Annotated in this window: 45 protein-coding genes and 1 tRNA gene (1 of these 46 cut by a window edge); 13 read left to right on the forward strand and 33 right to left on the reverse strand. The window is 43.0% G+C overall.

Annotated elements, in window-relative coordinates; all coding sequences use genetic code 11:
• The 4 genes from MSWH1_RS02605 to MSWH1_RS02620 form a co-directional block, all read right to left on the reverse strand.
• On the reverse strand, positions 1-661 hold the 5' portion of the coding sequence (locus MSWH1_RS02605; protein ID WP_048125821.1) for an NAD(P)/FAD-dependent oxidoreductase. 497 nt of this gene lie to the left of the window's left edge; 661 of the gene's 1,158 nt are visible here — the first part of the coding sequence; it begins with the start codon at positions 659-661; its stop codon lies off the left edge, out of view.
• A gap of 21 nt (positions 662-682) precedes the next feature.
• Positions 683-1,624 carry a UbiA family prenyltransferase gene (locus MSWH1_RS02610; protein WP_048125823.1) on the reverse strand — a complete coding sequence of 314 codons (942 nt, stop codon included), beginning with the start codon at positions 1,622-1,624 and terminating at the stop codon, positions 683-685.
• A 253-nt stretch (positions 1,625-1,877) separates the two neighbouring features.
• Positions 1,878-3,350 (reverse strand): tRNA guanosine(15) transglycosylase TgtA, encoded by a 1,473-nt coding sequence (gene tgtA / locus MSWH1_RS02615; protein ID WP_048125825.1) that lies wholly within the window; start codon positions 3,348-3,350, stop codon positions 1,878-1,880.
• A 342-nt stretch (positions 3,351-3,692) separates the two neighbouring features.
• On the reverse strand, positions 3,693-4,280 hold the full coding sequence (locus MSWH1_RS02620) for a pyruvate kinase alpha/beta domain-containing protein (RefSeq protein WP_048125827.1): 588 nt from the start codon (positions 4,278-4,280) through the stop codon (positions 3,693-3,695).
• Positions 4,281-4,733: 453 nt separating this feature from the next.
• On the opposite strand from MSWH1_RS02620, the gene MSWH1_RS02625 reads away from it, so the two are divergent.
• Positions 4,734-5,483: a proteasome assembly chaperone family protein gene (locus MSWH1_RS02625; protein ID WP_048125829.1), complete on the forward strand. Its 750-nt coding sequence runs from the start codon at positions 4,734-4,736 to the stop codon at positions 5,481-5,483.
• A 4-nt stretch (positions 5,484-5,487) separates the two neighbouring features.
• Entirely contained in the window at positions 5,488-5,877 is a 390-nt protein-coding gene (locus tag MSWH1_RS02630) for a DUF473 domain-containing protein (RefSeq protein WP_048125831.1), read from the forward strand.
• Positions 5,878-6,164: 287 nt separating this feature from the next.
• Here the strand turns inward: MSWH1_RS02630 and thsB are convergent, their stop codons facing one another.
• Positions 6,165-7,793, reverse strand: a complete 1,629-nt coding sequence (thsB, locus tag MSWH1_RS02635; protein WP_048125833.1) for a thermosome subunit beta — start codon at positions 7,791-7,793, stop codon at positions 6,165-6,167.
• Between the two features lie 603 nt (positions 7,794-8,396).
• Positions 8,397-8,966, reverse strand: coding sequence for a hypothetical protein (locus tag MSWH1_RS02640; RefSeq protein WP_048125835.1), 570 nt, complete (start codon positions 8,964-8,966; stop codon positions 8,397-8,399).
• 269 nt (positions 8,967-9,235) lie between these two features.
• Between MSWH1_RS02640 and MSWH1_RS02645 the strand changes: the two genes are divergently transcribed.
• A complete protein-coding gene (locus tag MSWH1_RS02645) occupies positions 9,236-10,564 on the forward strand; it encodes a hypothetical protein (protein WP_048125837.1) in 1,329 nt (442 codons plus the stop codon).
• 785 nt (positions 10,565-11,349) lie between these two features.
• Here the strand turns inward: MSWH1_RS02645 and MSWH1_RS02650 are convergent.
• The 12 genes from MSWH1_RS02650 to MSWH1_RS02700 form a co-directional block, all read right to left on the reverse strand.
• Positions 11,350-14,400, reverse strand: a complete 3,051-nt coding sequence (locus MSWH1_RS02650) for an FAD-binding and (Fe-S)-binding domain-containing protein (RefSeq protein ID WP_048125839.1) — start codon at positions 14,398-14,400, stop codon at positions 11,350-11,352.
• A 139-nt stretch (positions 14,401-14,539) separates the two neighbouring features.
• Positions 14,540-15,157: a 4Fe-4S binding protein gene (locus MSWH1_RS02655; RefSeq protein WP_197074011.1), complete on the reverse strand. Its 618-nt coding sequence runs from the start codon at positions 15,155-15,157 to the stop codon at positions 14,540-14,542.
• Between the two features lie 5 nt (positions 15,158-15,162).
• Complete coding sequence (locus MSWH1_RS02660; RefSeq protein WP_048125841.1) at positions 15,163-15,522, reverse strand: TrmB family transcriptional regulator; 360 nt, start codon at positions 15,520-15,522, stop codon at positions 15,163-15,165.
• A 213-nt stretch (positions 15,523-15,735) separates the two neighbouring features.
• On the reverse strand, positions 15,736-15,885 hold the full coding sequence (locus MSWH1_RS18750) for a hypothetical protein (protein WP_156148057.1): 150 nt from the start codon (positions 15,883-15,885) through the stop codon (positions 15,736-15,738).
• A gap of 400 nt (positions 15,886-16,285) precedes the next feature.
• Positions 16,286-17,509 carry a SufD family Fe-S cluster assembly protein gene (locus MSWH1_RS02670; RefSeq protein ID WP_048125845.1) on the reverse strand — a complete coding sequence of 408 codons (1,224 nt, stop codon included), beginning with the start codon at positions 17,507-17,509 and terminating at the stop codon, positions 16,286-16,288.
• The gene (locus MSWH1_RS02675; RefSeq protein WP_048125847.1) at positions 17,491-18,234 is read right to left on the reverse strand and encodes an ABC transporter ATP-binding protein; all 744 of its coding nucleotides are present in this window, start codon (positions 18,232-18,234) and stop codon (positions 17,491-17,493) included. The genes MSWH1_RS02670 and MSWH1_RS02675 overlap by 19 nt, the downstream gene beginning before the upstream one ends.
• Before the next feature lie 90 nt (positions 18,235-18,324).
• Entirely contained in the window at positions 18,325-18,486 is a 162-nt protein-coding gene (locus tag MSWH1_RS18755; protein ID WP_156148058.1) for a hypothetical protein, read from the reverse strand.
• On the reverse strand, positions 18,473-19,135 hold the full coding sequence (locus MSWH1_RS02680; protein ID WP_048125849.1) for an MBL fold metallo-hydrolase: 663 nt from the start codon (positions 19,133-19,135) through the stop codon (positions 18,473-18,475). The genes MSWH1_RS18755 and MSWH1_RS02680 overlap by 14 nt, the downstream gene beginning before the upstream one ends.
• Positions 19,136-19,200: 65 nt before the next feature.
• Positions 19,201-20,175 carry a DUF128 domain-containing protein gene (locus MSWH1_RS02685; RefSeq protein ID WP_048125850.1) on the reverse strand — a complete coding sequence of 325 codons (975 nt, stop codon included), beginning with the start codon at positions 20,173-20,175 and terminating at the stop codon, positions 19,201-19,203.
• Between the two features lie 446 nt (positions 20,176-20,621).
• The gene (locus MSWH1_RS02690; protein ID WP_048125852.1) at positions 20,622-21,155 is read right to left on the reverse strand and encodes a DUF5817 domain-containing protein; all 534 of its coding nucleotides are present in this window, start codon (positions 21,153-21,155) and stop codon (positions 20,622-20,624) included.
• A 6-nt stretch (positions 21,156-21,161) separates the two neighbouring features.
• Complete coding sequence (locus tag MSWH1_RS02695) at positions 21,162-21,836, reverse strand: undecaprenyl diphosphate synthase family protein (RefSeq protein WP_048125855.1); 675 nt, start codon at positions 21,834-21,836, stop codon at positions 21,162-21,164.
• A 114-nt stretch (positions 21,837-21,950) separates the two neighbouring features.
• Positions 21,951-23,135, reverse strand: coding sequence for a redox-regulated ATPase YchF (locus MSWH1_RS02700; protein ID WP_048125857.1), 1,185 nt, complete (start codon positions 23,133-23,135; stop codon positions 21,951-21,953).
• A 170-nt stretch (positions 23,136-23,305) separates the two neighbouring features.
• Between MSWH1_RS02700 and MSWH1_RS02705 the strand changes: the two genes are divergently transcribed.
• Both MSWH1_RS02705 and MSWH1_RS02710 read left to right on the forward strand, forming a co-directional pair.
• Positions 23,306-23,377: transfer RNA gene (locus tag MSWH1_RS02705), tRNA-Arg, on the forward strand.
• Positions 23,378-23,709: 332 nt separating this feature from the next.
• Complete coding sequence (locus tag MSWH1_RS02710) at positions 23,710-24,153, forward strand: cell surface lipoprotein (RefSeq protein WP_231591871.1); 444 nt, start codon at positions 23,710-23,712, stop codon at positions 24,151-24,153.
• 526 nt (positions 24,154-24,679) lie between these two features.
• Here the strand turns inward: MSWH1_RS02710 and MSWH1_RS02715 are convergent.
• The 12 genes from MSWH1_RS02715 to MSWH1_RS02775 all read right to left on the reverse strand — a co-directional run bounded on the left by MSWH1_RS02715 (position 24,680) and on the right by MSWH1_RS02775 (position 43,080).
• Positions 24,680-25,468, reverse strand: coding sequence for a winged helix-turn-helix domain-containing protein (locus tag MSWH1_RS02715; RefSeq protein WP_048130184.1), 789 nt, complete (start codon positions 25,466-25,468; stop codon positions 24,680-24,682).
• Between the two features lie 379 nt (positions 25,469-25,847).
• Complete coding sequence (locus tag MSWH1_RS02720) at positions 25,848-26,633, reverse strand: winged helix-turn-helix domain-containing protein (RefSeq protein ID WP_048125861.1); 786 nt, start codon at positions 26,631-26,633, stop codon at positions 25,848-25,850.
• 148 nt (positions 26,634-26,781) lie between these two features.
• On the reverse strand, positions 26,782-28,710 hold the full coding sequence (locus MSWH1_RS02725; RefSeq protein ID WP_048125862.1) for a hydantoinase/oxoprolinase N-terminal domain-containing protein: 1,929 nt from the start codon (positions 28,708-28,710) through the stop codon (positions 26,782-26,784).
• Between the two features lie 163 nt (positions 28,711-28,873).
• Entirely contained in the window at positions 28,874-30,889 is a 2,016-nt protein-coding gene (locus MSWH1_RS02730) for a hydantoinase/oxoprolinase N-terminal domain-containing protein (RefSeq protein WP_048125864.1), read from the reverse strand.
• Between the two features lie 414 nt (positions 30,890-31,303).
• Positions 31,304-32,272 carry a cation diffusion facilitator family transporter gene (locus tag MSWH1_RS02735; RefSeq protein ID WP_048125866.1) on the reverse strand — a complete coding sequence of 323 codons (969 nt, stop codon included), beginning with the start codon at positions 32,270-32,272 and terminating at the stop codon, positions 31,304-31,306.
• Between the two features lie 399 nt (positions 32,273-32,671).
• Positions 32,672-33,256, reverse strand: coding sequence for an acetate uptake transporter (locus MSWH1_RS02740; RefSeq protein WP_048125869.1), 585 nt, complete (start codon positions 33,254-33,256; stop codon positions 32,672-32,674).
• 51 nt (positions 33,257-33,307) lie between these two features.
• A complete protein-coding gene (gene mtaB, locus MSWH1_RS02745) occupies positions 33,308-34,693 on the reverse strand; it encodes a methanol--corrinoid protein co-methyltransferase MtaB (RefSeq protein WP_048125871.1) in 1,386 nt (461 codons plus the stop codon).
• A gap of 13 nt (positions 34,694-34,706) precedes the next feature.
• Positions 34,707-35,483, reverse strand: coding sequence for a methanol--corrinoid protein MtaC (gene mtaC / locus MSWH1_RS02750; protein WP_048125873.1), 777 nt, complete (start codon positions 35,481-35,483; stop codon positions 34,707-34,709).
• Between the two features lie 1,069 nt (positions 35,484-36,552).
• Positions 36,553-37,620 (reverse strand): GTP-binding protein, encoded by a 1,068-nt coding sequence (locus tag MSWH1_RS02760; protein WP_048125876.1) that lies wholly within the window; start codon positions 37,618-37,620, stop codon positions 36,553-36,555.
• 596 nt (positions 37,621-38,216) lie between these two features.
• Positions 38,217-39,824 (reverse strand): TCP-1/cpn60 chaperonin family protein, encoded by a 1,608-nt coding sequence (locus MSWH1_RS02765; protein WP_048125878.1) that lies wholly within the window; start codon positions 39,822-39,824, stop codon positions 38,217-38,219.
• Between the two features lie 426 nt (positions 39,825-40,250).
• A complete protein-coding gene (locus MSWH1_RS02770; protein WP_048125880.1) occupies positions 40,251-40,625 on the reverse strand; it encodes a hypothetical protein in 375 nt (124 codons plus the stop codon).
• 559 nt (positions 40,626-41,184) lie between these two features.
• Positions 41,185-43,080, reverse strand: a complete 1,896-nt coding sequence (locus MSWH1_RS02775; protein WP_048125881.1) for a uroporphyrinogen decarboxylase family protein — start codon at positions 43,078-43,080, stop codon at positions 41,185-41,187.
• Between the two features lie 1,161 nt (positions 43,081-44,241).
• On the opposite strand from MSWH1_RS02775, the gene MSWH1_RS02780 reads away from it, so the two are divergent.
• Positions 44,242-45,015: a winged helix-turn-helix domain-containing protein gene (locus MSWH1_RS02780; RefSeq protein WP_048125883.1), complete on the forward strand. Its 774-nt coding sequence runs from the start codon at positions 44,242-44,244 to the stop codon at positions 45,013-45,015.
• Between the two features lie 149 nt (positions 45,016-45,164).
• On the opposite strand, the gene MSWH1_RS02785 is transcribed toward MSWH1_RS02780, so the two are convergent.
• From MSWH1_RS02785 to mtaA, 3 genes are all read right to left on the reverse strand, one after another.
• Positions 45,165-46,301 carry a GTP-binding protein gene (locus MSWH1_RS02785; protein WP_048125886.1) on the reverse strand — a complete coding sequence of 379 codons (1,137 nt, stop codon included), beginning with the start codon at positions 46,299-46,301 and terminating at the stop codon, positions 45,165-45,167.
• Between the two features lie 630 nt (positions 46,302-46,931).
• Positions 46,932-48,551, reverse strand: coding sequence for a methylamine methyltransferase corrinoid protein reductive activase (locus MSWH1_RS02790; protein WP_048125889.1), 1,620 nt, complete (start codon positions 48,549-48,551; stop codon positions 46,932-46,934).
• Positions 48,552-48,858: 307 nt separating this feature from the next.
• A complete protein-coding gene (mtaA, locus tag MSWH1_RS02795; protein WP_197074055.1) occupies positions 48,859-49,878 on the reverse strand; it encodes a methylcobamide:CoM methyltransferase MtaA in 1,020 nt (339 codons plus the stop codon).
• A 564-nt stretch (positions 49,879-50,442) separates the two neighbouring features.
• Between mtaA and MSWH1_RS02800 the strand changes: the two genes are divergently transcribed.
• The 7 genes from MSWH1_RS02800 (at position 50,443) to ftsA (ending at position 57,360) form a co-directional block, all read left to right on the forward strand.
• The gene (locus MSWH1_RS02800; protein ID WP_048125894.1) at positions 50,443-53,292 is read left to right on the forward strand and encodes a cation-transporting P-type ATPase; all 2,850 of its coding nucleotides are present in this window, start codon (positions 50,443-50,445) and stop codon (positions 53,290-53,292) included.
• 159 nt (positions 53,293-53,451) lie between these two features.
• Complete coding sequence (locus MSWH1_RS17795) at positions 53,452-53,613, forward strand: ATP-binding protein (protein ID WP_231585700.1); 162 nt, start codon at positions 53,452-53,454, stop codon at positions 53,611-53,613.
• Positions 53,614-53,633: 20 nt separating this feature from the next.
• Positions 53,634-53,963, forward strand: coding sequence for a pyrimidine dimer DNA glycosylase/endonuclease V (locus MSWH1_RS02805; RefSeq protein ID WP_048125896.1), 330 nt, complete (start codon positions 53,634-53,636; stop codon positions 53,961-53,963).
• A 351-nt stretch (positions 53,964-54,314) separates the two neighbouring features.
• Positions 54,315-54,911, forward strand: coding sequence for a hypothetical protein (locus MSWH1_RS02810; RefSeq protein ID WP_048125898.1), 597 nt, complete (start codon positions 54,315-54,317; stop codon positions 54,909-54,911).
• Between the two features lie 72 nt (positions 54,912-54,983).
• Complete coding sequence (locus tag MSWH1_RS02815) at positions 54,984-55,295, forward strand: carboxymuconolactone decarboxylase family protein (RefSeq protein WP_048130185.1); 312 nt, start codon at positions 54,984-54,986, stop codon at positions 55,293-55,295.
• A gap of 19 nt (positions 55,296-55,314) precedes the next feature.
• Positions 55,315-55,713, forward strand: a complete 399-nt coding sequence (locus MSWH1_RS02820; protein WP_048130186.1) for an LIM domain-containing protein — start codon at positions 55,315-55,317, stop codon at positions 55,711-55,713.
• 288 nt (positions 55,714-56,001) lie between these two features.
• Entirely contained in the window at positions 56,002-57,360 is a 1,359-nt protein-coding gene (gene ftsA / locus MSWH1_RS02825; protein ID WP_082088014.1) for a coenzyme F390 synthetase, read from the forward strand.
• Positions 57,361-57,671 lie beyond the last annotated feature (311 nt).

Raw genomic sequence — 57,671 nt, forward strand, 5'->3', positions numbered from 1 at the left:
TTGCATCCTTCCCACACCTGCGCACATAAGCTCCAATCGCGGCATTATCACCTCCTCTGGGTGCATAGGTGGTTTTCCAGCCGGGAGCGTGGTTTCCTACATAGTACTCAAACATTTCAGGTTTCCCGAGCCTTGGAGCCTTGACGTCCAGCTCAATCCCCCAGGCAATATCCCCCGGATGTTTCATTGTCTTCAGACCAAGAAGGGATGCCATTTTTGAATTGATGCCGTCGGAAATTACTATAAGTTTCGACCTGAAGACCCCTGCCGAAGTAATTATGGCAAATTCTCCACCTTCTTTTCGGATACTGTTTACCTCTATCCCTGTCTTGAGGTCAACTCCTGTTTTGATTACTTTTTCAGCATAAAACCGGTCAAAGCTTGTTTTGTCGATAGAATAGCCAGGGGTTTCTACTATAACTTCGCGCCCTTCAGGGGAGATGATCTTCATCCCCCTAAGGTAATGTACGACATAAGATGGATCTACCTTTTCTCCACACTTGTCAAGCATCCCCTTAAAAAAAGAGTTTGCAGGGTGTGGCGGATTCCCTATCTCTTTCTTTTTTTCCAGCAAAAGGACATTTGCACCCTTTTCACAGGCATTTCTGGCAGCCATGAGCCCTGCAGGAGACGCCCCGATTACAATAATTTCCGCATCCATTTTTTTTGTCCTATTCTTTTTTCACCAGAGAATGGAGGTATAAGATCCAAGGTATATACAGAGCACCACGTCCAAGATCATTGATCCGAACATTATTGCCCTGTAGTTTGAGCCGTTAAGGAAAAGCGCCCCACCTCTCTCAGGAGTTGGGTGTTTGATAAAATCAAAGCACTGGGCGAGTAGCCAGAGCCCTGAGGCAAGAGCTCCCGCAAAAAACACCGGTCCGAGTCTGGCTGACCAGCCTATTATTACTGAAGCAATAACTCCGATAATCCACCAGAAGGTCACAAACCTGGCGGTAAAAGGAATTCCAAAAGTTACTGGCATTGTGGGAGCACCTTTTAACCGGTCTCCTTCTACATCTCTGGCAACGCCTCCCAGAGTAAAAGCCCAGTCTGTAACGCACATCATGAGCCCGAAGCAGATTGCAGGCAGGGGCAGTATCACTCCGTCGCTGCCTTTCAAAATCCCTGCAGGGTCAAAGGCAAGCCAGATGCCTATAGGTACAAGCCCGTAGGAGATACCCACAGGTAGGAAGCTCAGGAAGGTGCTGCGCTTTGCAAAGATTGAGTAAATGGTGATAGTTGCAGCTGCGATAAATAGGACCGCAAGGGATTCCGGGTTCAGGTACGTGGCTGCCGCAGCTGCGATAAGCAAAAGAAAGAGGGCATACATTATCGCCGAATTTTTCGAGATTATCGAGGCAGGAAGAGGGCGGTCAGGGATATTGATTGTGTCGATATCAACATCGCAGCAGTCATTGAATACATATGAACTGGTTATGGCCGCAAAGCCTCCTATCACGGCAATCAAGAAGGGGACAAATAAGGGCAGCCCTCCGGTTGCCAGGTAGGAAGCAAGAATTGCGCTTGCGGCGGGGAGGGTAAGGTCCATGTAGTAGAGTTCGGGTCTCAGCAATCGGAGGTAGGGGCTGAGTTCCCCGATTCTTGCTGTAAGGGACAATCTTTTCACCTGTGCTTTTCTGGTTTGTATTGGGAGTTTGTTGTATTTCGGGAATTTTCAGGTTTTTAGTATTATCAGGAGTTTTACAGTTAGTCCTATAAACATTGGCATCTCAAAAAAGTTTCCTTTTTTCTTTTTCAGGAGAATCCTGCCATGAGAGGGCAATTGAAGGGTTTATGAGATGCATGAGAACCCCTGGAACCATTTAAGAATCCGTAAAAAATCATATCCCCTTTAAGGGGCTATGAGATGTTTATTCTTTTTTCCAGGTGTCTCTGTAGACAAGTTCAGCTTTTTCTTTTATTTTTTCGAGAAGAGGATGCTCGAACTCCCGTTCACAGACAAAGGTAAACTCCGCTTTTGGGTTAAGTTCCATCAGTTTAAGTGTATTTGAAAGGGCGGTGCTGAGAGCTTCGTAATCCGGAAACTTTGAAATCTCGGCATTGAATGGGTATACCTCTTCCATCTCTGCAGGGAATGCCCCGAAAGGTGCTTTGAAGATCAGAAGCTGATCATAGCTTCTTTCCCCTTTCACCGGAGTTGTGCGGATAAGGGTTTTTCCTTCCACGTTGAACCTCTCCAGTCTCTTTCCGAAACGCAGGACTTCCGGCCGGGAGGTGGATTCCGGTCCGCAGTAAAAGTATGTTCCTTTAGTTGCAGGGTCAAGCTGTTCCAGCCATGCAGAGTGAGTATAGAGTTTTTTCAGCCCGTCAAGAAGTTTTGGATGGGTACGGCAGCGTTGTTCAACAAGCTCGAGCAGTTTTCCATCCTTTATGCACTGTTTGATAAGCCGGATTTCTGCAAAGGTTGCGTAAAGATTATGCCTTGCGAGAAGTTCTTCCTTATTTTTGGCTTTTTTCAACTCGTCAGCAGTATATTTAGAACAGATAGGACAGGAACAGGGCAGGTAGTTCAGTTTTTCTATGTGATAAGTCCCGTTTACAGTAATGTAACGCCCGTCCTTGGCATAGAGGGCATAAGCAGCCGAGTCAAAAAGGTCACAGCCTAGAGCGACTGCAAGAGAAAACATCATAGGGTGCCCTGCCCCGAAAAGATGTACAGGGGAGGTTGGAGAAAGCCCTTTTTTGGCTGCAGCAATTACATCCACAAGCTCTGCGTATCGATAGGATTCCATTAGCGGAACAACTGCCCCCAGGGGATATACTTCAAAGTTCAGATCTCTTAAGTGGGATGCAGCCCTTTCCCTGAGTTCAGGATAGGTTGATCCCTGGACCGGGCCTGCAAGGAGCTGTTCGCTCTTAACGAATTTGCGGGCAGCTTCCAGGCGTTCGGCAGTGACTGCAAGTTCTTCTTCTGCTCTTCTGTAGTGGACGTCCGGTGGAGTCGGGATATCAAGCGGGACTATGATGTCGCTCCCGATTTTCTGCTGGAACCCGAGGATCTCTTCGTTTGTAACTTCTACTGATCCGTATACTGAAAGCTGGAAAGAACCCGAGTCTGTCATAATTGGCCCGTCAAAGCCAAGGAGTCCATGCAGCCCATTCTCAAGGGCGACACTCCGCAGTTCTTCTTTCCGGTAAATTATATAGGAATTAGTGATCAGAATCTCTGCCCCGAAGCTTTTCATCTCTTTTGGGGAGATAAGCTGGATGTTCGGGTTTATTACAGGCATGACAGTAGGAGTCTCAACAATCCCGTGAGGAGTTCTGAGTTTACCTATCCTGCCGCCTGCGTCCTTGTCGAGAATTTCAAATGTCGCTGACATGCCGGGGGTATAGATGCCTCTCAGATATATTTATCTTTGGGGCGCCCCGAATTGAGCCTCGTCTGAATTGAGCCTCGCCTGAATTGCGCTTTGGGATCTCAGGAAATTGGAGAGTTTCTGAGAGTTACTATGTAATCGCAACAGTACGCGGTCCTTTTCGCTGCGCTCAAGAAGACTAATTGCTGAGTTATAATAGTGAGCTTCAATTAAGAAGACAGAGTTACAAACATTGTTGATCTTTTCCGTATTTTTCATGGTTATAAAGTTTCGAGCGAATCACATGATATCTCTGTTGCAATTATAGTCCCCACTCTCCTCATTTATCCCTTCGTTTTTTCTGGATCAGTTTTCTTTTGTCCGCGGCATTGCAATAATTTCCCTTACCTGAAGGGAGAAGAAATCATTGCTGTGAGCTGGCCTTAGCACAAGAGCTACGTCTGCACCCCACCTTGTGCCTCCTACAGCTATGATTTCGGTGTCGTCAGAGACAGGGATGTGGCCTGAGTCTGCTGCCATGATGGCAACTTCTATGGCTACCTTGAAGCCTTTTCCGAATAGGGAACGCAGAGTATCGGCAATTACTTCAAGCCTTGAATAGCCCCCGAACTTCTTTGTGATCGAGCGCTCTATTCCGGAAAACATATGTGATTGGGTGGTAATTACTGCTCCAAGTTCTTCTAGCTTCTTTTTGTACTCTTCTTCTACTTCCCACTCGCCTTTTTCCTTCTGCCCGTACTGGTGGCTTACTCCAATTACTTTGATGTTGCTGCCTTTTACTGCCTCTGCCATTTTTAGAGCGGTTTTTCCACTGGTACTGGCAACTACAATATGGGATATTCCAAGTTCTGCTGCCCTTTTAGCTGCAGCCTCAACAACTGCTTCCGTGTTTTCTTCTCCTACGCTGTCCAGATAAAGAATTGGTTCTTCCATGAATTAATTCCTCCTGTGTTTGATTTTAATTTTCTTTTACTAACTGCTTTACGGACTTTTTTTCAAGTTCCTGTTCTGCCATTCTTGGATTTCTTTTCTGTAGTCTTCCCTTTCCTGTTGTCTTCCCTTTTATATGAAACTCTTTTCCCTCTCCTTTTTTTCTCCGGAATCACCTCAGCTCGCATTTAGCAAACGTTGAGTGGAGAAGGCATTGTGATTAGAATATACGTTTCTGATCTGAATTATTTTTTCGCTGTCATGAGAAAAGATATATATTGAAAGGATTCTCTTTTAATAAAAAGGAGGGTTATGGCATTCGGAATCCCGGATTCGTCGATATTTTTCCATTGATGTCTGTGCAGAAAGTCACGCAGACCCGGACTAGCGAGAAACTTGTTTATTTAGGATTAGCAAATATAATCATAGGGGTTTCATTTCCTTGAGGTGGTTTTTTTGTCAACTACTACAGACTATGACAACAACGACGTGAAGATTATTACCAAACCTGTGCAATCAAAAAACCCTATTTTGATTGAAGGTTTTCCCGGAATCGGGCTTGTGGGGAATATAGCAAGTCAGCATATGATAGAAGAGATGAATATGGAATATATAGGTTCCATTGAGTCCAGGTATTTCCCTTCAATTGCAGTGCTTTATGAAGGGCTTATAAACATGCCTGTAAGGATCTACGAAAACGTGGAGCACAACCTCATTATAGTCATCTCTGATATTCCGATAAGCCACTCGGTCTCCTACGATGTAAGCAATGCCCTCGTGGACTGGGCAGAGTCTATCAATGTCAAGGAGGTTACTTCCATTGCAGGAATTGCCATTATGGACGGAGAGCATAAGGTTTTCGGGGCAGCTACCACGCCGGAAATGCTGGATAAAATAAAAGGCAAGGTAGAAATTTTCCAGATGGGGACGATTTCCGGGATTTCAGGCAGCGTAATGGCTGAGTGCCTGCTGCGCGGGATTCCTGCAATTAGTTTACTCGGGGCTACAAAAACCCAGAATCCTGACCCGAGAGCCGCTTCTGCCGTTATCGGAGTCCTTAATGAACTTTATGGGTTTTCGGTAAGCACGGAGAGGCTTATAGAACAGGCTGAGCGCATAGAAATCGAGCTCCAGAAGCTTTCTGAAGATGTTCAGGCTACCGAGCAGAAAGGAGAAGTCAAAAAGGAGTTCCCAATGTACGGGTGATACCATGGAGTACACCGCGTTAACAGGAATTGCCGATTCCTTGATTGAGATCCTTAAAAAACACGAGCTAAGGACTCTTGAGATCCGGAATCCGCAAAACGTCTTCGGAGTATTGGGGCTCAATGCAGGAGACAGTGTTTTTCTGACTTCTACGAGCCTTCAGGACCTTACTGATGGGACTCAAGGTCTCATAGCAAAGGTTGTTCAAAAGCAGGTCTCATTTCACTCATTTGTCAGCTCAAACGATGTCTACCTTGAAGAGCGAGAAACTCTTTCAGTCCGCATTCAACTTGAGTGCAGGTGTATGGCAAGGGTGCGAAATGTTATTTCAAATGATATCGGAAAAATAGTGAGAGTAGATGTAAGGGAAATCTCCTGCTACGAAGCCAGGTAAAGATTTCATAAAACTTCAGCAAGAAACCCCTGAGTCTTTAGCTCAGGGGAGGAATGCATCAACTTCCGTCCTGATCTGTTGAATTAGTTTTTTATAGGCGACATCCAAGGGTAACCATGTATTCTTTCCGATCGTTTACCGATTATCCTTTGCTCCTAATCGGAGCTTCGGTCAAAATAAGTTATTTCTTTACTTTTCCTTGAATTGCTTTCTCAAATATCAATTTAAAAAAGAGAGGTCCGGAAAATTTGAGCTTTTCCGGAAACCGCCAGTTTAGTTTTAAATCTTTACATGTCTTCCGGCATTTCGCCGCCTGGCATTCCGCCTGGGCCTGCTGTTCCACCGCCGGATGAGGCGATTACATCGTCGATCCTGAGGATCATGATTGCAGCTTCTGTAGCAGCGTTGATTGCCTGAGTCTTGATTCTAAGGGGTTCGACAACATTGTTTTCGAACATGTCCTCGATCTTGCCTGTGTAGACATTGAGTCCAGCCCTCTTGTTGCCCTTTTCATGCTGGGAGCGCATTTCCACAAGCATGTCTATCGGGTCAAGCCCTGCGTTTTCGGCGAGAGTCTGGGGAATGATTTCGAGGGACTCGGCGAACTTCATAACAGCAAGCTGTTCTCTGCCTTTAAGGGTTGCTGCATATTCCTTGAGCCTGAGAGCCAGTTCTATTTCAGGTGAGCCTCCGCCCACAACAATCTTCTGGTCTTCGAGAGCAACGCCCACAACTCTGAGAGCGTCTTCGAGGGCCCTCTCAATTCCTTCAACTACATGCTCGGTTCCGCCACGAAGCAGAATTGAGGTGGTCTTACTGTCCTTGCAACCTGTGACGAAGGTCATTCTGGAACCTGTGACGTCCTTTTCTTCCACAAGGCCTGCATAGCCGAGATCGGAATCCTCGATTTCATCCATGCTTGTGATAACTTTTGCACCTGTTGCCCTGGAGAGTTTGTCCATGTCACTCTTCTTGACTCTGCGCATTGCGAAAATTCCTGCCTTTGTCAGGTAGTACTGGGCGAGGTCGTCTATGCCCTTCTGGCAGAAGACCACATTTGCGCCAGTCTTGATGACCTTTTCCACAATTTCCCTGAGCATGATTTCTTCCTGGTCAAGGAAAAGCTGCATCTGGTCAGGGGTGGTGATCTTTATCTCGGCTTTTGTTTCAGTCTTCTTGAGCTCGATTGGCACGCTCAGGAGCAGGACTTTTGCATCTTTCACCATTTCCGGCATTCCGGTGTGGACACGTTCTTTATCAACGATTACACCTTCAATAATCTCGGAGTCCGCGATACTTCCACCGGGTCTCTTTTCGATCTTGATGTCCTCAATGTCCACAGTGATCTTCCCATCTTCACTTACCTCAACAACCGATTTAACGGCCTGAACTGCAAGCTTGGAAAGGTGGTCCTTGTCAGCCTCTGCGCCTTTTCCAGTAATGGCTGTGCCTGCTATTTTTACAAGAGTTTCGGTATCTTCCGGAGATGCGCTGATTGTGACGGTCTCCAGGATCTTTGTAGCCTGATCTGCTGCAAGCCTGTAGCCACTTGCGATAATGGTGGGGTGAACGCCACTTTCAAGCAGGTCTTCTGCCTTTGTCAGGAATTCTCCTGCGAGCACGGCCGCTGTGGTTGTTCCGTCCCCTACCTCGGCATCCTGGGTTTTGGCGACTTCTACGATCATCTTTGCACCTGGGTGCTCGATGTCCATTTCTTTGAGGATAGTTGCTCCGTCGTTGGTGATGACGACGTCTCCCATGGAGTCTACAAGCATCTTGTCCATACCCTTCGGCCCAAGAGTGGTCCTTACTGCCTCAGCTACTGCCTTTGCGGCCATGATGTTGTTGTGCTGGGCGTCGGAACCGTGGGTTCTCTTGCTGCCTTCTCTTAAAATAAAAATCGGTTGTGCTGCCAAAATTTAATCTCCTTTATAATGATATGAATTTCTATGAATTTTTATCAGTAGTATTTCTGAGCACGTTATTTTTGTGCGTAATTTTTCATATTCTTAATGCAAGCACTTCTATATAAGAATTTCTCTGGAGGTAAGGTTTTGAATATTTTAAATTGGGTCTTCTGGTCCTTTTAATGCCCCGAATCCCGTCTCCCGAGTTTCGCTTCCCGAGTTTCTCTTCCCGAGTTTCGCTTCCCGAGTTTCGCTTCGGGAGCACGAGGTCCTTTTCGCTTCGCTCAAGAGGACTAACAGAAATACTAGTGCTTCGATTCCAAAATAATTTCCTTATTTAGTGGAAAAATCAGTGGTCGATTAATCAATTCCATGCGTCTTCGGTTAAGAGAGAATCATGATAAATTACTCTATTTCCGCAAAATCTCTCAAAAGTATATATTGATGCGAAGTTGGAACATGGTATCGATTTTAGTTTTGATGTTCGAAATTTGAGATTAATTTTTGCTCTAAAATCTATAGCATACAGGCAAGAAAATTCCTTAACCAATGACCAATGTTATCAATTCAAAAGTTAAGTTTTATAATCTCATTTCAGAATCGCAGTACTGGTTATTTATCTTTAAATACCTTCATAAAAATTGTATTTTCGGAGATTTTACTCTCGACTTTGGCTCCACATGTTTTAAATAAACTTTCAAATGTTGCTACATTTAATTTTGAGTTATTAAGGCCCAGACTATGAGTTAATGCTAGTAAATAGTAGTCGCCATTGTCCATGTAGTCTACTGTATCAAACATGTGTGATGTTCCAAAAACAATCGTTAGTCCATCTATAACCTCTTTTAGACTGCATTCGTTAAGAGGCTTCTGGAGAAAAAACTGTACTACACATTCTATGGGTTTATTTTTGGTCACATACTCCTTAAATCGCTCATGATTTACAGTTTCCATTAGTATTTTTAAAGCCCCTTTTTGGACACAACAAACCGAACTTATCGATTCACACGCCAGCCAAAATTTTTGTTCAGTAGATAATTCCGGGCACAGTTTTGAATTGTTTTCCAGATGTTCCAATGCTAGTTCCAGGGCCTTTTGTTGTGTTTCAAATTTTTCTGCATGTTTTTTCAATAATTCCCAATGTTTCTCTGAAATGGTGGTGGCAATGCGGTGTCTTTTCATATTAGGGCTCACGATTCTATTCCTCTTATCCGCTTCATTAGTTTTCTAATGTACATGCTGAACATACGATACGCAGATAATCTATTTTTACATGTGTATTCGATATCAGGTCATTACAGAAAAAAATTGTTGCGGGATTTATCCAGTTAATGAGCTACTCCCAAAACTCAAAATTGCTCATCTGAATCTCGTATTCTAAATAATAAAGACATTAACTTTGTTTTTAAAAAAATATTTTTCTGAATTTATTTAAAAAGGTGGAAATAAAAATGATTAGTCTTGAAGCACAATTAAAAGAAAGAACATCTTTAGTAAACTTTGATCCTATCTGTACTGTTAAGCAGTTGTGGGATGCAGCGATTGCTCACCATAAAGATGGAGATTTTGATACAAATGCAATGACGGATATCTACCAGCGTGTTGATCCGCGGTTAACTTATCAGGATATTGCAAATGTAATAAGTGCAGTATACGCAGATACATACTGGTCTGGTGTACAAATGGATCCAGGAGTATTGGTCAAACATATGGTACAGGCTTTGGGGGTTACTCGTGACGATGCTCAAGTATATGCAAATAAAGCCATGTCTCAATGGAGGGGTATGCTAACACGTAAGTATACATCAGATTCAGGTGTGATTCCAGTAGATAATTGTTGCTTGGGTATCGATTTATTATGCAACCGAGATGGCGCGTTTGATACCGATGAATTAATAATTAATTGGAATTCTACGTATTGGAACACACCCCAAAAAGGCAAAAATTATTTTGCTGTCCGCTGTCAAAATCTTAGTTTTAAAGGGCTTATTACACCTAAAGTACAAATGTTCTATACTCAAGCTGGGTTTAATACACCTCCTACCGAATGGCACCAGGTCTATACTCTTAAAGACCAAAAAACAAAAGGAGATATATTGATTAAAGGAAAAAAAATAGGCCAACTGGATGAAGGTGATCGTGGAGCTAGTGAATCATTCATATTGGATTTTGTACCTACAACAGACTCAAATCATTTCTGTGCTATAGCGGCGGTTAGTTCAGAATTTTTTGATAACAATCCTCTAACGAAACACGATAACTGGAGTACATCAACCTGGATTATGTACAACGGGGCGGCAGCATGGCACAATTTAGACGCACAAAAATCTGTTGAATCGTCCCTGAAGTTTTATAATCAAGATGGTCGACCTGAGAAGTTCTCCTTTGAAGCCCATTGCAAAAAAGTACCTGAAGGCACAGTGATAGCTCTTAATTTTAAGGATTCAAAGTTACATGACGCAAATAGTGGCAATGTTAAAATCACTCGTGGATATCAATTTGTCTCAACCGAAGCCACAGTGCCTGCAAATCATAAAGGTGAGCTTAAAGTCTTGATAAATACTCCTGATGGCGAACTCCTCCCAGAGGGTGCTTCAGTAGAAGTACGTATGTTGTGGCTTCTTGATCATACTCATGATCGATACTTAGATGCTGCCGATATGTTGTGTGCTCACGAAGATGCCAGGGCATTAAGGACTATCAAAATGCCTATGGGCAATTTCATTTTTACAGGAATTCAAAGTGATATCTTAAGTCCTTCTTCACTACAAAAAATATGATTCTTTGTTGAATAGGGGGGAAAGGTTATTCTTTCCTTTCCTTTTTTGATATTTTCTCATAAGTTTGAAACTATTATTGCGACTGAAGCTTCCATAAATAGAGGGTTAAAAACTTTCATTTAATACATGTGGCCGAATAGTGTGAGAGATTTCTAAGAGCGTGTCTTAAAATTAAATTTGATTATACAATTGGGACCGAACTTACGCATTTGAACTGAAAAACGGTAGAATTAAACCGTTAAATGTCTAAAGTGTACATTTTAACTATGATGTCTTATGTCTTTGATTTTATACCTCGAGCGAGTAAGTCCGATGTAATTAATTTACGATCTGAATTTTAATTCAACAATGCCTATTATCCAAATGCGGAAGTGATTTGTATTTTTAGACATCCTCTAAGATATTAACTTGAATTGGTAAAGTATTTCTCAGAAAAAAACGATAGCTTGGAACGTTGTTGAATTTTAGTGAACATCTGCGGCAAGTCTGATTTATATATAGGTTTGTTGTAAAACCTATATAAAACTAAAAACCAAAACATTGCTCTTTTATCCTAAAAAGGAAAGTAGTGGGTTTGATTTATTGAAACTATAAGCATAAGAATCTCTCTGCATTTTCCTTAAATGCGGAGATTGTACTCGCTTTTTCAGAATTAATAAATAACTCACGGATACGACTGAAAATTAGATTCACAGAAAAAATACCGCAGTTTCTAAAATATAAGTTGAAGAAGCTCTGGCATTTTATTTTCGACTTCTTCGATATAGATTTTGTGGGTAGGATTCTCAATGTGTTTTTATGTACTCTATCATCCGCGGGGTCAGCAAAGGGATGATTTCGGGCAGCATGTTTGGCATCAGATTATCCATTGCCTTTGGCATGAGGTCCGGGAGCATCTTTCTCATGTAATCAGGCATAGGGACCCGCCTCTCAACAGCCTTGAGCATATCAGGCATGACCTTTGGCATGACAGAGGGCATGAGCATCGGCATCATTATGGGCATCATGGGCTTCATCATGGCATCCATTCCGGGCACATACTTGACCATCTTCATCATGGCCTGAAGGGGGGCTGGCATTGCGGCCATCATCTGGGGCAGGAGTTCTACCATCAGGTTGGTCATGTTTTCGGGCTGCAGGAGGTCGATCATCTTCTCAAAGGGCACCCATGACTGCAGGGCGTAGTTTGTCGTGTCCGGGATGTCATATCCAAGGCTTCTTGCCACAAGGGCGCCGAGGTCCTGGGACTCTATGTTCATGTTGGTTTTTTCGGCTGCGACACGGAACTGAACCGTACAGCAGGGACACAGAGCCGCAATGATGTCTGCGTTTACATCTACAGCTTCTTGAAGCCTCATACTTCCAAGTTTATATGCAACCGGAGGTTCGGCAATAAGGCTCACCACCGAACCACAGCAGTGGGCCTTTTCCCTGTTGTGTTCAAGTTCTTTGAACTGGATGCCAGGAATGGCTTTCAAAAGTTCCCTTGGGGGATCGTATATCTCGCCTCCGGCTCTTCCCAGGTGGCAGGAGTCATGCCAGGCAACCACTTTATTAAGGGGTACCTTGAATTTGGGTTTCAGCACGTCCAGGTGCTCCACCAGGACTTCGGAATAGTGCTTTGTCTCAAACCCGTATTCGATTCCCAGTTTTTCCGCCCACTGGGGATAGACCGTATGCCACATGAGCCAGCAGGCGGGACAGGAAGTTATCACGGTTTTTACGCCCCGCTTTTTCATGTTGGCTACGTTCATCCTCATTATCTTCTCAAAGACGTCCCATTTCCCGGCAACGAGCATCGGGATTCCGCAGCATGCCTCTTTATCTCCCAGGCCCGTAAACTCGATTCCTGCATCATCGAGCATGCGGACTGCCCCTATGGCCACATCTTTTTCTACATAGGAGGCGGTGCAGCCTGCAAAGTAGGCATACTCGGCTTTGTCTTTCATTTTTGCCCTGATTTCGTCAGGAATCCATTTATCCCTGTCTTTGCTAAGGTTTGCCCAGATGTTCCTCTCTTTCAGGAGGCTTGCAGCCATGATCTCGAAGGGTGGGAAAGTCATCTTTTTCTCTTCATCAACCAGCTTTCCGCGCATTGTCATCCAGGCATGTTCGATTGGCATGTCCAGCTCACAGCGAGCGTCGCACATCTGACAGGTGGTGCAGGCAAGGAAGGTGTTCGTCTGCCTCTGGTCAAGCTTTTCCCGGCCTGCCAGGTATTCCTTGATAAAGAACCATTTCCCCCGGGGAGACTGTGACTCCCAGCCCCTGCCGTAGTACTGGTCACATTCACTTACACAGTACCCACACTGGGAACAGGAGTAGGCAAGTTCGGCAATGTCTGCGGGGATATCCTTTTCGTCTTTGAAGGAAACTTCCCCAATTCCGGACATATTTCCAACGAGCCTGCCCATAGGTTCGAAAGAAGAGCCAAGGGAAACGGCTGTGTTCAGGAGCCCCTTCCCTTCCAGGGTCTCAGGATTCATGATCTCATCGGGGTCGAATTCTTTCCTGAAGGCTTCTATTTCCGAAAACCGGTCTCCAAAGACGCTTTTTTTCTTTGAGGCAAAGAAGAGGCCGGAAGAATAGGCTCTGCCTCCGTTTTCCTCTGCAATTTTCAGGACGCTCAGGGAAAGGGCAAAGGCCGTATTGAAGAGTAAGGAGCGCTCGGAGTGGCGCATGAAGCAGAGGAGTACAACGTTTCCGTCACTGATTACCATCCCTTCGGTGAGCACCGGGAGTTTTATCCTCTTTTCAATTTCTTCAAAAGCACTGTCCATCTTCTCAAGCGGTACCAGGATCTCGGCAGGGATGAAGGAGGGACCGAGCCTTTTAACTTTCATGGACTTGAACCATTCCTCAGTCTCATGCTTTGCAATCTCTTCGGGAAGGACTGTGCCTCCTGCACTCTCAATTGCTTCTTTGAGACCCGAAACGTCTTTTGAGGTAGGGTACATGAAGGTACAGACGTAAGCAACCGGCAGCACTGGCCTATGTTTGTCCACAATTTCCCCATAGTGGAGTTTCTGGGGTGATTTGTTTTTCATGTCCGCCCACTCGGGGTTAAGGAAGGAGATGGACCAGAGGGGGATGTTATTTTTCCTTATAGTTTTTACCGCTTCTTTCATGGCTGAAGCATCAGGGAAGCTGGCGGAAACAGCCTTTCTCTCTTCGAATTTCTGGACATTCAGGGTAATTTCAGTGATAATGCCCGTGGTTCCCATCGTCCCTATTAACTTATTGAGTTCGGGACCGGAAAAAACCCTTATTTTTCCGTTGGGAAGAACAACCTGGGCTTTTTCCATGCTCTCGTAGCCCCAGCCGAACTCATAACTCCCATACCCGGCTCCGCTCTGAGCCAGCCAGCCTCCGACTGTCGAGGAAGGAGCGCTTGAAGGGATCGCCCTGACAGAAAGCCCATTCTCTTTCAGTTTCCTTTCTAACTTTTCCCAGATAATCCCGCTCTGCACCACAGCTTTCTGCCCTTCGGGGTCGATGCTTATAATCTTATTCAGTAATGTAACATCGGCAACTATGCCTCCTTTTGTAGGGATTACCCCGCCATACCCTGAAGAAGCTCCTGCACGTGGAACAACTGGAATACTGTGCCTTTTTGCAAATTCCAGAAGCTTTACTGCGTCTTCTTCCGTCCGGATTTTTACAACAGCTGCAGGGTCGGTGTTTCCTATCACCTTCTTGACAAGAGGGGGTAAGGCTCCTATATCGTGGTTGTAATAGTGGCGATCACGTTTGTCAAGATTGACGTATTCTCCGAAGAGTTCGGAAAGTTCTGTTTTCTGGGCTGCTGAAAGTTCCGGCACATTTTTTGTTGTCATGTTTTTTCTCCTGGGTTATGGCTGATTTGTGGACACTTTACAGTGTACAGATGGTTGTGATATGTCAGGTTCTTGAAATTTTTTAAGCTCCCCTTTATTTTATAATGGTCATAAAAATAAAAAAAATAAAAATTGATAATTAAAAGTGAAGGGCATCTTTGGGGCAGACACTCACACAACGCCCGCATTTGATACAGTCGGGTTTTGTCTCTGCCTGGCAGACCTTAAGCTGCATGGGACAGACTTTTTCGCATTTCTTGCAGCTGATGCATTTGTCTTTTTCAAGCTGTAGCTGGTACTTCTTTCCTCCGAGCAAGTTCTGGGCTGTTCCCATCGGACAGAAGGAACACCAGGTCCTCGGGCTCAGGTAGCTGCCGAGAAGGACCGCAATTACCGTTGTCACAATGCACATGGTGACAAAGACCATCCCTATCTTCTCAAAGATGTTCAGGGTTCCGACGATGCTTGAAATCCTGTAACCCATGAACCCCATCATCAGGAGAAAGATCGGAAGGCGCACCCACAGGCTCCTTAAGATTCCAGGGATCTTTCTTTTCTTTGAAATTTTGCTGATCCAGAAATCAGCAAGGCTTCCCCTGGGACAGAGGTTTCCGCAGAACCATCTGCCTCTGAAGGGGCTGATAAGGAAGATTGCTGCAAAAATAAGCAACACAAAGTATCCGAGGGCAGGGTACCAGAGTCCCCCGATAGAAACGATCAGTACAAGGATTCCCAGGTAGGGAGTGATTTTAAGCACTTAATTTAACCTCCGTTTTCCCATTGTTCGAGTTCCTGTCCGAGTCTGTCAGCCCAGGAATGAACTATTTTTAAAATAATATTTTTAATCTGATTTCTTGAATGGATTTTGTAAATGAAGACATAACCCCCTCCGTCAAGGTTCTGCTGTGACCTCTGGAGAACCCCTTTCTCGTGCAGCTTTTTCACGGAGCGCTGGACTGTAGAAATATCCAGATCCAGAGATTTCGAAAGGGCATCAGTATCAATCCATTTTTCGGGTTCGTTTAAAAAATGCTTCATTACGTTCAGGTCGGCTTTTGTAAGATTGAGAGCGCACTTGATTACGTCTTCTATTTTGAATTCCTTGCAGGCAAAGTCCATTATTCCAATCCCTCCTCTCTTTTACAGTACTGTTGTATTATATCAGGAGTTTATATATACTGGCAAGTACGGTGTATTACAAGCAAAAACACGAAGTACACTAATTTTTTTTGTCTGTTTCCTTTAATCTATTTGTTTTTTTCAGTGGTTTCCAGCCACTCAACCTCATGCCCCCAGCATAAATCTGATATCTTTACTAAAACAAATTTACCTGATTTAATATAACTCCATTTCTATTTTAATTTCTGGTTTATGTTTCGAGAGTTGTTTTTTCATATAATATTCAGCTTTCCTGAATCTATGTATTTTCTCCTTTTTGTAGAAATTTCTCTCTTTTTTCCGGATTTTTTCCCCAATTGTCTCCAAATGTGCCCTCCATCTACCAAATTGAGATAACTTTTTATACTCCCTCCCCAATCTGCAAATTGCGGTTTAATGAGCTTGCTTGATTTGAGGTTTCTTCTCCACAAAGAACTCCGGTCGTGAATATGCTTTCGGCTCATTAAAATCCACATATACTCCACAAAAAACCGGCAGGTTTCTCCTTTTCTCCTGCCGGATACAAACATCTTTTTTTCAAAATGAAATACACAGGATTCCCGTCATTTCAGTGGCGGGTAGTTGACTTAAAGTATACTTGATTTGGAAAAATCTGTCTTCTTCTTCTTCAGGCCTCTCCCATAGGCTCCCTATTTCCCCTTCTGAAGGCAGATCTTTTCCAGATCAGTTTTCCGGAGAAACCCTACAGTTTCCCCGGTGCCGGGACTTACATCCCGAAAGCCGTCTGTGCAATCGTATTTTCTATTTCGTTCTTTAGCTCTTCCGGGATTCCCTTTATCCCAACATCCAGGAAACCCCTTATGATCATTCCAATGGCTTCTTCTTCGGTAAGTCCTCTTGCCATCAGGTACTCTACCTGGTCTTTGGCAATTTTTCCCACAGCTGCCTCATGAGTAAGCTCGATATCGTCCACGTTGGCCTCTAGGATAGGGATTGCTAGCTGACTGCCTTTATCGGTTAGGACAAGCCCTTTGCATTCCAGGTGCCCTTTTGCACCCTTTGCATTTCCTATCATTTCTCCTCGTGCAACTAATCTCCCGCCGATTGTGATTGTCCTCGATATGAGTTCTGCTCTCGTATCCGGGGCGTTGAAAATCGCCCTGCTTCCAAGGTCGAGTACGGAGCCTGAGTGTGCAATTGCTATGGTATTGAGCCTTGTAATTGCTCCCTTCCCTTCGAGCCTGACAGTCGGATAGGTCTGTACGGAGCGCACTGGTTTCAGGCAAATGTAATTGCTCACGTAAGTCCCGCCTTCATCTACCTGCACAACTGTCCTCGGGCGGACTCCTATCTGTTCAGCCCAGTTGTGGATCATTGTGAAATTCAGGGTGGCTCCTTTTTTTACATATATTTCGGATATTCCAAGGTGCAGGCCTTCTTCAACTCCCTTTTTAGCGGTACAGCCTGTGATAATATCGAGACTTGCTCCTTCCTCGACGACTATGATATTATGCACTGTCTGGGATACCTTTTTGCTGTCCAGCATCAGGCAGGTCTGGACAGGCATGGAGGATTTCTTTCCCGCAGGCGCACGGATAAAGTAACCGTCCGCATTTTCAAGGTAGGTTTTTGCCGTGTATTTGTCAGTATCCACCTGCACGAGGTTCCAGGAGTAATCTTTGAGCCACTCATACTTTTCAAGGGCTTCATGCGTGGACATCAGTTCCACGTTATCATCTTTATGAGAAGAGTGTGAGACCGCATTATCCAGTACCAGAAAACTACCGGATCTGCCTTCTTCGTTTGGGATTATCCCTACCTGAAGCAGGGTTTTTTTGCTTTCCTCATCAAGAGTTTGAAGATCTTCAACAGGCTTGCTGACCTTAGAGCCCTCCTCATATTTTACCAGTTCAAAATCTTCCCCGTAAGCCGCTTTTTTTTCAGCTGCGTTCTCGGCTCTCTTTTTCAGGCTTACTTCATCAGTCTGCATGTTATACACTCCTGGTACCCTTTATTTTTTATTTCTTCCAGCATTTTAAGGGGATTTCCTGAACACATAACTGTTCCATTACACAGAATATACCCTCTATCTGCCTGCACATAATCCAGAACCTTGCCTGTATGGGTAATGATAAGGGCTGATTTTCCCTTTTTGCATCTCTCACCCGGGCATTTCAGACCTTCTTCAAGAAGCCCTTGTATTGTCTTTCCGACCTGTTCGATGCTTACAAGGTCCACTCCGGACTCAGGCTCGTCCAGAAGGTAGAGAGTCGGATTCTGGGCTGCAAGCTGCAGAAGTTCGGATCTTTTGATCTCTCCACCTGAAAAACCCACATTTACATCCCTGTCCAGAAAACGCTTCATATCAAGGTTTCCTGCAAGGGTTTCAGGGTCTTTTTTTCCTTTCGAGGCTATTTTTACAAGGTCCCTCAGTTTAATTCCGGACATATCCGGTGGGCGCTGCATCATAATACCCAGCCCGCGGCGGGCTCTTTCGTCTACTGGAAGATTGGTAATATCTTCTCCATTAAACAGTATTCTGCCCTTCACAATCTTGTACTCGCTAAAGCCCATGATTGTCCTCATAAGGGCTGACTTTCCAGCTCCGTTTGGGCCGAAAAGCACATTTGTATACCCTTTTTCAACCTCCAGGTTCACGTCATGAAGCAAAATTTTCCCGTTGACCTCTACAGTCAGGTCTTCTATTTTCAGCATCGATGTTTCTCCCTTTATCTTTAGATACGGTTTCCCCTATCTATTTACCCGTATCTCGAGAAGTAACCGTTAGAATTGAGTTTATTTAATTTATATTTTGGCAGAAATAAAGATGAAATCAGACTGTTCTGGCATCTTTGCCTGATTTCCAGTTATCTGCACTAATTCTTTTATTATTGTTGTAGGACATTGTATTTCTAACCATCCGTTTCTGCAGGGTCTCTCTATCTTTTTAAATTTACTGGAGTTCAAAGAGCATTCCAGCTCTAGTTTCCATATATTTTGAGGGGAAAGCGCTCTTTATTTTTTCCTTATGGACTGTGCAGTGTCCGGCTGCTATCAGTTCCATCTCTTTAAGCCTATCAAACCTATCCCCATCATGCAGCCCGCCAATAATTCCTTTAATATCTCCATAGCACAGAGCAGCATCCATAATCACATCAATCCCCGGATGAGCGCAGCCTGTAAGCACATAGGACCCGTTTTCTGTGCTCAGAACAAGAGACTGCTCTTTTATTTTATCTCCAAGTTCTCCTGTACTCCAGATCCCATTAGATATCTCCACGGCTTCCTTTATCTCTACAAGGTCAGCCTTCTTCTTAATTTCCCTTTTGAGATTCTCTGAAAAAGATGAAGGGACATACACAGTGAGTCCGGGGTTTACATGAAGGATTTCGGGCAGACCCCCTATATGGTCCCAGTGCTGATGGGAAAGGACTAGTTTGCTTATACTGGCTGGATCGACGCCAATTTTCTCCATATGCTTAAGAAGCAGAGTCCCATCCCATCCGGTATCGAAAAGAATGGTCTCTCTGTCTGTTTCAAGTAGAGCCGAAAATCCCCAGCTTCCTGAGAAACCAGGGTTTGCTTCATTATCATATAGAATTGTCAACCTGAGCATCTACCCGCCTCACATTTTCAGTATTGTGCATTTTATTGCGCATTTAATTATTCTAAGTTGTCCGTTCATATTTCTGACATTGTTTGGTAATCCAGTACAGTGGAAATCGGGTTTGTTTCAATTTCAATTCCTGTTTCCTCAAGGGCACAGATCCCGTTAATCCCTCCGACTACCGCAACCCCGAAATTTCCGGTTTCAACCGGAGCTCCAAGTAAAAACTCATCAATATCTCCTGTAGTGATACAGCCTGCAAGACCCACCTTTTCTGCATTTTTCAAAATTTCTTCTGCCATATTATGAGCAGAGGCGTTTATCTGCCGCATATTGGCTAGGATTTTTCCTTCCCCTTTTTCAAGTACCTCAAGAACTGAGGTAGGAGCCCTGTTCATGAAAATCTTTATTGGATCAATGGAAGTCCCACTGTAGGAGATCAGGTCAAGAAAACGTGCCGGTTTATGGTTTTCTATCTGGAGTAATCCTCCATAAGCGGGTTCTACGGGGATACCTGCTTTCAGGAGAAGCCCATCAAAAGTGACACTGCATACGGTAGCAATTCCTATTTTCCCAGGGGGAAGGGGTATTTCAGGTTCCGAGTCTTCTTCAAATATTCTTATCCTCGGGCTTATCATATACCCTGAATGAGCCGTATAAGATATTAGATTAATAACAGTCTCGAAGTCGTCTTTGTCAAAATAAGAAATATTTACCACGACGTCCCCTTTGTCTGTTTCGGGGGTATATGTGGTCCTGAATGCCATTTCTTCGATCCTGGATATTACAAAACCAAAACGGTCCCCTATAAGGGCATCATTCATTTCGCTTTCTCCAAGACTTGTAAGCGTACGCCCGGCATATCCGTGTTTGTGTGTAAACCCTCTCTCATCCAGGATCCTCAGGTGGTAGCGGACAGCCCTCTCTCCTATATCATAGCCCCGGTTGTTCAATTCGTCAGCTATTGCCCGGGCACCTATAGGTTTGTCACTTTCGTGAATCACCCTCATGATTTCAATGAGTTTTCGCTCTATTTGCGGATCCATCATGTTTATAACACCGTTATACCCTGTATTTATTCCGTGAACTTTACGAATAATCGTGATAAAACCACGAAACTCACACATTGAATTATTTTGTGTGTGGGCTCAATGAGTAAATTTAAGTGATTTCAGTAAGCAGTTTGCCGGGACGCCGCTATGAATTTTTCGGTAAATCCCGGATCAGTATAATTCTTTTTGAATCTAATTTGATTCTTTTTGAATGTAATTGGCTATTTCTCGATAGTTTAAAATGGATTTAATCCTGCTTTTAAATACTCATTTATAGTAAATCTTTTCGTACTTAATATAAGTTTGTCTTATTTAAGTTCACAATAACTGCCTGCTGAGAATTTAGGAAAAGAGAATTTTCCGGATAACAAAAAGTTCTTTTCCATTTTTGTATTAACTTTTTCTTTTCCATTTCTGTATTAACTTTTTCTTCTATTCATAAATTATACAAGCTTTACAATTCCAGGTTCGGGAGAGTAAAGCTCTCCTGATTCAAGAAGTTTCTTCAGAATTACTTCAAATTTCTCCTGACTTATTCCTTTTTCTATAGCTTTCTCACAAAACTCTTCAATTCTTATTTTCCCATTTGAAACCTTAAGGATTTCATTGAGGATTGATTTTTGGTCTTTTTTAGAGGCTGTGCTTCCAGGAGAAATTCCGGACCCCGGTTGAGCTGTTCTTTTCACAGCTTGAACTTCGGAAGTTGAGCTTTCAGCTTCTTTCGGAAAGGTTTTCAGGAAAAAAGTTTCTTTCCCTTTCCCGGAAAGTTCAGCCTGTAAGCGGGTCCTGAAGTCCACAGCTTCGGATAATTCTTCAAAAGAGCCGAATATTCTGAGTTTGCGCGCCTGCAGGAGGGCTCCGCAGTGCTGGCATCTAAGGTTTTTCTTCCCGCCCTTTGTTATCTGGGCATGCTGCCTGCATTTAGGGCATACTACCACAACATAAAGAGGGTATCCGGGTTTTTCTCTAAACTCCATTTCTTCTCACCTTCCGTACCTTCTCTGCCTCTTCTGGAAATCCCTTATCACTCTCAGAAGGTCTATTTTCCGTATCTCTTTCCAGTTGACATCCGTAAAATATAGTTCCGAATAGACGGATTGCCAGACAAGAAAATCCGAAAGTTTCTGCCCGCCCGAACGGATCATTATATCAGGTTCATGCTTGACAAGGAGGTGTGATTCAAGCATTTTTTCGTCCACTTCTTCCGGTCTGATACTTCCTGCCTTAACATCATCTAGAATAGAAAGTACAGCCCTGGTGATCTCCCCTCTTCCTCCAAAACCAAGTGATACGTATACAAAAAAATCCCTGCCCGGTCGGCTGCTCCTAACTTCCCCTTCAAGGCCATATATTTCATAACCTGTTCCGGAAGGAAGATCCATGAAACTTTCTTCCAATATGGTTCCAAGCGTTGACGCAAGCTCGATTTTCACCTGCTGGTCAGTCTTAAGAATATCCACATACATGCTCACAAGTTCTATCTTAAACCCTTTTAATGTGAGGAGCGCAGCCTGGAGTTTTTCCATCCCTTTAAGCTCAAAAAGATCGGTTTCCTTGAGTATGATAGCCACATGTGCCGGGGTTTTTGTAGTTGACCTCGTTATTTGCCAGGCCAGGTACTTTTCATAGAGAAGATAACCAAAAGAAAGCAGTTCCATCAAGTATTCCTTCTAAAAAAGCCTTAAATGGCCTGGTATTTGTTTTTCATTGTTCATTTCCTGTTTCAAGTTTTTCTCAGGTATGCAGGTTTTTTCGTCTAGTTTTACAGCAGATTATTTTGCAGTAGATACTATCTTGATTACATCTCCATTTTTCAGCTCGTGTTTTTCACCAAGCCTGAGTCTTGTCCTTGCGTCCACCGCATAAAGGAAACGATCTCCGATCTCGGTATGGATCTGGTATGCAAGGTCGTGGCAGGTAGAACCTCTTTTCATAAGGTAAGCATCTGGCAGCATATTCCCTACTTTGTCGGACCATTTTCCTTCGTCTTCTACGGGATATACTACTATAAGGTCAAGAAGTTCAAAGACAGTCCTGTTTATGCACTCCTGAACTCCGGTGGTACCAAGCCGTTCAATAACTTTGTGGATGGCTTCAAGCCCTTTCTTCTGGGCTTTTGTAAGATCTTCTGTAAGCAGCTCGAAGTCTCCATTTCCCGGCGTATACCTGATTATTCCACCTTTTGCCGCTGATTTCAAAGCAAGTTCGGCTGCTGCACTCGTAGGGACTACTAGTCTGTCAAGCTCTTTGAGTTTATTCAGGCTTTCTCCTGGGGCAATATCTGCCTTATTTGCAGCGATAAGCAGGGGTTTGCTGATTTCTCTCATAGTGTCACAGAGCTGGATTATATCTTCTTCAGTCCATTTAATATGATCCACCCTTGCAAGCCCAGTGTCAATTAAGGCAGCGTTTACGTGAGATTCCTTTATCCCTGCCCCTGCAAGCTGTTCTGAAATTACGATTTCAAGTTTTAACCCTTCTGCCTGGATTTTTCTGGAGAGCTTCACCCAGTTCCTTTCCAGAATTCCATAGAGCCACATGGTAATTTCCCTATTCAGGAAAACCACATCCTCAAGAGGGTCATGATCTCCTATTTCTACAGGGTTGCCCTCAGCGTCTGTCCCGCCTGAGGCATCTACAACATGAATTATTGCCTGAGCCTGCCGGAGCTCGTCCAGAAAAGTGTTTCCAAGTCCTCTTCCTTTGCATGCATCCGGCACAAGCCCCGCAACGTCAATGATATCAATCGGAACAAGCCTTATGCCGTTCACACACTTTCCACATGTTTTTTCCTTCTCTTTACAGGGGCACTCAGCCTGAACATATGTGACGCCGTGGTTGGCGTTGATAGTTGTGAAGGGATAATTTGCAATTTCAACATCTGCAAGGGTAGCAGCTTTGAAGAAGGTGGATTTGCCCGCATTGGGCTTCCCTGCAAGGCCTATGGTCATCGACATAAATTATAAAAAAGAGCTTGTTGCATTTAATCTTTATTGATATTGAAGTCGTGGAAATAGGTTTTTTCCTCCATTTTCAGGGAAAACAGAGAGATGAGCTGCAGAGACAGTCTTTTTTTGAGTAACAAAGTTTATATTCTAGAATGTGCTTATCAGTGGTGCTCGCTTGCGTCCCGATAGGGTAGTGGATATCCTTGAGGCCTGCGGAGCCTTAGACCTGAGTTCAAGTCTCAGTCGGGACGTCAATTTTTCATTATTTTCGATTTTCGTTGTTTTTTCATTATTTTCGATTTTCGTTATTTTTTCTTTATTTTCGATTTTCGTTATTTTTTCATTATTTTCGATTTTCGTTATTTTTTCTTTATTTTCGATTTTCGTTATTTTTTCTTTATTTTCGATTTTCGTTATTTTTTCATTATTTCTTTGCTTATTTCTTTTCCTTTTTTCCTCTCTGTTACCTTATTTCTCTTGTTATTTCTCCTTTTATCTCTGTTTTTTTGTTTTTTTGTTTGTTTTAAATATCTTTACAATCTAATAACTAGAAGCGAACTTGTTTTATAAAGGTTGAAAGATAATGATATCTATGAAAGGAAAAATCTTGGTTTTACTTCTGGTGTTTGTGTTCTTATTTGCCTCCGGCTGTGCTGAGGAAGATGCGGGGACAGCGACTGAGGAATCCGATGCTTCAGAATCCGTAGCAACAGAATTGCAAGAAAACGTACCACAGGAAAATGTTGCTTCCGGGTCTGGAAATACTCATATTATTTACCTTGAGTATTATAATGCGACAATGCAATCAGTAACGCGTTCAGAACTGGATATTTCGGCAGGGGATACAGTTTCCTGGTGGAGCAAAAAAAGGCAGGGAACTTATGTCCTGGTAAGCGAAGAAGATCTTTTTCCAGATCAGAACCTGGCTTACAGAGTCCCTTATAGCTACACATTTAATACTCCAGGAACATACCTTTTCACTGTAAAAGATGTTCCGGAAATGAATGTTACGGTCAGGGTGAACTGAGAACCTTTGTTCTCAAATTTTTTAAAAACCACTGTTTTTTCTACTGATCTAAGATTTCTACGTGGTAGGGTAGAGTTTCAGTTAAAAAGCAATACGAATTAAAGATGAAAACCCGTCATACTATCGACCTTCCGCAGAAATCCACAAAAATGTTATCTATATTCTCAATATGATCACGGGTTAAAAATAAACTCGCCATAATATTGAGAATATCGGACAAATCGGCAATTAATTTCTTATTTGTGTACATCTGCGGTAAGTGAGATACTATCCGTTCACAGGCAGATATTTCAGGCTCTTTATGAACTCCCTACGAAAAGAAGTATTACAGTTGTTGCAATAAAGTTCTATTGAAGTTCTCTGCGGAAAAGGATCCATTAACTGCTTTCCGCGCAGTGCTTCTTAAGAGCTAATCTTTTCAAGGCTAATCTTTTTAAAGCTAATCTTTTTAAGGCTAATCTTTTTAAGGCTAATCTTTTTAAGAGCTATTTTTAACCTGGAATTTTTATGGAGGGGAGAATCTCTCTCAGACCTTTGTAATCGGCCTTGCCATACCTTTATAATGTTCAAAAAGTTCCTTTCCCCATTTAAGTGCGCTTTCGTCAAAACTTACCAGGTTATGGTTATAATAGATCCCGCTATTGCAAAAGAGGGATAGAGCCATAAATTTATCTGTAACTATGCTTGATGCGATTTTCATATTGTTGTTGTTGCAGACATAGAGTTTAGTGTATTTTAAGTTCAGGAAATGTTCAAGCTCTTTTTTGTAGTCATTAAGCATCCTGTCATAAACATACTCAGTGAATACAAGTGTAATATCCGTACCCTTTGCCGCAAGCTCTATACAGAGCGAAGGATAGATCGGAAGGAAAAATGAAGATGAGATCATCACCTTCTCAGATTCTGAAAGGTGCTTTACGACTTCCTTTGGATACTCGAACACGTGGTTCCTGTCAGGGTTTACTTCACTATAGTCTCCAAGCTTTCCGATATTATCCAGGAATTCAGGAGGAATTGATGTCATATCCTGGTTTATCCAGTAATCGTGGTTTTTATCGAAGACATTAAAAGTTTCAAGTATTGCTCTCATCTTGGGGACAAGAATCTCTCCTATACTGGAGAGTTTGTAGAGCCTGTTGTTTTCGATAATTAAATCCTGTTTCATCAGGATCTTTATCTGGGTCATTATCGGACTTGAACGTACCTCGAGTGTGTTTTTAATTTCCTCTATGGTCTTGGGTCCGTCCAGAAGCAGCAGAAGAAGGTTTTTCCTTTTTTCTGAAAGAAAGAGAACATCCAGTAATGATGATTCCATCTGATTCCCTCTCTTATGTTTCATTCCATTATATCTAACATTGTATATATCTCTATACCAGAAGTTTATACACTTCTCTTACCTTTCTCCCTTGCCATTATCACTTTTTATGGAAGAAGTACTTTTGTAGAAAAAGTACCTCAGATTAAGAACTGCAGGGTCATTCTGAAAATTGCCATTTTTATCTAACAAACTACTACTATAAGATATATAATAATATTTCATTATTTTTGTTTTTGATGTCCCAATATCTGAGTCTCATCCGGCAAAACTTTGATCTATCTTTTTTTCACACGCCTGAAGAGCAAGACAATAGTTATATTTTTAATAAATTGGGGTTTTTCATCAGTACCTCTCCTTTTATATGGTCCTTTTTAAGTTAGATTTTATTTACCTGTTTGGAAAGCCTCTTGAAATAGTCAAACAATTCCTGGCCCCAGCGCAGGGCAGCAGGTTCAAAGCTCAGAATAAACTGCTGGTCGAACTTTCCATTTTTATCAAAGAGCCCAAGGAGCATTATTTTATCAGTTACCGTAATTTCAGAAATTTTTATTCCCTCTTTAGAGATGTAAAGGCTCACATTATCCATGCTCATTAGCTCTTTTATCATACTTGAGTGCTCGTTTGAAAGATGGTCCCAGACAGACTGTGTAAAATTAAGAGAAAGTTCAGCATCTTTTCGGCCAAGCTCCACATATAAGGGCAGATAGGCAGGATTAAAATATGAAGCAAGGGTTGAAACTATCTTCGAATTGGCCATGCTATCAATAATCTTCTGGGAAGGTTCATAAAAGTGGTTCAGGTCCGGCTCTATGAGAGTGCAGTCTCCAAGCTCTGAAATTCTTTCCAGAAGGTGGCGGGGGATTGAATTCAGGTCATGGCCTGTCCAGTAACAGTTATTTTTTTCCACAACCTCAAGGGCACTGATCAGTGGCTTTACCTTTTTGATTATGAACTCTCCAAGTACCGTAAGCTTATACATCCGGTCTTCCTGGACGATGAGATCGTTATCTATCAGTTTCTTTATCTGGGGAAGAATCGATGTGGCAGTAACATCAAGTTCATCCTTGATTTCATCAATGCTTTTTGAGCCGCGATCCAGCAGTATAAGAAGGTTTTTTCTTTTATCGGAGCGAAAAACAAGATCAATAAGTGAAGATTCCATATCTCCCTACTTCCTGCAGTATAAAAAGCTGCGATATGCCGCCGGTCCTTCTTTCCGGCAGGCAGGTTCCTTGGCTATTCTTTTTCAAAGTCAAAAATTCTCCAGCACTTTTTCGAACTACCTGTTTCTAGGAGTATAATCGTAAAATTCAGTCAATTGGAAACCCGGGAGTACAAACTCCGACAAACATTATCTTTGTCTCCATCGGAGTGTGCTTCCATTCTGGAGGGACGAGATATTCTATGCTGGTATCTATCTTTACTGAACTTTTCGGAAGTCCAAAAGCTTTCATAGAATCCAGAATCATCTCTTCCCCGGTTTTTTGAGCGAATTCCACTGCAGCCCTGTATTGCTCAAACTTTTTTCTTCCTGCCGGGGTAAATACAAGGAAATTCTGATTTGGATTATCCATCGAGTAAGGCTTGATAGTTATCTCAATTCTTTTAATCCCTTTTCCTACGAGAGCTCCGACAGCATTACCTACGCTCGCCTGCTCGGGAACAATAATATCTGCATCTATGAGGGCTTTCAGTTCCCCATAGTAGGCTTTTACTGGTCCTCCTAGCAGAACGATGGGAATATTTACCTTGTACTGGACAGGAACCTCTTCTTCCAGCATCATTTTTATTCCATCTTTTCCCTTTCCTTCCATTATAAAGGACATCAGGCTGTAAGCCATATTTCTGGCAACTTGATGCTTTACTTTTTTACAGAAGACATGCACTCCCATTTGAGTAAAGCGAGAAAGTTTTTTTGCTCCGATCAGGGCAGTCTCTACATCCCATTCCGTATATTCCCCAAGGACGTGCAGGGCGTCAGTGGGCGTAAAGCCTATTGCCTGGATCATCCGCTGGTTGAGCAGGGAATCAAGGATTGCAGGAGAAGGAACACGCTTCATTTTATTTAATATTTCGTGGATAGAAATTGGTTCGTCTCCTATAACTTCCAGCAGCTTTTTCTCACTCTCTGTGGGGTTGACGGGTATTACTCCGGTTCTTACAAAAAACTTGGTGGGCTGGATATGCTCATTAAGCATTGTCCTTAAAGGGATGGGATTCTTTTCAAGTTTTTCTTTAAAGTTGGGGTATTTTATCGCGGCAAAACAGAGGGGAATGACTCTTTTTGGCCCTATCCTTATGCATTTCTTGAACCAAACATGGCTATCTCCTCCGTTTGCGGAGCTTTCCATTTTTATAGCTTTTACGTGGGTTTGCCAGCCTCCAACAATTGCCCCTTTCTCACAGAGTTCTGGCACGCCGTTTTTAATTATAGAAACATCTGTGCTCGTCCCTCCAACATCGATCACAGCACATGTGTCAAGCCCTGAAAGATGTGATGCCCCCATAATACTTGCAGCGGGGCCGGAAAAAATAGTCTCGATCGGGCGCAGTTTTGCTCCTTTGATATCTATAACTGAGCCGTCACATTTTAACATAAGAACCGTCGCATCAAGCTTTCTTTCCTTTACTTCAGACATGATGGAATGGATAAACTGGTATGTTATGGGAATTAGTTGAGCATTTAAAACTGCGGTTGTTGCCCTTTCGTAAGCTCCAAGTTCCTGGGAGAGTTCATACCCGCAAACTACAGGATGCCCTGTAAGTTTGAGGATTATGTTCTTTATCTTCAGTTCGTGTTCCGGGTTTCTGGTGCTAAAATAGGAAGAAACGGCAAATGCAGATACTTTATTTTTTAGACTTACCGCAAACTGTTCTACAGCTGTGATGTCAAGGGGGTGGAGTTCGTTTCCATTGCTGTCATGCCCCCCTTTCACTGTAATACAGTAGTCGGCTGGCAGCTCCTTTGGAATGGTGTAGTCCCCTACAAGGATCAGTCCAACAGGATACCCTGTCCTTTCCATTATAGTATTTGTTGAGAGAGTTGTGGAAACCGACACGAGTTTTACTTTCTTAAGATATTCCGGGTTCAACTTGTCAATTGCGTTCCGAATTCCGGTCATAAGATTTGGATAGGTGGTAACTGCTTTGCCTGTATCAAGGATACTGCTGTCTGAATCCCTCAAGATAACCACATCAGTATATGTTCCACCTGCGTCAATACCCAGACTATATTGCATTGTCAAAACAGCCCCATTTTTTACTCAATTTTAGGCGATCTATATCTTCTTTTAGTTTTATTCATTACCTTTTTTAGTCTGATTTGTGAAGTTATGTCACAATATATATATATTTCCTTTTATAATGTGTAATCGTAATTTCCATTACTTCTTGCCTTTTCTTTTAGACTGCATGGGTATTCTTCGGAACACCTACTCCTACATAGATAAGTTTTGTTTCCATAGGCACGTCTGTCCAGCCTGTGGGTGCCAGGTGCTTCCTGCTGACATCTATCTTTATGTCCTCTTTTTCAAGCCCTGCACTTACCATATAATCCATGACAAGCTGTCTTCCCAGCTTTTCTGCATATTCCAGGGCAGCGCTGTATATGTCAAATTTTTTCCTTTCTGAAGGGGAAAACACAATAAATTCTTTTTTCTTTTCCTGTTGAAGGGTACTTTCTATAACTTCATTCTCTGGAGTTGTGTCGTATTCCCCTTCATCTTCAGTTTTTTCTTCCCTGGATTTGGGGACAAGTCTTGTTTTTATGAGAATCTCAACCCTTTTAATTCCTTTTCCAACAAGGGCGCCAACTGCATTGCCAACATCAGCGTGTTCGGGAACTATGAACTCTGCATTAATCAGTTTTCTCAGGTCTTCAACATATGCTCCGACGGGTCCCCCGAGAAGGACAACAGGAATTTCCACGCTGAAGCGTGTAAAGTTCTTTCCCATAAGTACTCTGTAAATTTCGTTTCTGGGCATTCCCTCTATCAAATATGCAATAAGGTCTTCGGCAATGTTGCGTGCAACCCTCCGTTTTACTTCAGCACTAAAAGCCTCCGGGCTTAGTTTCAGAGACCTCCCAAGTATATATGCCCCTATCCTTGCAGCTTCCACATCCCATTCGGTATATTCCCCAAGGACATGCAGGGCATCGGTGGGTGTAAAACCTATAGCCTGAATCAGCCTTTTCTGTATCAGTGAATCGAGAATTGAAGGTGAAGGACGTTTTTTCAGTGCTATTAGCAGGTCTCCGAAGGAAACAGGCTCTTTCCCTATATGCCTATATATCTCCTTTTCTCTTGCTTTCAGTTCAATAGGCTTAAAATCTGTACGGACAAAAAATTTCGTTACCTGGATGTTTTCACAGAGGTAACCTTTTGATACCCTGTTATGCTTAAGTTTCTCCCTGAATTCAGGATATATGACAGAAGCCCTGCAGAGAGGAATAACCCGGCGGGGGCCTAAGTTGAGCCTGTCCCCCTTAAGCCATATGTGGCTGTCTCCTCCGGTTGCCGAGGTCTCCATACGGATAGCTTTTACGCGGGTCTGCCAGCCTCCGACTACCGCACCTGAACTGCTAAGCTGTGGGAGCCCGTTTTGCATCATGGCTACGTCCGTACTCGTGCCGCCAACATCAATCATAGCGCATGTTTCAAGTCTGCTGAGGTGAGATGCACCCACAAGGCTTGCAGCAGGTCCTGAGAAGATAGTTTCGATGGGTTTTTCCAGAGCCTCTTCTATTCCAACTACTGACCCGTCACACTTCAGCATCAGCATGTTTGTGCTGATCCTGCGGCTTTCAAATTCTTTGATTATTGACTGGATAAACTTATGGGTAATTGGGATTAGTTGAGCGTTCAGGAAAGCAGTTATAGCTCTTTCATAGGCTCCAAGATCCTGGGACAGCTCATGCCCGCAAACAACCGGGTGCCCGGTAAGTTCCTTCACGGCTTTTTTGACGGCAAACTCGTGCTCTGGATTTCGGTTGCTGAAATACGAAGAAACCGCAAAAGCAGAAACTTTATCCTGTACTTTGAGGGCGAAGTCTTCTACCAAACCAAGGTCCAGGGCCTTTAGTTCTTCTCCGTCGCTGTTATGCCCGCCCGAGACCGCTACCCAGTAGTCTGTTGGAAGGTTTTCCGGGATCACATAGTCTCCGACCATGATCAGCCCTACCGGAAATCCGGTGTTCTCCAGAATCGTATTTGTGGACAGAGTGGTGGACACGGATACGAGCTTTATATCCTTAAGATAGCTGGAGTCCAGTTGGTCAATTGCATTTTTCATTCCTGGCAGGGGGTCGGGGTAGGTAGTCAGGGCTTTGCTCGACTCAACTACTTTTCCATCAGAATCTCTTATGATTACGGCATCAGTATAGGTGCCTCCTGCGTCGATTCCAAGACTGAAGTGCATTTTCTTACTTACCTCTTTGTGAATTGGATAGTGAATTCTTCAAGTTTTCTATCAATTATTGGCTTCTACTAATGATGCTGTAACGTTAGCTTCTAGTAATGATACTGTAACATTAGCTTCTAATAATGATACTGTAACATTAGCTTCTAATAATTATACTGTAACATTAACTTCTAATAATGATACTGTAACAAAATGGTCAGTTTTCAGGCTCTGGCTTATGTTTAGATTCCTTTACTGGTTGAAGCCTGTTATGTAATTAAAGTATGAATAGTTGTTAAACATGTAGTAACTAAATGGATATCTGATGAAACCTGGGTGACAAATGAGAGCTTCATAAAACCTGTGAAATTCAAACGGATTCTTCTGATTTGGATTTACACTTTTTTGATTGGCTGCTTTGCCATCGCTCGTTTATACTACTATCTTATTTCTCCCTTCCTCAGAGATTCTGATATTTTTCTGGAATGAACAATTTCTTTCAAGGGCGGGCTCTGCCTTTATAAGGGTGTATATCCCTTGCCCGTAGGCTGTTTTCAGTCTCGTTTCCACCAGGTCTGCAATCTCTGCAACTTCCTGAATGTTCAGAGAGTTATTTACAGTAATACAGGCATTGATTGCTATCCCATTTCCGATTTTCCGCGTTTTAAGCTCGCTAGAACCCAGTACTCCTTCGGTTCTGTTTATTATCTCTCCAATCTTCCTATTATTTTCTTCATCAAGGGAAGCTTCTATGAGCTCGTTGGTAGCACCATAGAGGAGTTTGCCCGAAGTTCCGAGAATGTAAAGGCTTAAAAGAACTGCAATAACAGAATCAGCTATAGCCCAGTTTTTTCCGGGGAGAAACGTACATCCTATGCCCAGGATAACAAAACTGGAAAAAAATAAACTTCTAATATGGGCATTTCTGGTATAGGAGTTAATTTCGAATGGAATCACCCCAGTTTGCTTCTTGGCTCTCCTGTTAATAAAAGGAACAATTTCTTTTGATAGAAGAGTAAAAACAGCTGCAGAGAGTGTAAATATTTCAGGGGCTTCTGTCTCTCTTCCCTGTATAAACATAAGTAGCTCTCCTGAGGCTAGAGCAAATGACTGTACCCCGGCAAAAAGGAGCACACATGCTCCTGCTCCCTTAAAGAGGGTCTCAATTTTTCCATACCCGTAGTTATGGCTCCAATCTTCTGGTTTACTAGAGATAAAAAGGTCAAGAATCTTTGCGGATTCGCCTATTAACTCTGAAAAGGACCGGACTGCATCTGCAATGAGTGCTGTGCTGTGCCCTAAAAGTCCTACTAATAATTTAAAAAGAGTTAATGCAAGACTAAAAAATAGCCCTGTATATGATATGTTCCGGGTTTTATTCAAATTGTTGTCCGCTTTCATCCGAAACCCACCGTTAATGATTTTTTTAATTCTTCTTATAAAGCGGGCCTATTTGACCGGGTCGAAAAGTGTTACTTTTTTATTGAAATTATTTTTTAAAATTTAGTAGGACCTCGAACGCCTACGTTTTCCCTTATGTGGTACACAACGCAGCATTTTCAGCCACTAAGATCATAGATCTTGGAGAGGGTGAAGATATTGAAAACACAGGTTTATATCCTGTGTTTTCAAGGGTTGACACTTTTTTCGGGCTTTCTGTCTTGTTTTTGCCCTGCCGTTTTTACGGGTTTTGTAGGTCGTCGAGGTTGGTGTAGGTTTCTCTCGTATTCCGTTTTTTATTCCGTTTTTTAATTCCGTTTTTCTTTTTACTGAGGGTGTAATGCTGTCATTACTTTATCTTCAGAGTGGAGCAACTGTCTTTCCATGAATTTCATTCATTACCATGGCAAGAGCCGTATACAGAGATCCAAGACCCATAATAAGTCCGACATATCCAGCCACTACAAGCAGCCCGGTACTTCCGGTTGCGTTTACAACGGCCAGCAGCATAAATAATATAAATAATGTTGCAAATACAAACTGAAGGGCTCTGACTCCTATCTTCATTGTAATGATTAACATAACAAAGGTGTACATACCCCAGACAGAAAGATATGCGGCCATAGCGATTCCAGAAGAGGCTTCAGCCCAGCCTATTGCAGGCATTATAATCAGTCCGGCTAGTGAGAACCAGAAAAGGCCAAATGCTGAAAATGCAGTTCCTGCAAAAATATCTCCTTTCTTCCAGCACATGATTCCTGCAAACACCTGGGCAAATCCTCCCAGGAATATTGCCATGGAGACAATCATTGACTCCATAGGGTATACGCCTATGTAGCTCAGACTCAACAGAACTGCAGCGAGGCCTAGGCCGGTAAAGCCAAGAGGAGCAGCATTTGCAGTTTTGTCGACTATTATGGTAGAAGTTCCTACGTTTTCGCTCATGATTATTCCCCTGAAGCCGTTTTAAAAAAATTAAAAAAAGAAGTTTAGGGCTTAGAGCCCGTAGTTTTCAAGTCTGAAAACTCCAACTTCCTGTTTGTATTTTGTCAGGCTTTCACTCATGAACTTGTCAGCATCATCGGTAAGAGCCACAAGGTCAGCTTTAACCTTTGCAAGAGCATTGGTTTCGAACCTTGTAAGTCTGAGCTTGCCGGAGTTGATGCCTTCTTCTACAATGTTGCAGCTCTCAATTGCAGCATTCTTGGCACGGAGATAGTTGTTGTTTCCGTCCTTTGCAATTGCCTGTCCTACCTTGTAGGCATTTTCATAGGAGACAACATATCCCTGTGGGTCTCTGTATTTGTCAGAGAGTGCGAGGATGTCCCTGAGGTCCTTCCCCTTTCCGAGTTTCAGAGAGGTGTTCATCATTGCACAGTCGTATGCAAGGGACTCGGACCAGCACTGAACAGTGGTACCACCGAATTCACCGTGGTATTCAACGGATTCGTTGGACCAGAGGTCACAGCACTGCATGGTCACGTTACCCATCAGGTCAGAGTGGGCACAGGTTGAGGACTTACCTTCCTGAGCAATTGGCACACCAGAGATGGATTTGATGATGGTGTTTTCGTATCCGCAGTCCTTTCCAGGGCCAGTTGCACCTGCTTCAAATCCACAGAGGGTCCTTCCTGCAGAGATTGCTCTTGCAACGATTGCAGTTGTGTGGGCAAGGTTCTTGTCAAGCAGACCGCCTGCGATGAACATTGCAGTGTTTGCCTGGGCACAGTCTGTGTCACCGGCTGCAACAGTACCTGTTTTCTTGGTAATCTTTGCAATGTCGGTCCAGATCATTTCCATGTCCATGGAGCCGAGTACACCGATACCGAAGAGGATACCTGCAGTGTCGTTTCTGAGAATGGAGTAGTCGAATACTTCCTTACCACCCATGCTCTCTACGGAAAGCAGGTCAGCGCCGTTCTTGGCACACTCTTCAAAGGCTTCGAGGAAAACTGAGTACTTGTCTCCTCTGAGCTGGAGGTAGTCACGGTCTTCGCGGATGTCACCGATTGTGTGGCGGAGTGCGCACTTTATGCCGTATTCATCGTGGTATTCTTCCATGATGGTCTTCTGGGCATGTGCAACAGCACCTCCCCATTCGGGGTTGTTGGACATCTGTTCGACGTGTTCGGTTTCGAGTACTATGGAAGGAGCACCGATCTGGACCATTCTTGCCATTACATCGGTGGTAATCCTTTCATATTCCTTAATGAGTTTGTCTTTTGACTTGCCTGCCTGAGGTCTTGGGGCGTAGTTAATTTCAGGGGTTGTGAATCCAGCACCGATCTCAAGGCCAAGGCCTGCCTTTACCGGGAACTTTGCGTTTCCGAAAAGCATGTCATCTGCTTTAGCGTAAGCCATTGAAGTGTATTTTTTTACCATTTTGCTCCCTCCGTTAGTGCTTGTGGAATTCTGCTCTTAACTTCTCTATGTCGTTCCCACTGGCAAGGATTGCATCAGCAATCTTTACTGCGTCTGAAGCTTCTTCACCATAAACTCCGAGGTCATACTGTGCAACGAAGTCCTGGTTTACAGCACCGCCACCACATGCAAAGGGCAGTTTTAATCCCTTTTCAAGGAGCTTGTCATTGATTTCCTTGAATGCATACATGGTGGTTGTCATGAGAGCAGTACCTGTAAGCATAATTGGTTTATCTTTTACAACAGCCTCAATGACTTCGTCAACAGGGACATCTCTGCCCAGGTCAGTTACATCATAGCCGGCTGCTCTCAGAAGGGCAGCAACAATGTTCTTTCCGATGTCGTGCACGTCACCTTCTGCAACATGGCAGACAACAGTGCCCTTGGGTTCGGGTACATCGGTGGTCTGGGATTTGCAGAATTCAATACCATTCAGCATTGCGTCAGCAGACATCATAACATTAGGGAGGAAAATGATACCATCGTCGTAGAGCTTGGATACAACACCCATGCCTACCATCAGAGCATCATTGATAAGGTCGATTGGCTTTTTGCCTGCAGCGATTGCGGCTTTGAGGCCGTCAACTACGTCGTCTTCTTCTCCTTCGTAGATTGATTTTGCAATCGGGTAGATGAGTTCATCCTTCGGGTAAAGCTCTTCTGCCGCTTCGTCAGGAGTCATTTCCTTTTCGAGGGCGACGTTGTAGCGTACTAATATGCCATCGATGTCTTCCAGTTTCAAATCCAACATATTTTAACCTCCATTTTATAATGAAGCGATCTCGGATTGCTCAGATCCTTGATCCTGCAAGTTGCATCTCCCTGAATTTTCAGGTATTTCTTCCGAAATACTTTCTGAAACAATGTAAATGAATTCGAAAACCTCCAGGCCGAATTCTTTCCATTGTGAGGGTAGGATAACCTTTTGGTATACTGGTTACACAAAAGTGCTGAATTACAGTCTATTTTTCTGTTTTTTAGGCTCCTTTTGAAAATATTGTTGAGTTTCCTGTTTTTCAGTTTATATTTTCAGGTGCCAGTAGACCTTTTCTTCCCAGTCAACTTATGAAAGGTATACTCCCTTATTATTCGGGAATTCACTTGCAGATGAAAGTTGGATTTTCTCGCATATACCCTCATCCATGCTAATTTTTGCGCAGCTATAATTTTATAATTCTTACCCTATTTTTTTACGCAAATGATTTTATAAAAAAGGATTGTTTTTTTGTCCCCATTGATTTAATCAATTGCCTCAAAATTTATAGGGCAATTATCTTCTTTTCAAGGAGATCTTTTTTTGCGGATCGTGAAGATACACAGGCTTTCAATTGAGATTTAGAAGTTGTCAAGTGGACTTGTTTTATTTGAAATCTTTATTAAGGCAAAATAAGGCGCATTGGGATATTTTTTTGAAAGCACGCAAGTAAGTTCTACATGCTAAATTATTTCCATCGGTTTTCCTAGAATTATATATTCTTCCTAATATATAATCCAAATTTTCAAAGATCGGGTTTTTAAATTGTACCTGATTCTGGCTAAATACTATTTTTTGCCTTTTTTTCTGCCGTTTTTTAAAATGTGAGTGAACTTTTACCTGATAAGTTATTACATCTCTGTCTTTAATTTCTTCTTATGCAAACTCCCTTATATTTTTGGGAAATTTCTATTCATTTTGAAGCCAGGGTTTTTCTGGACGGCTAAACGAACATTTTGCCTCTCTAATGCAGGTCTCTTTTGGGCAAGGAGCGAGGACAATTTTATCATATATAAAGTTTTTGTATGTCCGGTCACGGCTTTCCTAAACCGGAAACATATTTCCTTCAAAAGTACTTCTGTTGAAAGGGACCTATTGTGCTCTGGCGGGAGACGTTGTCGTTTTTTTCCACCTTTATATATGAAATTTGTCTGTTTTCCAGCTGTCCAGTTACCGTCGTGTCTACAGTTTTGATAAGTTCTTCCCTGGATACGGATGTTACCGCAGAGAGTATCTTAATCCTTGATCGGGAATTGCTCTCTTTTTTTAGGATTTCAATTTCGGGTTTTTCATATGCTGAAGTCACACTTCCCTTTACAAAATCCTCTTTGTGTGTAAAGGAAAGTTTGATATGTCCTGTAAATTCAGGGTTCAGTTCCGTTACTCTATTTCTTATGCCGTCCAGGATCTGCCCGGAAACAGAAACCGATGTTTCAAGAGGTATTTCCTGTGAAATAATCTCGAACTCTGTTGAATAAGCTGAAACTCCAGACATTTCAACTGAGTTTCTTGCTTCATTAATTGTTTTATTCTGGCTGTTTCTCCCAATCAGACTGAATAGTTTATCCAGGGCTTCTCCTCCCTGTCTGGCTGAGAAATGAACTATCCGCGCTTTTGGGTTCACTTTGCGGAGAAGCAGGCAGGTCTCCAGAAGTTTTTCCTGCCCTATGAGGTCAACTTTGTTGATGCCCAGAACCTCGGCATCTTCGATCTGATTTCTCACAAAATTCTGCAGATCTCCTTCATCCGAGCCCAGGCGGCAGGGGTCCACGAGATTTACTATAGGAGTGAATCTCATCTCCGGGATACCCATGCTTTCTATATTACTTTTAATCTGTCTTGGAAAGGCTATCCCTGTAGGCTCTATAATAATAGTATCCGGACGGTAGGAAGTTATTAGGTTTTTTATGGTGTACTCCATACTGATCCTGAGGGTGCAGCAAACGCATCCGTTTGTAATTTCTCTGGTTTCCACTCCCCCATCCGAGATGGTGTCCCCGTCTATCCCTATTTCTCCTATCTCGTTGACAATAATTGCTATTCTTTGCCCCTGTGCTCCAAGGTATTCGATCAGTTTTCTTATTGTAGTAGTCTTGCCGCTTCCGAGGAAGCCGCCTATTATCATACACTTCATGGCTTTTCCACCTTCCCCATGACTTCAATTAAAGATTGAACATTATCACTGGAATAGTGTCTGTACTGCCTGCAATATTATTATCTGGCAGTATTATTGTCCTGCCTGACGTATTGATCAAAGCAGGAGTACTGCTCCCTTTCCTGCCTGGAGGGCTTCAGCAGTAAAGGGGCGTACAGATCCCTGATTGGAGCCCAGCCTTCTTTTTAGACCCTTCAAATGGCAACAGGATCTAAAAAGTACCTTTTACCTGTGTTCTGATACTCTTTTTGTGAGGGGATTAAAGGTTAGAGTACCGGGACGTTTTTCCGTCTGGCAATCGTCCGGTAAATGGCAAAACCGGAGCATATCACCTTTACAATATCGCCTTTACAATATTTTTCTGGACACAGGCTCCTTCCCGGAAAGGCACTTTTAAATGGCAAATCCGTGCCTTTCCAGAAAGAGTATTACAGGTCTAACTTTAGCTGGTGGTAGTTCACTTTTCAGAGGATATGACAACAATGCTCACGGAGAGGGAGTAGCATTGTTATCAGCGTTATATTTTTGGTTTTATCCGGTCTCCCTTGTTCCAGATTTATGCTTGCATTTTTGGCTTATCTCTTCGGGACTATCTCATCAATCCTGAGCACGTTTTTTGCCGTCTCCGTGCCTGCTATTATGGCAAGTTTTTTAACAGTCGCCGAATCGTAGACTTCCGGCCCCTTATCAGTTACCTTTCGTGAGAGGTCTATCCTGGCTTCTATTCCTCTTGAATATGAATTCCTCATCTGCGCCACTGCATCAATTGCATTCATTCCCATATTTCTGGCAAGAATCGTGGGGATCTTTTCGAGGGCTTCTGCATACGCMTGAACTGCAAGTTGCTTCTTTCCGGTCTGTGTTGCTGCAAACAGCCTGACCATATGTGCCAGTTCAAACTCTATTGCCCCTCCTCCATTCACGATTTCCCTATTTTTCATAAGGAATGCCGCATTATTCAGGGCATCGTCTATCGCTTCTTCTACCTTGTCAAGCCCGTATTTAACAGGTTCCCATATCAGGATGGTGGCTATTGCTTTCTCTTTCACGGTGATGAAAACAAAGTTTTCCCCGTTTTTCTTTTCAAGCTTTATGCTGTCTGCTTTTCCAAGGTCACGGGGGTGAATCTCATCCTGAAAGACTTTCAGGGTTGTACCTGTTGCTTCTGCAAGCTTCTCAAGGTCTTTCATCTTCAGCTTCTTGAAAGCCAGGATCCCATTGTCCCGGAGCAGAGTTTCTATATAAGGGTCTATATCTCCTTCACAGAAGAGGACATTTGCACCCGAATCAATGATCTTTCGGGCAATTTCCCCGCACATCTGCTTTTTTTTCTCCTCAAAAAGTAAGGAAGTCTGTACAGAATCCATTTTGAGGTTATGCTGGGGATTTAGGTATCCGCTTTTTCTCTTGAGGTCATAATTTATGATAAGGACTGCAGGGTCCTGAAAACTTTTCAGCATATCTTCTCTTGCCGGGTTTTCATCAAGAATCAGGCCTTCTATTGCAATGATTTCCGACCCACCTTTCTTTTTTAGGATTTTGATGTTCCTGTTCAGGTCGAGTCTTCCTGCCTGCTTTTTGCTCAGGTGCTTTATTACTTGAAGTACGATGTCCGTAACAGCTTCTGCCTGCTGCCTTTCAATTCCTTTTCCCGTTGCCGAGCACATTATTGTTGTGCGTATATCCTCTTCTGAGGCCTGCTTTATGCTGTACTGCAGCATCTCATACGTTTTTTGCATGGCAAGTTCGTATCCTTCTATAATGATTGTCGGATGAACCCCTGCCCTGATAAGTCTTACCGCGTTTTTAATCAGGTTGCTTGCAAAAATCACAGCCGTTTTTGTGCCGTCTCCGCAGGCTTTATCTATTGATTCGGCAAGCTTTTTAAGGGACGTTACGATCGGGTGAAGTACATCCATTTCCTTTAAGATGACTTTCCCGTCGTTCGTAACGAAAATATCCCCCACAGGGTTTACTATTATCTTGTTCATCCCCTTTGGCCCAAGGGATGAGCCCAACAGCTCGTCAATCTCTATGGCTGCCCTTTCAAGCTGGTCGATAAGCCTTTCTTCTTTTACCGGCTCGTCGATGAGAATCTTGTCCCTTATCGTCCGGGCCAGTTTTTCCATTCCGTCCTGGCTTTCCGGGCTCATGTTGCCCTGTGTTTTTAGCTCGCTTGCCATGTCCGTACCTCATTTGCTGCTGTTCCTGCTCTTTATTCCCTGCTGGAAGTCTTATTTTTGGCTGATATTCTTCTTTTAGCCAAAATTTCATCCGAATCTCTGCTCTCTTTCGGGCTTTTTTATCTGGGGTTTTGATATATCTAAAAATTAAGGGAATTTGGAGGTTTTGTCGTTTTTTGATTGGCTTTTTTGGAGGTTTTGTCGTTTTTTGATTGGCTTTTTTGGAGGTTTTGTCGTTTTTTGATTGGCTTTTTTGGAGGTTTTGTCGTTTTTTGATTGGCTTTTTTGGAGGTTTTGTCGTTTTTTGATTTGTTTTTTTGGAGGTTTTGCCGTTTTTTGATTGGTTTTTTTGGGTGTTTGCCGTTTTTTGATTGGATTCTTAGAGGTTTTACCGTTTTTTTATTTAAAATTGAAACTTTTACCGGATTATTCTTTATTTAACTTATACTGAATGTCTGATGATTCGGAGAGCTTTTCTGTGCATTCAAGGTTGGTCTCAGGACTTTCCATTGTAAAATTTATTTCTGTGGGAATATTGGAACATCTGGAATCCGTGTATGTATCTATATACCCTCTTTCTGTGAGCATATCGCAAGATCCAAAACCCGTATATATATCTGTATATTCTAACGATCCGGGGGATAAGTCTGATTCATATTTTTGAGGACTTGTTTCAATAACTGAGTAACGGAAGAGGAACTTCTGAGATGAATGGTTCAGCTCCAGCTTGTAGATTGCAGGGTGTAAAGGACTCGAATAAAACGTTTCATTCTCAGGAGTGGGTATTTTCTGAGGTCTCATCCAGTTTCACCTCTTTTAACAGGAGTATTTGAAAAGGTTCACTACTATTTTCTGCGGGAAATATTCCGTTTTTCGGCCCAAATGTGTTTGTATTCGTTTTTATTCTCGTTTTCCTTCCTTCACATGTTTTTTCTATCGTTTTTAGTTCGCTTGCACTTTTGAGGTAAAGGGTTCAGGAAACACTTTCTTTTTTATTCCCGCTTTTATTCCCGTTTTTTTATTCCCGTTTTTTTATTCTCGTTTTTATTCCCGTTTTTATTCCCGTTTTTTTATTCCCGTTTTTTTATTCCCGTTTTTTTATTCTCGTTTTTTTATTCCCGTTTTTATTCCCGTTTTTATTCCCGTTTTTATTCCCGTTTTTATTCTTGTTTTTCTATGTTTTTCTTCCTCCCAATGCCTTTTTTATCGTTTTTAGTTCGCTTGCACTTTTTGAGGCAAAGGGTGCAGAAAATAGTGATAGCCAATGTTTTATTGTGATTAATAAAGGGAGGATGGGTCTGAATCCCATCCCGTACCTGGCAATCCAGGCTTAATTTATTTCTCAGGAAATTCAATGGGTTTAGCCGATGATTTTCTTGTAGAGTTCGGGTCCCTTCTCTGCCACGGTATATGTCTGGGCAGTGATGGTGTCACAGGGTGCGCCTGGTGGCACTTCACAACCAGTTGAAATCATGTACTTGGACTGCATACCGTTCTCTTTGAGAGTGTTCAGGACGCTTTCCTGGAGAGCCATGGTATCTGCCTTCATCTTACTGATACCTTCAGGGCTGTTGTCAAGGAACAATATTGGGCTGACCTCTCCACCGAACATGGTTTCTTTTCCGTGGGTGTTGATAAGGTACTTGTGGTCCTTGGATCCCTTATTGGCCTCGTCAGGATAGTAGGTGTAGCTGTAGTACTCCGTGTTCCACTTGCTGATGAGGTCCCAGTGCGGGGCGTCTGCACAGTTGTGGATAACGACTGGCTTGTTGTACTGCTTGTAAAGTGGAGCAATCCTGTTTTGCATGATCTGACCTTCGGATTTCATGTATTCGTCAGCGCTGAGGATTACATTGTTGGTCCAGAGGTTCACCATACAGAGGTTATCGGGCTGGGCTTCTTCGAACATGCCCTTCATTATTTCTTCTACATAGGTTGTGGTCTTGTCAAGGGCTTTGAGGACGACATCAGGGTTGGTCCTGAGGTCGGAAAGGACACGGGTTGCTCCCATAATCTGGGTCAGGGCTACCATTGGACCTTCGATCAGAGCGGTCATGGGTGCATTGAGGGCGTGTGCCTTCTCTGTAGCAAGCTTGTTGCCCTGGATAAGGTTGTAGGCACGTGTACCTTCCTTAAGGTCGGGAACTTCCATTTTTTCGTAGTCTTCTATGTGGCCGATTGCTGCGGGGGTGTCTTCTTCAGGATATCTTACAGTTGTACCGAAATCTGCTGCATCAACACAAAGGTCGGTCAGGCCGACGAAGGTGTCCATATTGAAGTACTTGATTCCTGCTTCGACGCAGTCTGCATACTTCTCTGCACTTGTCGAGTAGTCTTTGTAAGCGCAGGGCACGAACTTTCTGGAAACACCGCAGGCGAGAGGTGCTACAGGGAGCCGGTCGACTTTCTTGTCCTGGAAGGCAGAGCCAAACCTCTCTGCTTTGGTCATGGTTTCCTTGAACTTCGGGACCACGGAGTCGAATTCGGCTTTGATTTTCTCAGCGGTTATGAGGCCGACATCGATCTTTTCCTTTCCGCCTTTCTGTGCAAGGGATTCTTTGTACTTCATCTTGCTTGCTGCAATAGAGGAATCGCTCCATAAATCGGCAGGAAGCTCACTCACAAGGGAAGTAAGAGTCTCGACTGCTATGCTTGCATCACCGGCTGTGCCATCTGCACCAATACTGTCTGCAAAGTCTTTGGAAATAGGCGCTCCACCGACCATAACAATCATGGAGTCTCTGATGCCTTCTTCCTGAAGCTGTTCAATAACGGTTTCCATGCCGCCCATGGTGGTGGTCATCAGAGTGCTCATTGAGATTGCAGTTGCCTTCTTCTCCTTTGCGGTTTCTACGAATTTATCAAGAGGCACATCACAGCCAAGGTCGATCATGTTATAACCGGCTGCAGTCATCATGGTTTTGACAAGGTTCTTGCCAATATCGTGTACATCTCCTTCAACGGTACCAATGATGACATTTCTGGGAACTGAGGTTCCGTCTAGTTTAATGTAAGGGGTAAGGATGTCCATTCCGGCATACATTGCATCTGCTGCAAGCAGAAGGCTGGGGACAAAGGCTTCTCCCTTTTCGTACATATCACTGATAATCTTCATTCCTTTTGCAAGGCCGTCAACGATTGCTTCGTATGCGTCGAGGTCTTCATCAAGGGCTTTTTGCGCAAATTCTTCTGCAATTTCGTCGTCGCCTTCAACCACAGCATCCATTAAAGCGTTCAGAATGTCTTCTTTTGCCATTGAAAATCTCCTTTTTTAGTGAAGTACCCAGATGGACAGTTTTCTTTCTGCTCTTCCGGATCTCCATCTTTTTTACTTAGATCCTTAACGGGTTCCACAGCCCGTCAATTCCCTAAATCCACTAATTATACTCCTTAATTCACAAGATGGCCATTCCCCTGAAAATCAGAATCTCCGGCTGCGGTACAGACCGAAATTTCGCCTGAATTTAGTCAGGTTATTCTTTCTTTTCAGGTTTAGGTCACTAAAGACAAATTGACTTAAATGTATATAGCTTAACCGACAATGTTTTTTGATCCATAAGCAGTTTTTTATATCCCTACGAAATATAGATTTCCTTATATTTTGGATGGACCTGATTTTTATTTGGCTTCTTATTTTAAGGTCCGGGAAAATTTGTTGCTTCTTTATAGTTTGCACTCACAGACTTTTTGCAAACTTGAGCTTTTTATTCGGAATATGGAAAATTCCTTCTTATTGAAAAACAGAGACTACTTGAATTTGTGATGGGGTGCAAAAAACAAAGGCATTAAAAATTTGAAGGCAATGATCTCGAAGATACAGGCTGATATACCACAGGTGCCAACTGACATTCTGAACTGTCCTTTTGAGTCCATTACATTTATATTATTCGGTGAATAACAGACATTTTGTTTTTCAGTATTGTGAAAACAGAAGAATATATCTGATGTTGGTTTTATATTTTTTGATTCTTTACTTATTATGATACTTTATATATAATATCAGTAATGTTGTTATATTTAATATTAAAATGCAAATATAATCTATATCTGTAGTTTGTGTTATGCTGATCAAAATCTATATTTACGTATAAAGCTATATTCATATATTATATCTGTAATATAATTACTGTTATAATCTAAGAGACCCCCCACTTTTAGATTGAAATTTCATATTGAAGATATGTTGGTTACCCTCCTTTAATGCAGAGGAGGATGCTACAAGAGCTAAAGTTTTAAAACGCTTTATTATACGGATCAATTATAATTTATCTGGTAAAGTACCAGATTATCCAGTAATGCTCTTGGATAAATGTTGAAGCTATCCTTCCCGGAGGATTGAGGTGGGTTTATGGGCAAAGTTCCGGGAAACGATAATTCAATTTTAACATAACATGTTCATGCTTGGAAGCTGATAAACATGAGTACTCTTATAGATTTGATCTTCTTCTCTGAAAAAAGAAAAAATCTCCTTGTCCAGTTAGCTAGTGGGCCAATGCATATTGATGAGATCAAGGACACCCTTAATGTAAAGGCATGTGCGGTAATGCCGCAGATAAAAAAATTGAAAGACATGGACCTCATCGTGCAGAAGGGAAGTGCCTATGAACTCTCTGATATCGGAGAAGTTATAGTTGAAAAGATGCTTCCCCTTAATACGCTTCTCGATGTTTTTGACGGAAACAAGGATTACTGGTCTAAACATGACAGGTCTCCAATTCCCAAGCATCTGATTCAGAAGATAGACATGCTGGGAAAATGTACTCTGGAGGAGCCTGATCTGGACCATCTCTTTGAATTTCCAAAACACCTTGAAGACAGACTTTACAGCTCAAAAACCCTCAAGTCATTCTACTCTTATTTCTGTCCTGACTGCCCTGCAATACAGGCAAAATGTGCAGAGGATGGGGCCGAAGTGCACCTTATTCTCGAAGAAAAAATCTATAATAGGTTGAAAAATGATTTTGAGGATGAATATAATACCTGCTTGAAAAATAAGGTCTCACTTTACATCTATACTGGAAAATTAAGGATATCTTCTTTTATGGTTACAGACTCTTTTCTGATGCTGAAGCTCTTTGGAAAAGATGGAGAATTCGACCATAGGAAGATCATGAGTTTTACCCCCAGTGCTCTGGAATGGGGGAATGAACTTGCCCAGTATTATATAGACCACTCAGAGAAAATCATTTAAAAGGCGTTATCATCTGTCGGCCAGAGACATTTCTGGTAATTATTTACACAGCTAAACAGGAACTTCTGGGGAAACTATTTTTGAAAAAGGGGAAATAAGAACGTTTTTCCCTTACTTGCCCTTTCTTTTCTTCTTATTTTTTCCTGCCTTCAATTCACGATTTTTTGTCCATGTCCATGTTCGTGATGTCCATGCTTCTGGTCGTGTTCATGATCATGTTCGTGTTTGGCTTTATGCACGTCTATTTCCCTTTTCTCAAAGGTTTCCTGTACCGAGTTGTTCACAGCATCTTTTAGAGTTTCCTTCTCAACATTTGAGACTGCGGAGAGGATCTTTAATGTCGGAACAGCTCCTTCTTTTGATTTTATGATCTCTTCCTGGGGATCTTCATAATAGATAGTAACGCTCTGCTTTACGGTTTCCAGTCCGTTGTCTAGGAAGAGTTTGATATGCCCTACAAATTCAGGGTTTAGCTCGAGAACCTTTTCTTTTATTGTGTTCATTAATTCAGTAGTAAGCTCCCTGGTGGTTTCCGTGCTCAGGCTTTCTACATCCTTAATTGCGAACTCTGCAGCATAGCTGCCAACTCCAGAGGCTTCGATGGAATCTTCGGTTTCCTTAGCTTCGGGAGGTCTGGACTTTTCTTCTGTGGTGGTTGCCTGAGCTTTTTCCAGAATTCCTTTGATATCAGGGAGAACTATCTGCATGAAATTCTCAAATATTTCCCCGGTATTCTTTCCCGAAAGCAGAACCACTCTGGCTTTTGGATTCAGTTGCTGCACTGAAGCTTCCAGAATGGGAATCCTGATGGGTTCGATCAGATCCACTTTGTTTATTCCCAGAATCTCGGCATCTATAATCTGCCTCATGGCAAATTCTTTTACCTCTTTCATTAGATACTTGAAGCGACTGCCGTCAATCAGGGTTACAAGGGGAGCGACTTTTACCTCTTCTCCAAGATTCATAAGCTCTACTTCGTTTCTGATAATGTGTGGAAAAGCAATTCCTGTGGGTTCGATCAGCAGGACATCGGGTTTGTATTCTTTTGCAAGGAGAGTGATTGTGGTCCTCAGCCCAACTTTCAGAGAGCAGCAGATGCAGCCTCCAGTGATCTCTTTGGTATCGAATCCGAACCTCTTGATCACGTCCCCGTCAATCCCTATTTCTCCGATCTCATTCACAATGATGGCAACTTTTTTTCCTTTTTCTGCCAGGTATCTGCCCATATTGATAATGGTGGTTGTTTTCCCGCTTCCCAGGAAACCTCCAACAACAATGACGTCCACTTTTTTTTCCTCCGTTTTCTGCCACTTTCTATCGTTTTCTACTTATAGTCCCTTCATTTTTTGCCATTATATAATGAAGTGTAAACTCCCCAGACATCTGGTCCGGAGATATAAGCGTCAACTTTTCTATTCTCAAAGTATATTGTTTTATCTCTCAATAGGGGGTTATTAAAATCTTTTTTGTGTTTCTCAAATCCTTTTTTGGCGTCTATTCCCTCTGGGTTTATTCTGGTTTTTATAGTGATATATGCAAAAATTAAAAGAGATTATACAAAGTCACATGTAACAGGCAGGAAACTCTGTTGTTTTACAGGCTGTCCGACATTACTATCTGTAAGATTCAAAATTCCTTTTTTTCAGTTTAAAGGCTTTATATACCTTATTTTTTGCATGTTTCTGCCCTGAAATTGAATTGTCGGACCGCCTCTTTAGCGTAGGGTAGTTGACAAATTAAATACAACCGAACAAACTTCATGGGTACAAACAAGTAAAAAACTTCAGTTTTGAAGGTAAACATTTACACTTTACTCACTCGATACCTTCTAACCACGGGAAATGTAGCAGGAAATCCGCGAATTTAAGTTCACGGGCTCCACTCTCTTTATTCCAATAAGCTTTATTACTCTTTTGTTAGATTCCTGCAACAGTCAGGTTTTCCCATTTGAACCTGTCATCCGGGCAAGCATGCAGGCAGCGCTGGCAGTTTGCCCCGTCACAGAGGTCGGTCCTTATTTTTACAGTCCCGTTGTCTTCCATCCTGAGAGCTCCGGTGGGGCATACCTTTGCACATTTTTTGCAGCCTGCGCAGTCTTCTATGACCATGGTAAGGTAGGTCCCGACTTTTTCAAGTACTTCGAGCCCGTCTTCTCCGAGTACAGGAATATCCCTTTCAACCTGGCGGTCGATTTTCAGGATAGTCGAAGGCTCGCCGATCATAGGGAGTTTTTTCTTTTTCAAGAACTTCTGAAGCATCTTAAATGCCATGCCCTCATTCCAATAGGCAAGTTCCAGCAAATAGGCTTCCTTAAAGGCTTCGGAAGTTGCGAACATCACATGCGTGCCCAGGATTTCCTTTGCAATTGCCTGAAGTTCCCAGAGCCTGTCTTCCGAAAGCAGAATTTCCCGGGCAACGGTCAGGGAGGTGTTTCCTATCTGGGAAACATAATTAGTGTTATAAGGGATCATTCCTACTTGGTGGGCTTTTGCAGCATCCATGTAAGTCCCGGCAGCTCCTGACATGTGAGCTATCTTGAGGTCTTCCATCTCTATGCCTGCAGCTACACAGAGGGTAATGTGGCCTGCACGGAGTGCTCCGATGGCTCTCCCGGCTGCTACAAGGTCTTTTTCTGTAAACTTGATCCCGTCCTGGAGGTGGATGATGCTCTCGGGAGTCTTAATTTTTGGCAGAACTATCAGTTTGTTCCTTATCCCGGTTTCGATAAGGGCAATAACTCCTGTACCTGTAATGCCTTTTGCAGTGACCTCTCCTTTTTCCACGACTTCCCCTGTCTTTGGGTTTACGAGATCTCCCTGGACTGTGTTCATGTCCCTGTCGAGCACGTAACAGCGCAGGTTTTCCCCTTCAAATTCGACATCGCTGATGGTATGCGGGGATGCAATGGATCCGTATTCGATTTCCTGACCCTCTAGAGCCGGTCCGGCAGCAGCCGATCCAGTGTAAATAATCCCGTTTGATTTCAGGGCCATTTCGGCGTTTGTTCCGTAGTCCGTAGCGATCGCAATCTCATCACTCTCGAGCATGCCTGCCTTTTCTATAAGGGCAAGCGCATCGGCTCCAACTTCGTGTTTTATGGCAGGGGGAACAAACAGTTTACAGTTTTTAAACTCTTCGAATCCATCGATTTCGGGCAGAGGTATGACCCGAGCGTCTCTGTTTTGTTCTTCAATATGGTACTTCTGTTTCTTACGTTCACCTGCGTATGCCAGGTCTTCAATGGGAATTCCCTGGAATATAGAAAGCTGGATTGGGTTTCCGCAGATTGAGAACTTCTCCATCTCTTCGGGTTTTACTCCAAGTGCCGTAAGGATATTTTTTACTGCTGTGGCTGAGAGCCCGTGGGCTTTGTCAAGCCCATAATGGATTGCAAAGTCAAGGTGATCCATTACGTTTGCTCCCGGCAGGGGATTCCGGAGAGTTATCACGGTTTTCTTAATCTCGCCGTTGTCCAGGTCAATTTTCTGGGCCCTAAAGCCGCTGGTTCCCAGGTCAATTGCAACTCCTATTCTCATATCTTAACCTCCTTCAAAAAAGTTTAAGACTTACTTAACCAATTATTTCAGCATTTATTGTTTTTAATAATTTTTAATAAGTTTGATGGTGGGCCAGTTTTCCCGGTGAGTTTTGCTGAACCACTTTCCTGGATCGAGTCTCCTGAACTAATAGCTTGTTAAGAGCCTGGATCCGGATATTCTCATCTCTGAGGTCCCTTTTTGGCAACGTAAAAAAATATGAATCTGGGCAGAACATCCCGAAGTTCTAATTGTTTTAGAGCTCCGGGATTTACCCGTAAAAAAAATAAAGAAATTTTATGCCTTTTCAGGCGTAGTATTCGTTTCTTGCTGCAACCATGGCTTTTATGTTCTCGAGTGGGGTCATGGGTGCAATTCCACAGCCCGGTGCGAGCACATCAATGCCATCCGCAAGAGCCTGCTTGGATTCGGTTTTGATCTTGTCAACAGGGCCGGGCAGTAAGGTGAATGGACTGGAGATGTTTCCTATTAACCTTACTCTGGTTCCGATGACTTCCTTTGCTTTCTTTACACTGCCAATCTTTTCTTCAACGCTGAGGCCTTCAAAGCCGCAGTCTGCCATATAGTCGAGAATAGAGTTAACGTTTCCACAGACGTGGAGGACTGTAACCGAGTTCACACCGGCAGAGAACTTCTGCAGCCTTGGCTGGAGATACTGCTTGAAGGAGTCAGGGCTCATGAGGTCAGGGGAAGCGACAGGGTCTGCAATGGCAATAATGTCTGCACCTGCTTCGACCATTGCGTTTGCATAGATAATTGAAGCTTCGGTTGCAAGGTCCAGAACCTGTTCAAAGAGTTCAGGTTTTTTAATGGACCATTTCATGAAGGATTTTACACTTGAAAGGTCAGAGGCTACAGTGATAGGGCCTTCCATACCGCCGATGATTGGGACATCCGGGCCGACCTTTTCCCTGATGATCTTGATTGCTTCAAGCACGGTTGGTATTCTACCTTTCTGCAGAAGGTCTGCAGGGACTGCTGCGCCTTCAAGGCTCTTGGGGTAGGGGTGACCGGTAACAGAGGGCTGCCTGTTCTTGGTACCCATGTTGATCTCACAGCCCATGGCTTCGACAAGGACGGTAAGGCAGTAAGGAACCCTTACAGCTTCAAGTCCGCTGAGCTCGTAGTTGGCGAGTGACAGTTTTGCCATAAGTTCAGGGTTGCTGTGAGATTCAGGCCAGGGGGCTCCGACTTCGTCCATGAGTTCTACAATTCCGGTCTGGGTCACGGAACAAACAGGTGTTTTGTCAACGGGCTTGCCTTCAAGGGCAGCTAACAGTCTTGTTTTAAGTGTGAATTCGCTCATATCGGTCATACCTTTTTTACTATTATTCGTAGAGATTTATTTTTATTCCAATTTAATTGTCTACTTGACAATATTATATAGACCTTTTCAATCCAAAATGTTTCATACTCCAGACTAGAATGCCCAGAGTTAAAAATATATTAAAAAATTGCAACTTTTTCTGATAAACGGGGACAGATAGCACTTTCTGAATCACCATTTTTGTCTCGCCTGAGCAGGAGTGAGAATAATGGCAGTAAAAATAATTCTCTAGCTACTCAATTGAGCTGGATACGGATATTTTTTTAGTTAGCAAATTATAAAAGCTAATTGTCGGGAATTTTTTTTTGTCTTTTCTTTGATAAATCCAGTAATAAATTTTAACCGCATTATCCGGCTTCTTATCTTCTTAAATGCCTTTCCCGTATTTTGTTCTCTCAATTATCCGGTTATCTGGAGCTGATAGAATTTCTATTAAAGACAGACCTCAGATAATTGACTGTTCTGGATTTGTTTTAAGAAATTCGGTGGACGTGTAATGTTAAGTTTCTTATTCTTGTGTCACATTAAACTATAGGGGATTCGATGGAAAAGGACTCGGCTGAAAACAGAAACAAACTATGCTTCCCACAGGGGGATGAACATCTAATTTCTCTTCCAGAGTTTCTACAGAGGCTAGAAGTCACAGAAAACGGGCTCAGTGAGCAGGAAGCTACCCAGAGGCTCCAGAAATGCGGACCAAATGTCCTCGAAGCAGCCGGAAAGGAAAGCATACTTAAGAGATATGTCCGGCAGTTTCGTAACTTTTTTTCTATCCTGTTGACTGTAGGGGCTATTCTATCTTTTCTTGGCGAATACCTTGATCCCGGGCAGGGAAACTTATATATAGGAATTGCTCTCGTCGGGGTCGTTGTCCTTAACGGAACTTTCACGTTTGTGCAGGAGTACCAGGCTGCAAAGACAATGGAAAGCTTCCGGCAGCTTCTGCCACCTCATGCAAAAGTCTTCAGGGACGGAAAGGTAAAGGATGTTCTGGCTTCAGAGCTTGTTGTGGGGGATCTCATCCTTCTTGAAGAAGGAGATAAGGTTCCTGCAGACGGGCGTTTGATTGAGACCAATTCTCTGAAAGTCGATAATTCCTCCCTGACCGGAGAAGCGGAGCCGCAGCTGCGCTCTATCGAGTGTACACATGAGAATATACTGGAATGCCGGAATATGGTCTTTTCCGGAACTCTTGTACAGAGCGGGAACGGTAAAGCCATTATTTTCGGTACCGGGCAGGATACCCAGATCGGAAGCCTGGCAGTGCTTACGGAGCAGACCATCTCTGTGGACACTCCTATCCGAAAAGAACTCAACCATTTCATAAAGGTTATTTCAGCAATTGCGATTTTTCTTGGAATTACCTTTTTCCTGCTTGCATTTTTTCTCCAGGATATCTTTCTTGCAAGCCTTATCTTTGCCATAGGAATCATTGTTGCCAATGTTCCTGAAGGGCTTTTGCCCACCGTTACGCTTGCCCTCAGCCTTGCTTCTCGGAGAATGGCTTCTCGAAATGCCCTTATAAAGCAGCTTGAGTCTGTAGAAACCCTGGGCTCGACTACCGTGATTTGTACGGATAAAACCGGGACCCTGACTCAGAACAGGATGGCAGTAAATTCGCTTATCGCAGGGTTTGAAACTCTGGAGCCGGAAAAACCTTCCATTCCTCAAGAAGGCGTTGCAGGGCAGAATACAGAAGAAAGTACAAAAAAAAGTCTTGCGCAGAACGGTACTGACTCAGGCGCAAAAGAAGTTTCTGTTACAGGAAATCCCGGATGGGATCCGAAAAAGATCCCTCCGGTTTTCATAAGGGCGGCAGGGCTCTGCAATAACGCAAAACTTTATGAATCGGCCCCTGGATATACCGGCGACCCGACAGAAGGTGCGCTTCTTGTTTTTGCGAATGGTTTCGTAGATGTAAAAGACCTCCAGCGAGAGTATCCGAGACAGGAAGAGTTTCCTTTCGATTCCCTTACCCGACGCATGGAAGTTGTCTGCCGAACTCCCGAAGGAAAACTTGAGGTATACCTCAAGGGCGCTCCGGAAGTGGTTGTGCAGATGTGCGGGTCGGTTCTGGAGTCCGGAGAGGCCAGAAAACTGGATGAAGCCGGGCAAAAAGAGCTTCTAGATAGGCATCTAAGGCTGGCAGAAAAGGGAGAAAGGGTAATTGCCCTTGCGTTCAGGCAGGCAGAAGAGGAGAAAGAGTACACCGGAGATTTTATTTTCCTGGGTTTCATCGGGATTGTAGACCCTCCACGCCCTGAAGCGAGAGAAGCTATTGCAAAATGTCATGCAGCAGGAATCAAGGTTGTTATGATCACAGGTGATCACCCGGTTACCGCAGAGTCCATTGCCAGAGATGTAGGACTTGCAGGTTCCGAAAAACCTGAGATTATTACCGGAGATGAGCTTAAATCCCTCTCCCGCACAGAGCTTGCTTCACGGCTCAAAAACCCGAGCATTGTTTTTGCCCGAACCTCTCCTGTACAGAAATTAAAAATTGTACAGCTCTTCCAGGCAGAAGGAGAGATCGTTACCATGACCGGAGATGGGGTTAATGATGCCCCCGCGATCAAGAATGCCGATATGGGGGTCGCTATGGGCAGCGGCACGGATGTGGCTCGTGAGGCTGCAGACATGGTGCTTCTGGACGACAATTTTGCCACGATAGTAAATGCTGTGGAAGAAGGCAGAACCGTCTTTGATAATATAAAAAAGTTTATTGCTTACATCCTCACAAGCAACATCCCCGAGATCCTCCCATTTATAGCTTTTGTTCTTTTTTCCATTCCCCTTCCCATGACTGTCCAACTTATCCTGGCAATTGATCTCGGAACTGATATCCTTCCTGCCATTGCTCTGGGGGTGGAAAAAGGAGAGGGAGATATTATGAAGAGATCTCCCAGACCAAGGGATGAAAAGTTATTAACCTCTCAGGTGCTTTTGACATCTTACGGAGTAAAAGGACCTATAGAGGCTGCTGCAGGCTTCTTCTGTTATTTTGCCGTACTTTTTGAAGGGGGCTGGATTTTCGGGGAGCAGCTTGCAAACACTAATCCCCTTTATATGCAGGCAATAACCGCTTTCTTCTCAGCTGTGATTATCTGCCAGATCGCTAATGTGTTTGCTTCAAGAACTCGGTTTCAGTCTGTCTTCTCAATGGGATTGTTCAGCAACCGCCCGGTTCTCCTGGGAATTGCAAGCGAATTTCTGATTCTTGCTCTCATTATCTGGCATCCATTTGCTAACCTTATTTTCAATACCACTCCCATTGACCTCAGGTATATGCTACTTGCCGTTCCTTTTGCGGTTTTCCTCCTTGGGATCGATGAACTGAGGAAATATCTCCTGAGAAAAAACGTGAACTGGGCAGTTAGATTCTTTAAATGGTGATCCGGGACACTGTCTTGAGGAATTTAATATATTTTGTTATAAACGATATTCTTGACCTCTCAAAAGTAAAAGCTGGAAAAACGGAGCTTCACTACAGTGAGTTTTCTATTGACTCGGTTTTCGAAGAGGTGAATTTTTTATAATCTTGTAAGCAATGCAATCAAGTTTACCCCGGAAGGGGGCAAGGTACCTGTCCACTCTAATAAAAGCGGAAACAGGGCTCTTTTTTCAGTAACAGATACGGGAATCGGTATTTTTTCTGAAGGGCAGAAAAAACTTTTTCAGTCCTTTAAATATTTTCCTGCCGAAAGACCTTTCTGAAATGTCTTCAAGTTCATCATATGAGAATCTGGGACATCCCTCCTGAAAAAATGTGCAGGCAGCACCTTCTCGGGGAACACCGTGAATTGCATGCCCTGTGGTCCATAATTACCAATAACAAAAAAGCTTATGCACACCATCCTGAGACCCTGCGCTGGAAGGGGAAATTGAAGGCCCTCTACCTGAGACATGAAGCCCTTGTAGAAGAGATGTCAAAAAGAGGGTATAAACACCACACTCCCCTGGACCCTGCCCTTGCAACAGGGGTAGCTGTACAGAATGAATTTGTGACTACCTATGAGGAACAGGTCCGGATCTTAAAAGAAAGAGGGTGCGATTGCAGGGTCTGATTGCAAAGTGTGAGTGCAAAGTGTGAGTGCACGGTCTGACTGTATGCTTCAGAAACTCACATGGAACTTTCCCCTAAAACTCATAAATTTTGGATTTTCTTTGAGGATTATCTCAACTTTCTTTGAGGACTTATTATATTTTATTATGATTCGTGGATGAGACAATCTTTTTATATATAGTTACCGATAACTATTAATACTACTAAATCATAAAGGGAGAGAGACAAAAACGGAATACAAGAAAACTATTCGATAACTCAAGAAAAGATGTTATAGGAATAAAGTCAGGTGTTGAAGCAATTCACATTCAAAATGTTAATTCTTGAGAGAATAAGTATCTAAGGGACTTCAATGACTCTTGTGCTGAATGAAGAGGAAATATGGGTACTTGAATGTATAAAAGAAGCCCATATAGACCGGGGATTCCATATTCGAGATGTGATAAAAAAAGCAAAAGCCGTATATGGGTTATCAAGGTCAACTGTTTACGAAATAGTGGGTTATATGGAGTTTCACGACCTTATAAAAACGAATAAAGCCGGAAACAGGGAACTTGACGAATCAATAGCTTATTTTATAACGTGCCCGGGGTGCGGGAAGGAAATACCGGGAGACGAATCTATAAAAGAGAACGGGCAGGCAATATGTGAGGATTGTTACCTGGAAGGACACCAGAAAATAAAGTTTGCAGATCCCATGGCAGTGCGTTCCAAGAAACTTTTCAGAAAACAGCACGGGTTTGAAGGCTCAGAGGGAATGACGGAGCTCCAAAAGGAGCTCTATGACTTTATCCTTACAGAAGGGGGTGCAACCCCTGAAAAGATCTCGAAGCTTTTCGAGCTTACACTGCAGGAAACCATGAACCAGCTTGCAATACTGAGACACTGTGAGCTTTTAAAGTGGAGAAAAATGGGAGAAGAAATGTACATGGTGCCTTTTGATTCGTAAATTATTCATTCTATTTTGGGTACCTTAAGTTTTCTGAATGCAGGAAGTGATAAAACGACCGAAAAAATTGATATGAATGAAAGGACGGAAGCAATGGCCGGGGAACTCCCGGGAGTTATGAAAGCTCTTATGGGGCTTCATTCCGAAGTTGTCAAGGACGGGGCTTTAAGCGCCAAAACAAAAGAAATAATGATGGTCGGGATTGCAGTTGCCCTGCGCTGTGAATACTGTCTCTGGAAGCACGTTCCTGAGGCTGTAAAAATGGGAGCGACTCGGGAAGAGATTATGGAAGCTGTAAGCACTGCAATAGTGATGGCCGGAGGACCTGCCGTAGCTTACGGGTCAGTAGTTGTTCTTAAAATTCTGGATGAAATGGATGTCTGAAACTCTGGAGGGATACAAGATGACAGAAGAAATAACCAGCCCTGCCAAATGTGAGGCATGTGGGTGTAAATTGGAAAAAGAAGACATTTACGAAGAAAATGGCAAGGTTCTATGTGAGGACTGTTATATAGAGAGCCACCATAAAATCCAGGCATGTGACCCCTGGGCAGTGCGCTCCAAAAAAATCTTCAGGGAAGAAGCCGGGCTTGAAGGAACTGACGGTCTTACAGACCTGCAAAAAGCCATCTATGAATTCATTGTTTCCCGGGGCGGGGCAAAAAAGGAAGAAATTGCAGAAAAATTTGGGATATCCTCACGGGAAACCGAAAACCAGTTTGCACTCCTCAGGCACTGTGAGCTGGTAAAGGGACAAAAAAGGGCAGATGGCGTATACCTTGTGCCTTTTGGGGACAAATAAGTTTAAAAATAAATTTTTTTCCTTTTTTACCTTTTATAAATCAATGTCAGTAACTTTTTCCAGGGGTTGAGATGCAGTATGGAGTATTTAATATTTTACACAGCCGTTTTTCTTACAGTTCAGCCCCCAACCCGAAATCTCTCTTATAATTTTTCTTCCTGACAATCCCCTGCCCAAAACTGTTTCATAATTGAAGACCAAATTCATATTTGAAGCCAATTAATAATAGGTTTTCATATGGATAACAGATTTTTGCATGGTTAAGAGCTACAGCCGGGGTGTTTTATATTGGAGAACTCAAAACCTTACTTTAATTCAGAAATCGAGACCATGGACAGGGGGGAACTCGATGCTCTCATTGAGGAACGTGTGCAATATACGGTAAAATATGCAGCTGAAAATTCTTCTTTTTACAGAAAATGGTTTGAAAAACATAGGGTAAGCCCCGGAGATATCAAAGCCCATGAGGACCTCCTTGAACTTCCAATCATATCTGGAAAGACTATCCGAGAAAACCAGCCTCCTGAGATGAAGGATTTTATGTTCAGGAGCGTAGGCTGGGAAGATGTTTTCACCATTCATGAGACTAGCGGTACAAGTGGGACCCCAAAGAGCTTTTTCCTTACCTGGGAGGACTGGGAACGCTATGCAGAAAAATACGCCCGGATTTTTAGGTCTCAGGGCTTCGGGCCCGGAGATAGGGTCGTTGTCTGTGCTTCCTACGGCATGAATGTGGGGGCAAACACCATGACCCTTGCTGCCAGACAGCTGGGCATGAGCATTATCCCTGAGGGTAAGTGCACTTTTCCCCTGCGTGTTATTGAAACATACAGGCCTACAGGCATAGTAGGCAGTGTATTCAAGCTCCTGAACCTTGCCCGCAGAATGCAAACTGAGGGTATTGACCCCCGACAGTCAGGCATAAACAAACTGGTTGTGGGAGGTGAAGCCTTTGCTGATGAGTCAAGAAACTATCTCTCGGAAATCTGGGGTTGCCCTGTGTACAACACCTACGGGAGCACGGAAGGGACGATGTGCGGGGAATGCAGTGATATTACAGGGCTGCATGTTCCTGAGGATTTTGTCCATCTTGATGTTTACGACCCGCACCTGGAGAGTTTCGTGTCTGATGGGGAGTGTGGAAGAGTTATCCTGAGCACGCTTCTGCCTGTTGGGGCAAAGGCAGGGAATCTTCTCTTAAACTACGATACCGATGACACTACTGTAGTTCTTACGCGCAAAACGTGCTCTTGCGGCAGGACCCACATGAAAATCCTCACTCCCCAGAGAGAGGCAGAAACAGTCTGGGTTGAAGGTACTCCTTTTAACCGCGTTGATGTAGAAAGGGGTGTATTCCAGAGTGGAAACATGGATTATCTAACAGGAGAGTATGAAGCTTTTCTCTATGGAGGGGAAGATGAGGGAGAAACCGTACTGAGGGTCAGTATGGAATGCGAAAACCCTGATGCCTGTGACAGAGATCTTATAAAGGAAAACTTCATCAGTTCTTTCCTTAAATATAAGCATCCCCTTTCCAGAGCCTATGAAGACAGGACTTTCAAGCTCCTTTTCAACTTCACGGGTCCCGGAGGACTTGAGTTGTACAAAATTAAGGGAAGACCGAAGAGGCTTGTAGATAGACGATAACTGGATACGAGGGCAGATTAATAAAGTAATTTAGTTTTTAATCTCTTTTTTTACTTCAGTTTTTTCTTCTCGCTGTGGAGTTTATTTATTTTTTTTGAATTCTTTCCTTTTGTTTTTATTTTTTAGTTATTTTTGTCTCTTTTATTTTTGCATGGACGTTTTGACCCTTTCATATATGCTAAGTTTGATAATTCCCAAACATTAATATACTGAGGGATGAATTATCATATGAGTACAACTCTTTTATATTAATGATCAAGTGAAAAAAACATATATAGTAATACTCACAATAACTTAATGTATTATCATTC

It is taken from the genome of Methanosarcina sp. WH1, from assembly GCF_000970005.1.
Taxonomy (GTDB): Archaea; Halobacteriota; Methanosarcinia; order Methanosarcinales; family Methanosarcinaceae; genus Methanosarcina.

What these genes read in the sequence shown, in the direction of transcription:
- MSWH1_RS02815 (WP_048130185.1), top strand. Translation starts at nt 54,984, where the DNA reads ATGAATGAAAGGACGGAAGCAATGGCCGGGGAACTCCCGGGAGTTATG.
- MSWH1_RS02710 (WP_231591871.1), top strand. Translation starts at nt 23,710, where the DNA reads ATGATATCTATGAAAGGAAAAATCTTGGTTTTACTTCTGGTGTTTGTG.
- MSWH1_RS02630 (WP_048125831.1), top strand. Translation starts at nt 5,488, where the DNA reads ATGGAGTACACCGCGTTAACAGGAATTGCCGATTCCTTGATTGAGATC.
- mtaC (WP_048125873.1), bottom strand. Translation starts at nt 35,483, where the DNA reads ATGTTGGATTTGAAACTGGAAGACATCGATGGCATATTAGTACGCTAC.
- MSWH1_RS02685 (WP_048125850.1), bottom strand. Translation starts at nt 20,175, where the DNA reads ATGATGGATCCGCAAATAGAGCGAAAACTCATTGAAATCATGAGGGTG.
- MSWH1_RS02650 (WP_048125839.1), bottom strand. Translation starts at nt 14,400, where the DNA reads ATGACAACAAAAAATGTGCCGGAACTTTCAGCAGCCCAGAAAACAGAA.
- mtaA (WP_197074055.1), bottom strand. Translation starts at nt 49,878, where the DNA reads ATGAGCGAATTCACACTTAAAACAAGACTGTTAGCTGCCCTTGAAGGC.
- MSWH1_RS02730 (WP_048125864.1), bottom strand. Translation starts at nt 30,889, where the DNA reads ATGCACTTCAGTCTTGGAATCGACGCAGGAGGCACCTATACTGATGCC.
- MSWH1_RS02735 (WP_048125866.1), bottom strand. Translation starts at nt 32,272, where the DNA reads ATGAAAGCGGACAACAATTTGAATAAAACCCGGAACATATCATATACA.
- MSWH1_RS02620 (WP_048125827.1), bottom strand. Translation starts at nt 4,280, where the DNA reads ATGGAAGAACCAATTCTTTATCTGGACAGCGTAGGAGAAGAAAACACG.
- mtaB (WP_048125871.1), bottom strand. Translation starts at nt 34,693, where the DNA reads ATGGTAAAAAAATACACTTCAATGGCTTACGCTAAAGCAGATGACATG.
- MSWH1_RS02810 (WP_048125898.1), top strand. Translation starts at nt 54,315, where the DNA reads ATGACTCTTGTGCTGAATGAAGAGGAAATATGGGTACTTGAATGTATA.
- tgtA (WP_048125825.1), bottom strand. Translation starts at nt 3,350, where the DNA reads ATGTCAGCGACATTTGAAATTCTCGACAAGGACGCAGGCGGCAGGATA.
- MSWH1_RS02740 (WP_048125869.1), bottom strand. Translation starts at nt 33,256, where the DNA reads ATGAGCGAAAACGTAGGAACTTCTACCATAATAGTCGACAAAACTGCA.
- MSWH1_RS02805 (WP_048125896.1), top strand. Translation starts at nt 53,634, where the DNA reads ATGAGAATCTGGGACATCCCTCCTGAAAAAATGTGCAGGCAGCACCTT.
- MSWH1_RS02780 (WP_048125883.1), top strand. Translation starts at nt 44,242, where the DNA reads ATGAGTACTCTTATAGATTTGATCTTCTTCTCTGAAAAAAGAAAAAAT.
- MSWH1_RS02680 (WP_048125849.1), bottom strand. Translation starts at nt 19,135, where the DNA reads ATGCTCAGGTTGACAATTCTATATGATAATGAAGCAAACCCTGGTTTC.
- MSWH1_RS02690 (WP_048125852.1), bottom strand. Translation starts at nt 21,155, where the DNA reads ATGGAGTTTAGAGAAAAACCCGGATACCCTCTTTATGTTGTGGTAGTA.
- MSWH1_RS02645 (WP_048125837.1), top strand. Translation starts at nt 9,236, where the DNA reads ATGATTAGTCTTGAAGCACAATTAAAAGAAAGAACATCTTTAGTAAAC.
- MSWH1_RS02725 (WP_048125862.1), bottom strand. Translation starts at nt 28,710, where the DNA reads ATGCAATATAGTCTGGGTATTGACGCAGGTGGAACATATACTGATGTG.
- MSWH1_RS02720 (WP_048125861.1), bottom strand. Translation starts at nt 26,633, where the DNA reads ATGGAATCTTCACTTATTGATCTTGTTTTTCGCTCCGATAAAAGAAAA.
- MSWH1_RS02820 (WP_048130186.1), top strand. Translation starts at nt 55,315, where the DNA reads ATGACAGAAGAAATAACCAGCCCTGCCAAATGTGAGGCATGTGGGTGT.
- MSWH1_RS02700 (WP_048125857.1), bottom strand. Translation starts at nt 23,135, where the DNA reads ATGTCGATGACCATAGGCCTTGCAGGGAAGCCCAATGCGGGCAAATCC.
- MSWH1_RS02775 (WP_048125881.1), bottom strand. Translation starts at nt 43,080, where the DNA reads ATGGCAAAAGAAGACATTCTGAACGCTTTAATGGATGCTGTGGTTGAA.
- MSWH1_RS02770 (WP_048125880.1), bottom strand. Translation starts at nt 40,625, where the DNA reads ATGAGACCTCAGAAAATACCCACTCCTGAGAATGAAACGTTTTATTCG.
- MSWH1_RS02675 (WP_048125847.1), bottom strand. Translation starts at nt 18,234, where the DNA reads ATGCTGAAAATAGAAGACCTGACTGTAGAGGTCAACGGGAAAATTTTG.
- MSWH1_RS02790 (WP_048125889.1), bottom strand. Translation starts at nt 48,551, where the DNA reads ATGAGAATAGGAGTTGCAATTGACCTGGGAACCAGCGGCTTTAGGGCC.
- MSWH1_RS02695 (WP_048125855.1), bottom strand. Translation starts at nt 21,836, where the DNA reads ATGGAACTGCTTTCTTTTGGTTATCTTCTCTATGAAAAGTACCTGGCC.
- MSWH1_RS02670 (WP_048125845.1), bottom strand. Translation starts at nt 17,509, where the DNA reads ATGCAGACTGATGAAGTAAGCCTGAAAAAGAGAGCCGAGAACGCAGCT.
- MSWH1_RS02760 (WP_048125876.1), bottom strand. Translation starts at nt 37,620, where the DNA reads ATGAAGTGTATGATAATAGGCGGCTTCCTCGGAAGCGGCAAGACTACT.
- MSWH1_RS02715 (WP_048130184.1), bottom strand. Translation starts at nt 25,468, where the DNA reads ATGGAATCATCATTACTGGATGTTCTCTTTCTTTCAGAAAAAAGGAAA.
- MSWH1_RS02640 (WP_048125835.1), bottom strand. Translation starts at nt 8,966, where the DNA reads ATGAAAAGACACCGCATTGCCACCACCATTTCAGAGAAACATTGGGAA.
- MSWH1_RS02800 (WP_048125894.1), top strand. Translation starts at nt 50,443, where the DNA reads ATGGAAAAGGACTCGGCTGAAAACAGAAACAAACTATGCTTCCCACAG.